The organism is Methylobacterium sp. E-045 (assembly GCF_022829685.1).
In the GTDB taxonomy this organism is placed as follows: Bacteria; Pseudomonadota; Alphaproteobacteria; order Rhizobiales; family Beijerinckiaceae; genus Methylobacterium.
Genome location: NZ_JAKSYE010000034.1, coordinates 56,747 through 109,695, shown reverse-complemented (window position 1 = coordinate 109,695; position 52,949 = coordinate 56,747). Strand labels below are relative to the sequence as shown.

The window sequence follows — 52,949 nt, the reverse complement described above, 5'->3', positions numbered from 1 at the left end:
TGGGCCGCTACCCGTGAAGGCCTACAACGCGACGATCGCCGTGCATCCAAAAGGCAGTGGGTCGACCGTGGTCTGGACCGCGACCTTCGATGCAGCCGGGATGACCGATGCGGAGGCGAAGGCCGACATCGAAGGCGTTTATGAACAGGGTTTAGCTGGCATTGCAAAGGATGCGAGCCCGTAGGGTTAGAACCCTATGGCATGCAGCTAGCATCGGCACCGCTCAAGGGTCTCAGAGTGCTCAGGGGGGCACTGGTGCTTTGGCGTGTCCGTCGTCAGATGATTTGGGACAATTTGCGATGTTCAGGAGCGGAGGCTCTGGTCCATCTGGAGTAAGAGGTTAGGCGGTCTTTGCGTGGTGGCGCAAGCGGCGATTCATCAGGGTCTGGCACTTGATGCGTTCCCGCTCGGCCAGGATCCCCCCGCTGCGTCCGAAGTAGACGTCAGCGGGCGTGAGGTTGCCGAGGCTCTCATGAGCTCGGGCAGCCGCCGATAGCCATAGCGCACCCGCGCGGCAGCCAACTCCTTCAGCCGCATACGCAGCGCGACCTGTGGGTTCGACCGCTTCCTATAGCGCTGGGATGAACGACCGAAGCTGGTGGCCAGACAGGCCCGACGCTCGCTGATGCCGTAAGCCACCTGCAGGTGACCGGCGACCTCGCGGCGAGCGGCGGGCCTCACCACTTTTGCTGACGCTGCCCTTCGGGTCGCTTGAGCACGTCCTGCAGCATGGAGCGGTCCAGCGTCAGGTCGGCCACCAGTCGTATGAGCTTGCTGTTCTCGTCCTCCAGCTGCTTGAGCCGTCGGATCTCAGGCACGCCCATGCCGACGAACTGCTTTTTCCAGCGGTAGAACGTCGGCTCGGACACACTCATCTTCCGGCAGACCTCGTCCACCGTGGCGCCATTCTCTGCCTGCCGCAGGGCGAAGGCGATCTGTTCATTCGTGAAGCGTTTGCGAGGCATGGCATCTACCCTCCTTCAGGGTTCAGGATGCCCGAAAAACTTGCGCTCAGCGCGGACCAGTTTGCTGGGTCAGGGTCAAAGGCGGGTGCGGAGCGGTGATCCCCCCGGTCTCGCGGACACCTCTGATATGCTCCTGAACGCCGCTGAATGTTCCAAATCATCTGATGACAGACGGTGCGTATCCACGACGGATCTTTTATAATCAACTGGACTAGGCTTTAGTTGGCGCCTCGCACGAAAGCGTAACGCCCGACGGAGGCAGTTCCACCGCGATAGCGTACACCTCCAGAAATGGCCGAGGGCGTGCCGGGGCGACAGTGCCCTGTCAGAGCGGGGTCCATCCTGCAGTCGGGATAGCGAGGGGAAAGGGCCAGCAGAGATTGCCTCAGGCGAGCCACCTCAGTCCTCAGAGCGACGTTCTCGCGTTCGACCTGACCGAGATGAGTAACGCCTGCTGGTGGAAGACCACCAAGGCGCCGACGCCAGCGGTAGAACGTCCCGATCGAGATGTGGGCCGCCTTGCAGATCACGGAGACGGGAATGCCGCTATCGGCTTCCTTGAGCAGGAAGGCGACTTCCTGATCGGTATGTCGGCTTCGACGCATGTGCGAGCCTCTGCGATCCGAGATGGCAATCAAGGGCGAGCAAGAAACATACCCTCAAGTCGGCGGCGCATGTCGGCAGGGGCTGTGGGGCATTTGCGAATAGTGACGTTTTGCTCGTCGTTGCGCCTGCGATGCGGGCTGTTCGATGAGGTTTTGCGCATGCCGGAGGGCATGTGCAGCCCATTTAACCTTCCCCTGGACCATTCAGAATCCGACACTTCGCCTCGTGTCAGGGGAAGGTGCAAAGCCCATGGTCGATGTCACGAGGCGTCATTTCATTGGGACCGCAGCAGCGCTCGCCGCTCCCGCGATCATCCGCCCGGCTTGGGCAGCCGACACGGTCAAGCTCGGATGCCTATTTTCTTCATCGGGCACGATGGCCAATATCGAAGGGCGCCTGAACCACGTGGTGCGCATGGCTGCGGATGGCATCAACGCGAAGGGTGGCGTTAATGGGCGCCGTATCGAGGTCGTGACCTCGGACCCTGCCTCCGATTGGCCGCTTTACGCCCAGATCGGACGGCAGATGCTGCAGCAGGAGAAGGTCGCCGCCCTGTTTGGCTGTTGGACCTCAGTCTCTCGGAAATCAGTCCTGCCGGTGGTGGAGCAGAATGACGGACTGCTGTTCTATCCGCTCCATTTCGAGGGCGACGAGAACTCCAAGAACGTCGTCTACGTGAATTCACCGCCAGCGAGTTCGGTGCTGCCCGCGGTGGATTACCTGATGGGTGCGGAAGGAGTCGGGGCCAAGCGCTTTTTCATGATCGGCTCCGACTACGTCTGGCCGCGCACGATCAACAAGCAGCTCAAGGCCTATTGGACGTCCAAGGGCGTGGCGGCGACCGCCTGGCGCGAGGAATACGTGCCGCTGGGCTTCTCCAACTTCCAGACCCTGGTGAACCAGATCCGCAGCTTCGCCGCCGAGCCGGGCGGCCAGCCGATCGTCGTGCTGACGGTGGTGGGGTCGTCGATCCCCGACTTCCTGCGCGAGTTCGCCAACCAGGGCATCCGTGCCACCGACGTGCCGATCCTCGGCCTCGACATGGTGGAGGCCGACCTCGAGGGGCTGGATACGGCGCCGCTCGTCGGCCACCTCAATTGCTGGGCCTATCTTCAGGCCGCGAAGGCCGAGGCCAATACCCGGTTCCTCGCAGACTGGGCCGCCTACGTGAAGGCCAAGTCCGTCCCCTTCAGCGCCGACACCGTCATTGATCCGATGGTCTCGGCCTATGACAGCGTCCAGCTCTGGGCGCTGGCCGCGGCGAAGGCGGGAAGCTTCGACGTGCCCGAAGTGCGCAAGGCCTTCGCGGGCCTGAGCTTCGCTGATCCCTCAGGTTACACCCTGACGATGACGGGGGAGAACAATTACGTCTCCCGCGGCGTCTTCATCGGGTCGGTCAACGAGAAGCAGGGTTTCGACATCCTCTGGCAATCGCCCGATGCCCCCAAGCCCGTGCCGTTCAGCCCGTATGGGTGAGGGCGTGAGATTTTGGATATTGAGTGCCTTCCTGGTCGTTGCGGGTCTGGTGCAGCCGGCAAGCGGAGGGACGCCCGTCCACGACCGCGCGGGTTTCGCCGTCAGCCTGTGCGGCGACGGCGCAGCGCAGAGCAGAGCGCTGGATGCGCTCATCCGGTCGAGCGGCGAGGACGCGGTCGACGATCTCGCCGCGGCGGGCCTCCTCCTGCGCGGCTTGTTGGAAAGACGTCTCGTCTGTCTCGGCGATACGGCGATCCTACTCGATCGGATTGGGGCATCGGACGGGCGTGAGGTCGCGAGCGGCGCCGTTCGTCCGGCTGACGGCGGACGTTCGCCGGTGCTCGGCCTGCGCCAGCGCGCCCTCGTCGAGACCGCCCTCGGCATCGCGACGCTGGTGGCGGGCGAGACCGTGGAGCTTCGGTCCAAGGGGCTGGCGGCCGTCGAACGCCGCATGGCCGGCGTGCCCGATGCGGTGCTGGCTCGGGCCCAGGAGAATGAGCGCGATCCAGGTCTGAAGGCGGCGATCGGCACCGCCGCACAGGGGGCCGCCCTGTCCTCGCCCGACCCGGTGCGGCGCCTCGCGGCGATCTCAGCCGTAGCCGACGCGCCGTCGGGTGCCGCGGTCTCGCGGCTCTCCGCCCTGAAGAGCGATCCCGCCTATCGCGGGGACCCTGCCTTCCGCGCGGCTCTGGACGTCGGGATCGCCCGGGTCGAACGGGCGGTGTGGATCGGCAACGGCCTCGCACTGCTCTACAATGGCTTGAGCTTCGCCAGCATCCTGTTCATGGCCGCAGCCGGGCTGGCGATCATCTTCGGGCTGATGGGGGTGATCAACCTCGCCCAGGGCGAGTTCATCATGGTCGGCGCCTATGCCGCCTACGGCGTGCAGGAGACGTTCCGCCGGTTCGCTCCGGGCTTCCTCGACCTCTACCTCGTCGCGGCGATCCCCGTGGCGTTCCTCGCCGCTGCGCTGGTGGGAATCCTCATCGAGGCGCTGATCCTGCGCCACCTCTATCGCCGACCGCTCATGAGCCTGCTCGCCACTTGGGCGGTGAGCCTGTTCCTGATCAACCTCGTCCGCGTGGCCTTCGGATCGCAGAACCTGCAGTTCGGCATGCCGTCCTACGTGAGCGGCGGGGTGCCGCTCTACGCCGATTTCATCGTCACCTGGAACCGGCTCTTCGCCATCGCCTTCGCCGCCGCCACGCTGGTGCTGACGCTGCTGATCCTCAAGCGCACCCCGCTCGGCCTCGACATCCGGGCGGTCACGCAGAATCGCGACATAGCGGCCTGCCTCGGCATCAGGACCCGACGGGTCGACCGCCTCGCCTTCGGCTTCGGCTCGGGACTGGCCGGGCTCGCCGGCGTGGCCCTGTGCCCGATCTACAGCGTCAATCCCGGCATGGGGGCGACCTTCATCGTCGACAGCTTCATGGTGGTGGTGCTCGGCGGCGTCGGCACGGTCGTCGGCACCCTTGTGGCCGCGCTCGGCATCGGCGGAGCCAACGTGCTGATCGAGCCGTTCTACGGCGCGGTCGCCGCCAAGGTGATCGTGCTCGCCGGCATCATCCTGTTCCTCCAGCGCCGGCCCGAAGGCCTGTTCGCCGTGAGGCGGCGGCGATGAGAGGGGCCGTCGAGACCTTGCCCGTGACGGCGTCCCGCCGCTTCGTCCCCGGCCTGGGAGGCGATCCGCTTCTGGCGGGGGTGATCGCCCTCGTCCTGTCCGCCGCCCTCGTCATCGTCCTGCTGCAGCCGGCCCCCTATCTCGTGAACATGGTCGGGCAGTTCGCGGCCTTCGCGATCCTCGCCGTCTCCCTTGATCTGGTCTGGGGCTATCTCGGCATCCTCAGCCTCGGTCACGGCCTGTTCTTCGCCGTCGGCGGCTATGTCTGCGCGATGCACCTCCTGTCCCACGCCTATGCCGTCACCGGCGTGGCGCCGGACCTGATGCAGTTCATGGGTTGGAAGACCCTGCCGCTCTACTGGTCCGGCCTCACGAGCGCGCCGTATGCCCTGGTCGTGGCCCTGGTTCTGTCGGCCGCCATCGCCTTCGTGTTCGGCTATGCCTCGTTCCGCTCGCGGGTGAACGGCGTCTACTTCTCGATCATCAGCCAGGCCCTGGTTTATGTCGCCATGCTGCTGATGTTCCGGAACGATACCGGGCTCGGCGGCAACAACGGCATGACCGGGTTCCCCCTTCTGTTCGGCCATCCCATCGGGGCGCCCGGCGTCGTCACCGGACTGGCCGTCGCCACTCTCCTGGCTCTGGCCCTGGTCCTTGCGGGCGCACGGGCCCTGGTGGTCGGCCGCATCGGCCGGCGCATGCTCGCCTGTCGCGACGACGAGGCCCGCCTGCGCACCCTCGGCTACAGCACGACACGGCTCAAGCTGGGGATCTGGTGCCTCTCGGCGATGATCGCGGCCTTGGCCGGGATCCTCTACGTGCCCCAGGTCGGCATCATCAACCCGAGGGTCCTGAGCCCCGACCTCTCCATCGAGATCGCGGTCTGGGTCGCCATCGGCGGGATGGGCCGGCTCGGCGGCGCGGTGATCGGCGCCGTGGCGGTCAACGCCCTCAAATTCTGGCTGAGCGCCGCGATGCCGGAGGCCTGGCCTTTCATCCTGTCGGGCCTCGTCCTGGTCGTGGTGCTGGGGCTGCCGAACGGCCTTCTCGACCTCGCGACCCTGCGCCTCAAGCCGACCTGGCTGCGGCGGGGAGGGGGGCTCGGATGAGCGCCTTGGTCATCGAGAACCTGAGCGTCGTGTTCGGACGGTTCCGCGCTCTAGACGGCCTGTCCCTGGCCATTGATCCCGGTGAGGTCCGGGCCGTGATCGGACCCAACGGCGCCGGGAAGACCACCCTTCTCGATGCCATCACCGGCATCGCCAAGCCGATGTCGGGCCGCATCCTGCTCGGCGACGATCTCGACCTGACCCGGCGCTCGGAGGCGCAGATCGCCCGTGCCGGCGTCCGTCGCAAGTTCCAGAAGCCCAGCGTCTTTCCCGCCCTCACCGTGCGCGAGAACCTGGAGATCGGCTGCGGCCTCGACTGCCCGACCACCGAGCGATCCGACAGCGTCGCAACTTCTCTCGCCGAGACCGGGTTGGAGGCGCGCGCGGACTCGCTCGCGGGCTCCCTGGCGCATGGGGAGAAGCAATGGCTCGAGATCGGAATGGTGCTCGCTTCCCGTCCGAGGCTGGTCCTCCTCGACGAGCCCGTGGCGGGAATGTCCGATGCCGAGACCGTGCGGACCGCCGACCTGATCCAATCGCTGCGCCGCCCTGACCGGGCAATCCTGGTGATCGAACACGACATGGCCTTCGTAGAGGCGATCGCCGACCGGGTCACCGTGCTGCACGAAGGCCGCACCCTGTTCGAGGGTGGGATGGCTGGAGCGCGTGCGGATACGCGAGTCATCGAGGTGTTTCTCGGCCGATGAGCGATGTCTCCCACTCTCTCCCACCGGGCCCGGTGGGCCTGACCGTGACCGGCCTCGACCAGCATTACGGCAGCGCGCAAGTGCTGCGGAAAGTGGACTTCTGCATCGAGCCCGGCTCCTGCTTGGCGGTGCTCGGGCGTAACGGCGCTGGCAAGACCACGCTACTGCGCTGTCTCGCCGGACTGATCCCTATAAGCCGCGGACGCATCATTCTCGGCGAGACCGATATCACCGAACTGTCGCCAGACCGGCGAGCGCGGGCGGGCCTCGCGATCGTGCCCCAGGGGCGCGAGATCTTCGCGGACCTCACCGTGGCGGAGAACCTGCGCGTCGCCGCCCGGGCGCATGGCCTGGACCGCACCGACGCCGTGGATGAGGCCGTCGCCCTGTTCCCGGCCCTGCGCGACCTGTGGAGCCGCCCGGGAGGGAATCTCTCGGGCGGCCAGCAGCAACAGCTCGCCATCGCCCGCGCGCTCAGCACCCGTCCCCGGTTGATCCTCCTCGATGAGCCCACGGAGGGCATCCAACCCTCCATCGTCACAGCGATCGAGGCGGTGATCGAGGGACTGAAGGGTCGGATCACCGTGCTCCTGGTGGAGCAGTATCTCGAATTCGCCGTCCGGCTTGCCGATTCCTTCGTCGTGCTCTCGCGGGGCAGCGCGGTCGAACGGGGCACGCGGGACACCTTGGACCACGCCACTTTGTCCCGGCACATCGCCGTCTGACCCGCCGCACATCAGATCTCGAAGAGGATTGCTTATGTCGACGCATCACGAAATTCCCGCGACTCCCGACACGATGGTGCTCGGCTACTTCGACGCCGCGCTGCCGCCGGTCCTGGAGATCGAATCCGGCGACACCGTCACGCTGCATTCGTTTCCGGCCGGCGGAAAGGAATCGCTCCATCCCGACCCGGCCAGGGTCCCCGCCGATTATCTCGCCGCCCTCGACACCCTGGCCTCCGGTCCCGGGCCGCATTTCGTCACCGGTCCGGTCCATGTCCGCGGAGCGGAACCCGGCGACGTGCTCCAGGTCGACATTCTCGATCTGAAATTCCGCATGGATTGGGGCTTTGTGGCGATCCTGCCGTTGCTCGGCACTCTGCCGGACGAGTTCACCGACTACGAAACGATCCATCCCGACATCGACGTCGCCCGCGGTGTCGCGATCCTGCCCTGGGGCGCGGAATTGCCCCTCGACCCCTTCTTCGGGATCATGGGCACGGCGCCTCCCGCGGCCTGGGGCAGGGTCGGTTCTCCGGTCCCCCGCGCGTTCGGCGGGAACATGGACAACAAGGAGCTCAAGGTCGGCACGTCGCTGTATCTGCCGGTCTTCAACCCGGGGGCCGGATTCTATGCCGGCGACGGCCACGGCGTGCAGGGCGACGGCGAGGTCTGCATCACCGCCCTCGAGACGGGCCTTTCAGGGACCTTCCGTCTCACCGTGCGCAAGGATTTGGGCTTCTCCTGGCCCTTCGCCGAGACCCCGACCGACCTCATGACGATCGGCCTGCATGAGAACCTCGACGAGGCCATGCGTCAGGCGGTGCGCGAGATGGTCCATCACGTCTGCGCCCGCAGCGGGCTAACCCGCAATCAGGCCTACATGCTGTGCTCGCTCGCCGGGAACCTCCGCATCACGCAGACGGTCGATGGCAACAAGGGAGTCCACATGTTGCTGGCGAAGAGCGCGCTGTCCGCTCCCAGCTGAACCCCGGTCCCTATCAATGAGTATCCAGGTCGGCGGGGAAGCGAGAGAGGAGAGCAGCCCCGCTCGAAGTGAGTTCGAACAAGCCTCGCTGGCTGGTGCAATAATGTAGCCCGAGAAGCGATCCCCAATCATAAAAACTGGCTGTGTGGTTGGGTGAGCGAAAGTAGGCGCGATAAGCGCACACAAAACGCTGTCGAGGCGGTCCTGATCAGCCTTTTGCGGGACCTCGACCGCGGCGAGTTGGTCGGCCCACTCGGCGAGCCCATTGAGGGATCCGGTGACAGCAAGCTGCCGCAAAGCTGCAATGACGGCATTCTATCCGGTGAGCGCGAATGTCTTGCGTCGAGCAGGATTGGAGCGCGGGCTTAGCAGCCTGCCGTAGAAGGCTGCGTCGAGTGAAGGCAAGGTGTGCGCTCGGAAGACTTCCATGAGAACAGGCTCCGGATGAACCCGCAGCATGACCCCTACCCACAACTCTGCGTAGGTCATTGCTAAATCGAGCAAATTTTCGCATGAGATGGGGTCACAATCGACGACGATCGTGACCCCATCCAAATCTTGGATCTTGTTGTTGGGTCAGAGACATGGCGGCGCTTCTCATAGGGGCATGCTTCGACGCCGATCCACATCCAGACGGCCATCGGTGAAGCGAACCTTGATGAACAGCCGAATCTGACCCTTCTCGGGCTTTCGGAACGTCCGCTTTCAGGTCACTCAGCGGGATGGAGAGTACGACCGGGCTGGGTGGATTACAGCTAGTCCGCTATTGGGAAGCCGCGTCCAGAAACCGGACGTTCGCATGAATTGCGGTTTATAACGGCATTGCTCCGTTTCCAGACCTTCATCTGCGATGTCGCGAATAGTCGCTTGACATTGCAGACGACACTAAGATTTTCACTGCTTTGGAAGCACTGCAAAATCGATGCCATGCATACATTGCAGGAAATCAATAAAACAATCCATTTATATAATAGGTCATTAAATTTTTGGGCCTAAAATATCAGTTATTATCCTGTGCCCGTCTGGATCGTAACGATCTGTTTGTCCAGTCAGGACGATGCGAGTGGCGAAGGGAGAGCCATCGGGGCAGTTTCGGAGAATTGAACCAGGCGCGCGGTAGCAGAGAAGCTCGAGATGGGGCGGCGCCCCGCCGGGAAGAGTGAGGCTCGTGACCTCGACCACCGGATCATCGATGGCGTCCAGGCGGGCTTGCTCCGAGCCCCGGTTCAGGCTCCTGCTCGTGACCTTGAAATCGAGGCCGACATAGAAGGCGACGGCGCGCTCCGTATCGGCCACGGTGATGGCGGTATGATCGATGCCGAGGACCAGACCCGATCGCCCGCGCCAGACCGGCGGCACGGCGTCGGGCGGGAAGGCCAGCAGTTCGAGCGGGTGCCCGTCGGGGTCGCGGAACTTGAACGCGCTAACACCGCCTGAAGCCGCCGGCAGCCGCTCCGGCCCGGCCCGCGAGATCGGCGTCCAGCTGGGCATCCCGCACAGATGCGCATAGGCCGCGTCCATGTCCGAGACGACGAGGGCGCAGTGCTGGAAGTCGGTGCTGTTAGAGGGCGGGAACTTGGCCGCAGGGTCCGAGGCGGGCACGAGTTCGATCGTCTGTGCTCCGAGTGCAAGGCGCGCTCCGTCGGAGGCGACGGTGGCCCCGAAGGCGGCCGCGTAGAAGGCGGCGGTCGCGGCTGGATCCGGGCAGAGGAGCCGGATCGCGGCGATCCGAAGAGCCGTCAACGGCCGGCTCCGGGCAGCGGCGCGCCGCGGCGGTTGAGGAAGATCGCGTACACACGCTGCGAGCCGGCGATGAACAGGCGGTTCCGGTGCACCCCGCCCCAAGCCAAGTTGGAGACCCGGTAGGGCACCCGCACCTTGCCGAGGAGCTGCCCCTCCGGTGAGAGGCAGTGGACGCCGTCCGCGGCGCTCGACCAGACGTTGCCGTCCTCGTCGACCTTCATGCCGTCGCAATAGCCCGGATCGATCCTGTGGAAAATGTCGCCGCCGGTGAGGATGCCATTCGCGCCGACGTCGAACACGCGGATGTGCTGTCGCGGCGCCGGACGGCTCTGGTCGCCGGTTTCGGAGACGTAGAGCCGCCGCTCGTCCGGCGAGAAGGCGAGACCGTTCGGCCCGTCGAAATCGCCGGCGGCGATGCGGATCGCACCGGTCGTGGGGTCGAAGCGGTAGAGGGCGGGCGGCTGCTCGGAGTCCTGCCGGCCTCCCTCGTAATCGTTGGCGATGCCGTAGACTGGGTCGGTGAACCAGATCGTCCCGTCGGATTTCACGACGACGTCGTTGGGCGCATTCAGCCGCTTGCCGGCATGGCGGTCGACGAGCCGCGTCACCCGCCCGTCGTGCTCGGTCCGGTAGAGGCAACGGCCGTGATGCGAGCAGGTGATGAGCCGCCCATCGCCGTCGCGGGCCTGCCCGTTCCCGTAATCGGAGAGTTCGCGATAGACCGAGACTCCCTCGGCCTCGCTCCACCGCATGGTGCGGTTGCGCGGCAGGTCCTGGAACAGAAGGCAGTTCCAGTCCCCCATCCAGACCGGCCCCTCGACCCAGCGGAAGCCGCCGGCGATCTCCTCCAGCCCGGCATTGTCGAGGACGTAGGTCCGGAACCGGGGATCGTGGATCTCGACTCCCTCCATCGCCTCAACCGAACCGGCAGGGCGTGGTGCGTTCGCGCGCCGTGTCGAACTGCACCACCATCAGGACGGCGGGTGCGTCGCCGACCGTTCCGGATTTGTGGCCGGTCTTGCCGTCGCGCGTGCCGCAGCCCTGATCCTCGCCGAACGAGATCTCGCCCGGCCCCATCTCGATCCGGGTGCCGTCCATGGACTCGACGTACCAGCGGCCGCTCAGGGGGATGATCCATTGCGGTGCAGGGTTCTCGTGCCACGTCCCCTCCCAGCCGACCGGCTGGACCGTGATCATCGTGGTCATGCCGTCGTGGTGCTTGACCCCCTGCCATTGCGGCGAGGCCGGCGGCTTCATCGAGGCGAGGTGGAACTTGGTCATGGTGCAGCGGACCTGCCGGCTGATGCCGTCCCCATCGGTATAGAGGTGCCAGTAGGGCACGGTCGGCTTGTCGCCCGCGTCGCTCATCGAACCGTCTCCGAAATTGTCTGCGTGTAGGGGTGGGTCGACCCGAATGGGTCGTGCAGGAAGGCCGCGACGCCCTGCGCGCTCGGCCCGCTCCAGGCGAGTGCGAGGAAGCCGCCCGCCACGGCAAAGTTCTTGAGGAAGTCCCAGAACGTCTCGCGGCCCTCGCTAGGCCCGCGCAGGCGGAAATCCGGTTTGCGCCAGAATGGTTTCCAGAGCAGCGCCGTGACCGCACAGTAGCCGGCGAGCACGAAGGCGGCGAAGCGGTCGGCGATACCGGTAACTACGCCGAGCGACATCACGACCTCCACAAACAGTCCGGCGAGGATCAGCGCCGTCGCGAGCGGGCGTGAGGCCGTCGCTTGACCGGCCTGACCCACCGCCGCGCGAAAGTTCAGGACCTTGTCGAGGGCGCTGAAGGGCAGGAACAGCAGTATCAGACAGGCTCGGGCCGCGAAGGCGGCGAGCACCTCGATGGTCATCGGCGGGTTCCCGTCGGGTTCATTGGCAGCCAACGCCGCCGGAAGGGTGCGGTTCGCGCAGGGTTTGGAAGAAACCCGTGCCCGTCCGGAATAAACCCGTCTCCCATGCGTGTGGAACGGCGGGCTCTGCCATCCGTTGCGCGTCGGCAGACGGAGCGAGGTGGATGAGCGACGACCGTTACGACGTGATCATCGTAGGCTCGGGCCCCGGCGGCGGCTCGGTGGCGTGGCGCTTGGCCCGCACCGGCAAGCGCGTCCTCGTGATCGAGCGCGGCGACTACCTGCCGCGCGAGCGTGAGAACTGGGACACCGACGCGGTCTTCCGCAAGGCCCGCTACCAGGCGGACGAGACCTGGACGTCCTCGAACGGCGACACGTTCAAGCCCGGCCTGCACTATTACGTCGGCGGCAATTCCAAGGTCTATGGCGGCGTGCTGTTCCGCCTGCGCGAGAGCGACTTCGAGGCCCAGCGCCACCCGGACGGCATCTCGCCGGAATGGCCGGTCAAATACGACGCCTTCGCGCCCTACTATCAGGCCGCGGAGGAGCTGTTCCAGGTCCACGGCAGCCGCGGCGAAGACCCGACCGAGCCGCCCTCCCCCCATCCCTACCCGAAGCCCGCGATCAGCCACGAGCCCCGCATCCAGAAGCTCGCGGACGATCTCGCTCGTCACGGCCACCACCCGTTCCACCTGCCGATGGGCGCGCTGATGCAGGAGGACGGCAAGGGCGGGACGACGCCGCACTCGCCGCTGCTGCGCTGCGACCCGTTCGACGGGTATCCGAGCCTGACCAATGGCAAGGCTGACGCGCAGATCATCTGCATCGATCCGACGCTGGCCGCTCACCCCAACGTCACGCTGCTCCGTAATGCCTTTGTCGAGCGCCTGCTGACCGATGCGGGCGGCGGCCGCGTCACCGGCGTCGAGGTGATCGTCGAGGGGCGCCGTCACGTTCTCGCCGCCGACCTGTTCGTCGTGGCCTGTGGCGCGTTGTCCTCCGCGCTTCTGTTCCTGCGCTCGGGCAGCGACGCGCATCCGGACGGGTTGGCCAACCGCTCCGGCCAAGTCGGGCGCAATTACATGCGCCACAACAACACCACGGTGCTGGCGATCTCGAAGGAGCCGAACCCGACCCAGTTCCAGAAGACGCTCGGGCTCAACGATTTCTACTACGGCCACGACCGCAGCCCGCTGAACGACTGGGAATTCCCGCTCGGACACATCCAGATGGTCGGCAAGTCCGACGGGATGCAGATCGAGGCGGAGGGGCTGCCGGGTTTCCTGCAATGGCTGCCGACGCGGCCGTTCTCGTACATCGCGGAGCACTCGATCGATTTCTGGCTGACCTCGGAAGACCTGCCGCTCCCTGAGAACCGCATCCACTACCGCGACGGCCGGGTGCATCTCGACCTGACCGTCACGAACGCCGAGGCGCAGGCACGCCTGCGCGAGACGCTGCGCACAATGTGCGGCAGCCTCGACATCCACCCGCACCTATTTGACCGGACGCTCTATCTCGGCAAAGACACGCCGATCGGCGGCACGGCGCATCAGGCCGGCACCCTGCGCTTCGGCCCCGACCCGGCGACCAGCGTGCTCGACCTCGATTGCCGGGCGCACGGGATCGACAACCTCTACGTCACCGATGCGAGCTTCTTCCCCTCGATCGGCGCCGTGAACCCAACGCTCACCATCGTCGCCAATGCACTGCGGGTGGCCGACGGGATCGCGGCGCGGCTTTAGGGCGCGCATCACAGTTCCAGCTGGCCCCACCGCGGTAACGGACGTTCTTCTCGCCATGAACCGGAAAGGACGACGCCGCGATGTCTGAGACGGCCCCCCCGCACAGGCGTCCCGTCGGACCGGTCCCCCGGCGTCAGGCAATCTCGCGCCTCGCACCTTACTGCGCCATCGTCGCGCTACTGCCCATCGGCGGCTGCAGCGTGCTCGATCACGGCATACTCGGTGCCGCCGGTCCGGTCGCGGAGCAGACGCGCAGCCTGTTCCTGCTCGTCTGCGCGATCATGATCCTCGTCGCGGCCCCGGTCCTGTTGCTGACGCCGATTTTCGCCTGGCACTACCGGCTGTCGAACACCGAGAGCGCCTACCGCCCGCAATGGGGCTTCAACTGGCCGCTCGAAGGCCTGATCTGGATTCCGCCGACGCTCATCGTGATCGTGCTCGCGGTGATCCTATGGCGCGATACGCACGCGCTCGACCCCTACAAGCCGCTCGCCTCGCCGCATGCCGCGGTCGAGGTTCAGGCGGTGGCCCTCGATTGGAAGTGGCTGTTCATCTATCCCAACGAGGGCGTGGCGAGCGTCAACGAACTCGCTTTTCCCGCCGAGCGTCCGATCCATCTCAGCCTGACGAGCGGCACGGTCATGCAGTCCCTCTTCGTGCCGCGGCTCGGGGGGCAGATCTACGCGATGGCCGGGATGACCACGCAGCTCAACCTCGCAGCCAACGCGCCCGGCCGCTTCCGCGGTGAGAACACACAGTTCAACGGCGCGGGTTTCCAGAACCAGAAGTTCTCTGTCCTGGCCCAGTCGAACGACGACTACGCCCGTTGGCTCGCACGGGCACGCGCCGGGGGCAGAACGCTCGACCCGGCCGCCTATGCGGCATTGACCGCCCGCTCGACCCAGGCCGAACCGATCCTGTTCGGGTCGGTCACCCCCGACCTGTTCCGATCGATCCTCGCCCGGAACGATCCGGGCATGCAAACCGCCCACGGACATCACCCCCAATGAGCGACGACGGTCACTGGCTCACCCTGCTCGGCCACCTGAACGCGCGGTCGTTCCCGTTCGTGCGGGCCTGGGACGATCCCACCGTCAGCGAACTCATCGGCGCGCTGGCCGGTGCGCTCGTGGTCGTTGGCGCCCTCGCCCTGGTGGCTCTGGTGACGTGGAAGCGCTGGTGGCGCCCGCTTGTCCGCGACTGGCTGACGAGCCTCGATCACAAGAAGATCGGCATCATGTACGTTGTGCTGGCCGGGGTGATGCTCAGCCGTGCCCTCGTCGAGGCGGTGCTGATGCGGACGCAGCAATCGCTCGCGGTCGATGCCCCCGGCATCGTCGCGCCCGAGCATTTCGCGCAGCTCTTCAGCACCCACGGCACGATCATGATCTTCTTCATGGCGATGCCGTTCCTGACGGGGCTGATCAACTACGTTGTGCCGCTGCAGATCGGCGCGCGCGACGTCGCTTTCCCGCTCCTGAACTCGATCAGCTTGATGCTGACGGCGGGGGGGGCCGGCCTCGTGATGATCTCGCTCGCGGTCGGCGAGTTCTCGACCGGCGGATGGTCGGGCTACCCGCCCTATACGGGCAAGGCGTTCCAGCCCGGCGTCGGCCCGGATTACTGGATCTGGGCGATCACCCTGTCCTCCCTCGGCACGACCTTCTCCGGGCTGAACTTCGCCGCAACGATCTACAAGAAGCGCTGCCCCGGGATGCATCTTAGCCGCATGCCGCTGTTCTGCTGGACCGCGCTCTGCACCTCGATCCTGATGATCTTCGCGATGCCGCCGCTGACGCTCGCCACCGCCCTCCTCGCCCTCGATCGCTATCTCGACTTCCACTTCTTCACGAACGATCTCGGCGGCAACATGATGAACTACGTGAACCTCTTCTGGCTGTTCGGCCATCCGGAGGTCTACATCCTCATCCTGCCCGCCTTCGGTGTCTTCTCGGAAGTCATCTCTGCCTTCTCATCGAAGGAACTCTACGGCTACAAGTCGCTTGCTGCCGCCACCATGGTGATCGGCGTGCTGTCCTTCACGGTCTGGCTGCACCACTTCTTCACCATGGGCCAGAGCGCCGACGTCAACGCAGCCTTCGGCGTGGCGACGATGACGATCGCGATCCCGACGGGGGTCAAGATCTACGACTGGATCTGGACGATGTTTCGCGGCGAGGTCCGGTTCACGGCACCGATGCTGTTCGCGCTCGCCTTCATCGTGACCTTCGTCCTCGGCGGCCTCACCGGCATCATGCTTGCGATCCCGCCGATCGACTACGTGGTCCACAATACCGTGTTCCTCGTGGCGCACTTCCACAACATGCTGATCCCGGGACTGCTCTACGGCATGATCGCCGGATACATGTACTGGTTCCCCAAGGCGTTCGGCTTCCGCCTGTCGGAAGTCTGGGGCAAGGTCGCCTTTGGTTGCTGGGTGAGCGGTTTCTACCTCGCCTTCATGCCGCTCTACGTGCTCGGGCTCAGCGGCATGGCGCGGCGCAGCCAGGCCCTGTTCGAGCCCGATTACCGCCCCTGGCTCCTCGTCGCGGTCGTCGGCGCCTTCCTGCTGCTCGCCGGACTCGTCAGCCTGTTCGTGCAGCTCTGGGTCAGCGTGCGGGACCGCGCGGCGAACCGCGTGCCGGTGGGCGACCCCTGGGACGCGCGCAGCCTCGAATGGTCGGTCTCGGCGCCGCCGCCCGAGTACAACTTCGCCACGATCCCGCAGGTTGACCGGCTCGATCCGTTCTACTGGCGCAAGGAGCGCGGCGAAGCCTACCGGCCGGCCGACCGCTACAACGCCATCGCGGTGCCGAAGAACAGCTGGGTCGGCCCGCTGGTCGGACTGGCCGGCGCCGCCTGCGCCTTCGGCCTCGTCTGGCATATCGGATGGTTGACCCTCCTCGGCTTCGTCGGTGTCTGGATTCCGGTCATCGCCCGGAGCTTCATGCGCGACGTCCATCGGACGATCCCCGCCTCCGAGATCGAGGCGACGGAGAGACGCTGGCTCGACCGGGCCCATGCGGCGCGTCCCGTGCCGCGTGAACTCGAGACCGAGCCGGCCAATCTCGGTCTCGCCCGCCCGTTCCCGGCGCAGGTGCCGGCGTGAGCGGGCCTGCGAATGGGCCGCAGCTCCGGCATGTCGGGCTGAATCTCCTTCACTCGGACGAGATGGAACCGGAAGAGGCCGCCACCGGGCTCTACGGCTTCTGGATCTTCCTGATGAGCGACGCGATCCTGTTCGCGCTGCTCTTCGCGATCTACGGAACGCAACTGGCGGCCACGGCCGGCGCGCAGGGACCGCAGGACGTCCTCAAACTCGGCCCCGCCTTCGTCGAGACGGTGATCCTGCTCACCAGCAGCCTGACCTTCGGCCTCGCCGCCATCGCCCTGAAGTACGACCGTGGCCAGTTCGGCCTCGTCCTCTGGCTCTGCGTGACGCTGATGCTCGGGATCGCCTTCCTCGGCTTCGAGATCAGTGATTTCCGGACGATGTTTGCCGATGGGGCCACGCCGGACCGCAGCGGGTTCCTCTCGGCCTTCTTCGCCTTGCTGCCGACGCACGGTCTGCACGTCGCGGCGGGCTGCATCTGGATCATGGTGATGCTGGCGCAGATAGCGGTGTTCGGCACCGACGGCAGGGTCAAGCTGAACCTGCTGAGGCTCGGCCTGTTCTGGCACTTCCTCGACATCATCTGGATCGCGATCTTCTCCGTGGTCTACTTGCAGGGAACGCTCGCATGACCAGGCAGGGTTCAACGCGGGGCGCGGTGCTGCTCAAGGCCGTCGGCGCCGCCGGTCTGATCGGGCTCGCGAGGATCGTGTCCGGCGGCCTCGCAGCGGGGCGACATCCAGCCGAGCCCGAGGGCGGCTCCTCCGCGCAGGCCGACGACGGGCTTCATTCCCGGCGGCGCGACCTCATCACCTACGGCATCGGATACGGTCTGGCGCTGCTGCTGACATGCGCCGCCTTCGCCGTCGTGACGTGGCGATGGGCGGCCGGGGCTACGGCGCTCGGCGTCGTGTTCGGCTTGGCGCTGGTCCAGGCCGTGGTCCATTTCCGCTGCTTCCTGCACATCGATTTTAAGCGCTCGGCCCGCGACGACCTCCAGCTGATCCTATTCTCCACCCTCATCATCGCCCTCATGGTCGGCGGCACCCTCGTCGTGCTGGTCAACCTGCGGATGCGAATGATGTAGTCGGGTCCGAGGGGCCGCCCCGGTCCCTTGCCGCAAGCGGCGCGGCGGCGAAGCCGAGCTAGAACCGGCGCGGCTCGGCGGCCGGCATCCGGGCTGCAGATTCAAAGGTCCAGAACGGGGAAGGAGTTCGGATGCGACTTGGTCAGCAGTGCACCATTCGGTGACATTTAGCGGGCGCAGCTCAAGCTGCCACTGTCGACCCCATCCAGACCTTTGACAGAAGCGTCTCGACTGTCCGCAAGGGGGCATTTTTCGCCGTTGAGCACAACTCGAGCTATGTCCGCTTTCAGGCGACGCTCGCAGCAACATGTACGACTATGTGGGGTCGGATGCGGAACGTTCACTTCGGGGCGAAAGCGCAGGGTCCGGTTACCACCGAGACTGTGTGAAAACGCGTCTCGGGCTGACGCAAGCAGAAGGATTTCTCGCAGGAACCCTCAAGGATTGCTGTCGCGGCCATCCGAACTGATGTTTTTCCAGTCAATCTTGGAAAATTGTACTCGGGCGTGGCGAAGTGCCGGCATTTTACACAGCCTGCACCCTTTGCAGACCATTGGTACGGGGGCCGCGCGAAGTTGTCGCTACTGGGACGCATCGAAGTCGGTCACCGCCGTCAACGAGATGGGTGTGTCCGCTCGCTGAGCATAATCGCCCGCGGCTGTTACGCGCCGACTTCTAAGCATGCTGTTGACAAAAGGATATTATTCCTATAGTGACAGCGTCAGTCGCTGCTTTTGCGATGCGCCGAATGCTGATGACGATGCCCCCGAGCGCTACGCAAGGCCACACTGAAGAATGCGCACGAAGGCGTCGGCCTCGACCCCTCTCCATCAACCACACCGCAAGGCGGCCTTCGGGCCGCCTTCTTCGTTTCAGGAGCCCTGTTATGAACACGCCAGCAACCGCCGTAAGCGAAGCTACCAGCGAACCCAACGACGCCGCGGCAACGGCTACCGCCGGCATCGCCATCCCACCGGCCGTGATTTTGTTCGGTACCGATGAGGGCGGCAAGCCACACGCTTCGACGTTCGCCCGCGCCGAGGTCGAACTGGCCGAGCGAGCGGCCGGGCTGATGGGCTTACGGGTACTGCACATCACAACCGATGAGCATCGCGCCGTCGCCTCTCAGCTGCCCGCAGGCCAAATCTTCGCCCAAAGCGGGCGGAGGGTTCGTGCCGTTCGTCAAGAAAGCCCTGTATGAGCGCCTGATGGCCTTGGCGGGGCCGGGCGAGGCGCCACCGCGCCTAGTGTCGGCCATGGCGAGCTCGCCGCCTTCAAACGATGCCCCTCCACCTGCCGGTGATTTCGCACGCCCTCTCAGTTGGGAGGCGGTCAAGGTCGGAAGCCTGGTGCTTGCCTCGACGGGGCCTCAGGAGGGTTGGTTCGAATCGGTTGGGTCGTGTCCCTCGGCGTGGTGTAGCTCGCTGAGGGCCACCACGATTACCGGCTTGGGCCGGGAGGATCAGGCTGCCAGGGTCGGCAGTCTGACGAGGGGATCATCGCCGATTGGGGCGATGCTTTCTAGGGTGATGTAGCGGGCCCGCTGGACGGCCCACTCGTCATTCTGCTCCAACACAGGATCGCGCCGACGAGGCGTGTGATGGCAGCTTCGTTGGGGAAGATGCCCACGGCCTCGGTCCGACGCTTGATCTCGCCATTGAGGCGCTCCAACGGGTTGGTGCTGTGCAGCTTGACCCGGTGTGCGGCCGGGAAGCCCATATAGGCGAGCACGTCGGGATCGGCCGCGTCCATCAGGGCGGCGAGCCTGGGCACCTTGGGCCTCAGTTGATCGGCCACCCGCCGCCATTGCTGACGGGCCGCCTCGGCGTCGTCCTGAGCAAACGCGGTGGCGATGAAGGCCGAGACGACGCGGCGATCCGAGCGGCCCGCATGGGCGAGGACGTTCCTCATGACGTGGACCCGGCACCGCTGCCATGTGGCGGTCATCACCTTGGCCACTGAGGCCTTGATGCCCTCGTGCGCATCCGAGATCACCAGTTTGACGCCGCGCAGACCACGCCGGGCCAGCTTGCGCAGAAAAGCAGTCCAGAACGTCTCGGCTTCCGACGGGCCGACATCCAGGCCGAGCACCTCGCGCCGGCCCTCGCCGTTGACGCCCACCGCCACGATGACGGCCACCGAGACCGGGCTCCCGTCGCACATGTGCGATGGGGACCCTGGATGCGCCCGTCCTGGCGGACCTTCACGTAGATCGCGTCGATCCAGAGATACGGCCACTCGCCCTCGAAGGGGCGGTCCAGGAATGCGCCAACCCGCTCGTCGATCTCCTGGCACAGACGCGAGACCTGGCTCTTCGACACGCCCGTGCCGCCCATGGCCTGGACCAGATCATCGACCGAGCGGGTCGAGATGCCCTGGATGTAGGCCTCCTAGATCACCGCCGTCAGTGCCTTCTCGGCCATCCGTCGCGGCTCCAGGAAGCCGGGGAAGTCCGAGCCCTTGCGCAGCTTCGGGATGCGCAACTCCACCGTGCCGGCTCGCGTCTGCCAGTCTCGGTCGCGATACCCGTTGCGCTGGACCAGCCGCTCGGCGCTCTTCTCGCCGTGGGCCGCGCCGGTCAGGCCCACCACCTCCAGCTCCATCAGTCGCTCGGCTGCAAAGCCGATCATCTCGCGCAGCAGATCGGCGTCGGCACTCTTCTCCATCAGCCCGCGCAGGGCCATGATCTCGTCGGTCATCGGGGGTCTCTCGGGTGCGGGGCTGGTCGTCGCAACCCGACCCTACCCGGCAACCGCCGATGACCACCCTGAAGCTATACCACTGCCTGGGACACGACCGAGCCTGCGTCCGCCAGATCCTTCCTGCTGATCGGCATTCGCAAAGCCTCTTCCTATTTTCGAGCTGATCCATAAGGCCGCTACGCACTCGCGATACCAAGCTTCAGCGCTCATCATGCTGTCCGAGTATCGTTCTGCCGTTGTAGCTCTTCTGGAACAGCTTGAGCATGGTTTTGGCGGGCTATGAGTTCTGCGATACTCACGGGTCGGTAGCCCCAGGCATCAACGCCAACATCGCATGAGAAGCGGGTGTCAGGCAGGGATCCATGCGTGTGGCCATAAAGGTGCCGCGTCCCGCGCCACAAGCCGGGCCAGGCTCGATGCGCGTAATGTGCGAGAAACAGCCGCCATTCCGTGCCATCGGCATCGCTTACAGTGATCCGCGCAGTTTCCTGCGGCGGTTTCGCCCACGGCAGTTCGAGAACCCGCTTGGTGTCGTGGTTGCCGCGGATCAACCGCTTTCGGCCTCTCAGGGCCTCAAAGATCTCCGCGCAGCGCGCCCGGCTTGCACCAACTGCAAAATCGCCGAGATGCCAGACCTCGTCGTCCGCGACGACAACGTTGTTCCAACCCTGGATCAGAGCCGCGTCGTGATCATCGAGTGATCCGAACGCCACTCCACGCTGCCGCAGGATGTGAGCATCCCCGAAATGGGTGTCTGAAGTGAAGAAGGTAGCCATGCGGATCCGACGGCGCGGCATGCTTAAGGCAGCGGCCTGCCATTCAAACTCCTCCAACTCGGTGGGGGATCAGCGCCTCTGGGGAAAAAATCGCGTTGATTAAAACGCTGCCATGCACCTCGAGCGCTCGGCCTCGCGCGCGTGAGGCGAAGTCCAGCGAGATCCAGCTTTAGCCGACACAAGCCGACGCAAAATGTGGGGTATATTGAGGGCGAACACCCAATACTAAACTGGAGTTCCTAGCAAAAACAATGACTTAGCAAGGGCAAGTGGCGGAGAGGGGGGGATTCGAACCCCCGATGGGCTTGCACCCATGCCGCATTTCGAGTGCGGTACAATCAACCGCTCTGCCACCTCTCCGCGGGGCGCCTCGATGAGACGAAGGCTCGTTAGCACGAGTGCGGCGCAGATCGCAAGACGGGAAGCGCGGGACGAAAAGCGCGCCGGCCGTCATCACAGGCTTGTCGGAGGCGCCTGCGCTCGGCGGCGCCTCCGTTCGTCCGTTCAGGCGCCGGACGCCAGGGCCGCGGCGACCTTGCGGGCGAAGGCGACGGGGTCGCGCGGGGTGTCGCCGTCCTGGATGCGGGCGAGATCGACGAGGGTGCCGGCGGCGTCCGCCACGTCTTCTCCGGCTTCCGCTTTCGCGCCGAGGGAGGCGATCAGCGGATGGCGCGGGTTGATCTCGAGGATCGGCAATCCGCCGGCTCCACGCCCGGCCCGGCGCAGGAGGCGCTGCATCTGCAGGTCGGGCCCGCTGCCCGAGGCCGAGAGCACCACGGCGCTCTCCACCAGCCGGTCGGTGGCGCGGACATCGGCCACATCCTTGGCCAGCGCCGCCTTAAGGGCGGCGATGAGGGCATCGACCGGGGCCGGCGCCTCACCGGCCTCATCCTCCGCAACCGCGATCTTCGAGAGGTCGAGGCCGCCCTGTGTCACCGAACGCAGCGGCTTCTCCTCGAAGCGGCCGAGCTGCTCGGGCCAGAACGCGTCCACATGGTCGGAGAGCAGAAGGACCTCGACGCCGCGGGCGCGGAAACCCTCGAGCTGAGGCGAGGAGGCCAGGGCTTCGGCATCGTCGGCCACGAGGTAATAGATCGCCTCCTGGCCGTCCTTCATGCGCGAGACGTAATCGGGCAGCGAGGTCCAGCCCTCCACCGCCGAGGACCGGAAGCGCAGGAGCGGGGCGATCTCGCCCCGGCGCTCGTAATCCTCGTAGATGCACTCCTTGAGGACGGGCCCGAAATTCTCCCAGAACGACCGGTAGCCCTCGGCATCCTTGGCGCGGGTGCCGAGCTCGGAGAGGACGCGACCGGTGACGGCGCGGCGGATCTTGGTGAGGACCGGCGTCGCCTGCAGCATCTCGCGCGACACGTTGAGGGGCAGATCCTCGGTGTCGACGACACCCTGGACGAAGCGCAGCCAGGTCGGCAGCAGCTCCGCCTCGTCGGTGATGAACATGCGCCGGACATGGAGGCGGACCTTGCTGGCGCGTTCGCCCTCCACCGCCTGGAACGGCTTCATGCCGGGGATGAACAGCAGCGCCGAGAATTCCAGCGCCCCCTCCGCCCGCCAGTGCAGGGTCGCCCAGGGCTCGTCGAAGTTCATGCCGACATGGCGGTAGAACTCGGTGTACTGCTCCGGGGTGACCTCGGATTTCGACTTGCGCCACAGGGCCGTGCCCTGGTTCGCCGTCTCGGTCTTGCCCTCGGAGACGATGGCCACCGGGACGGTGATGTGGTCGGCCCATTTGCGCACGACGTGGTCGAGGCGATAGCTCTCCAGATACTCGTCGGCATCCTCCTTGAGATGGAGGACGATGTCGGTGCCGGGCTCGTCGCGCGTCGCGGGCTCGAGGGTATAGCTGCCCTTGCCGTCCGAGGCCCAGGTCCAGGCCTCGTCGGCGCCGGCGCGGCGCGAGGTGACGGTGACGCGGTCCGCCACCATGAAGGCGGAGTAGAAGCCGACGCCGAACTGGCCGATCAGGCTGGGCCTGTCCTCGGCCTTCGCGTCTCCGAGCGACTGGCTGAAGGCGCGGGTGCCCGAGCGGGCGATGGTGCCCAGATTCTGCGCCAGTTCGGCCTTGGTCATGCCGATGCCGGGATCGGAGATCGTCAGCGTGCGCGCGGTCTTCTCGGGGGTGATCGTGACCTTCGCGTCCGGCGGCGGCGCCGAGACCGATTGCGTCAGCGCCTCGAAGCGGCGCCGGTCCAGGGCATCGGCGGCGTTGGCCACCAGCTCGCGCAGGAAGATTTCGCGGTCGGAATAGAGGGCGTGGACTACGAGGTCCAGCAGCCGGCCGACCTCGGCACCGAAATCGTGCCGTTCCAGGGTATCGCTCAAGGGTTTGCCTCCGGGGATCGAACGGTGCGCGATATGACCCCTGCGCCGGGGAAATTCAATGTCGGCAAGAAGAAGCCGCCCCCCCGGCAGGCAGCCGACGGGGACGGCGCCCGGCGAATGCAACCTTGTCCGCTCTCGGGCGTAGCCGTGTCTGACTCGACACCCTTGGAGACGACGACGATGGAACCGATGAAGCCCATGAAACCGATGGAGCCGATGAAACCCATGTCCGGCGGCGAGGCCTGGTGGCCGCAGGAGTTGGGCCAGCCGTCCACCAGCGGTGGCCAGAACGGGATGCGCTACGCGTTCTTTCCCGATGCCCACCGTCTCGTCATCGACACCGACGGCAAGCGCACGACCTACGATACCGGCGACCACCAGATCAGCGGCGTTTCCCAGAGCAACGGCTCCGCGCCGACGTTCTCATCCCGCCAGGGCGACGTCTCGGTGAAGGATCTCAAGACGGTCGACTGAGCGCCAGAGGCGGCGCCGGGCGCGCCGCCGTTGCGCCCCGCCGACCGCATCGACATACTCCCCCGACGTGATGCCGAGGCGCAAAGCCGACGCATGATGCGGGGGGAGTGGGGCGGTGAAGGAGGACACGCGGATGCGTGGGCATCTGTGCGGGATCAGGACCGCCTGGACGGTCGCCCCGACGGCGGCCGAGGCGGTGGCGGACGTCGCCGCCGGCATCGGCCCAGCCCGCCTCTCGCATCTGCTCGCCTTCTTCTCTCCCGACTACACCGTCGACGACCTGAACACCGCCCTCGCGGGCGCCTTTCCCGATACGCCCATCACCGGATGCACCATGTCGGGCGGCATCTGCCCGGCGGGAGGATTGGAGCGCGGCCTCGTGGTGGTGGCGTTCCCCGAACGGGGTTTTCGCATCGTCTCCGCGATCCTCGATCACATCGACCATCTCGACGTGGCGCGCACGGCCTCGTCCGTCCGCGCCCTGCGGCGGATCCTGGAGGCGGAATCCCCCGATTCTGCACCGAGCCGGCGCTTCGCCCTGTCCTTCATCGATGGCCTCGCCAATGCGGAGGAGACGGTGGTCTCGGCCATCGCCTGGGCGCTGGACGGCATTCCCTTGGTCGGCGGCTCGGCCGGCGACGACCTGAGTTTTCGCGAGACGGTGCTGCTCCACCAAGGCACGATCCATCGCCGGGCGGCGGTGGTGGTGCTGGTGGAGACGGACTATCCGTTCCAGATCTTCAAGAGCGATCATTTCGAGCCGACGGCCACGAAGTTCGTGGTCACGGCCTCCGACGACGAGCAGCGCATCGTCCACGAGTTGAACGCCGAGCCCGCCGCCCGCGAATACGCCATGGCGGTGGGGCTCGACCCGGAAGCGCTGACACCGATGAGCTTTGCCGCCTATCCCCTCGCGGTGAAGGTCGGGGGCGAGTATTTCTGCCGCTCGATCCGGCGCATGAACACCGACGGCTCGCTGAGCTTCTTCTGCGCCATCGACGAGGGCGTCGTGCTCACTCTGGCCCAGCCGCGCGACATCGTGGAGACCACCCGGAGCGAACTCGCCCGCCTCGAAGCGGCGCTCGGGGGGATCGACCTCATCATCGGTTTCGACTGCGTCCTGCGGCGCCTCGATGCGGAGAGCCGGCAGGTCCGCCAGGGCATCTGCGACCTCTATCGCCGCTATGACGTGGTCGGGTTCGAGACCTATGGCGAGCAGTACCGGGCGATGCACCTCAACCAGACCTTCACCGGCATCGCCATCGGCCGGCCGCCCGCGTCATGACGGCCGGCACTGGACGTGTCGCCGACGACGAGACCAGCCGCCGCATCGCCAAGCTGGAGCGGATCAACGCGGCGCTCATGGCGCATGTCGAGCGCACCATGGACCAGCAGGGGGGCGCCTATTCGCTGTTCCAGACCGCGATCATGCTCGAAGGCCGGGTCCGCTCGCGCACCGAGGAACTCACCGGCCTGATGCACAGCCTGGAGCGCTCCAACGCCGCCCTGGTCGCGGCCAAGGAGGAGGCCGAGACGGCCAACCGCTCGAAGACCCGCTTTCTCGCCGCCGCCGGGCACGACCTGCTTCAGCCGCTGAATGCCGCGCGCCTCTCCGCCTCGGCCCTGTCGGACATGCCCCTCGGCCCGGAAGCCCTGGCGATGTCGGGGCAGGTCGAACGGGGCCTGCAGACCATCGAGGACCTGATCAAGACCCTGCTCGACATCTCCAAGCTCGATGCCGGCATCGTCCGCCCGGTCATCCGCCCGGTGGCTCTCGGCGATCTCCTCGACGGGATCGTGGCGAGCTTTGTGCCGATGGCCGAGCGCAAGGGCCTGCGGCTTGCCGTCCGCCGCCCGGAGATCCGGGTGGACAGCGACCCGGTCCTGCTGCGGCGCATCCTGCAGAACCTCGTCTCCAACGCGATCCGCTATACCGACCGGGGCGGCGTGCTGATCGCCGCGCGCCGGCGCGGCCGGCTGTGCCGCATCGAGGTGATCGATACCGGACGCGGCATCGAGGAGAGCGAGCGCCACCTCGTCTTCGAGGAATTCTACCGGGGCGGCGGCGGGTGTGACGAGGGCGAGCCGGGACTCGGCCTCGGCCTGTCCATCGTCCAGCGCATGGCCATGGCCCTCGACCATCCCCTCGTCCTCCATTCGCGGCTCCGCCACGGCACGCGGGTCGGCCTGTCCGTGCCCATCGACGCCTCCCCGACCGAGACCATGGCAGGCCCCGAGCCCATCGCGACCCGGTTGACCGGGGCCCGCATCCTCATCGTCGAGAACGACCCGGCCACCGCCGACGCCCTGAAGCGTCTTCTGCAGAACTGGGATGCGGAGGTTAGCGCCCATCGCGACCTTGCGGGCGTGGCGGAACGCGTCGCCGCCGGGCAGCCACCGCCGGACGTCCTGATTCTGGATTATCACCTCGATCACGACGCCTGCGGCCTCGATGTCGCGACCTACCTGCGCGGCGTGACCCGTTCGGCCCTGCCGGTGATCGTGACCACCGCCGACCATTCACCCGGGATCGAGGCCGACGTGTCGAGGATCGGCGCCGAATTGATGCACAAACCGATCAAGCCGGCGCAGCTGCGAGCCCTCCTCACTCATTTGCTCGCCTGATCCCGCGATCGGGCGGGGGGGGCGGCATCAGGCCGGGTCGGCGTCGATGCGCATCCTGAGGATCGCATAGGGCGGCTGCCGCAGATCGCGGCCGTTGTTGTAGTCCGGGCTCCGATTGACCTGCGCGGCGGTGATGTAGAGCCAGCGGTCGGGGGTGATCCAGAACGTGTCGGCCCAGATCAGCCGGGGATCGGTGGCGAGGATGGTAACGGTGCCGTCCGTCTCGCGCCGGCCGACAGCGTTGTGCTCCTGCAGGGCGAGATACACGCGGTCCTTCGAATCCGCGATGAGGCCGCCGGTCATCCCCTTTTCGCCGAGATCCTCGACGGCGGCGGCGACCTCGGCATCCGACACCGCCGGATCGAGGAGCAGGGCGGTCTCCACCGCATAGAGCCGCCGGCCCATGAGCGGCGCATAGTAGAGACGGCGGCCGTCGGGGCTGAGGGCGATGCCGTTGGCGCCGCCCTGCACCGGGCGGGGCGGCCCCTCGGCCTTGCGCTGGAGAATCTGCCGGTTCTCGACGATCTTGACGATGCCCTTCTGGGAGTCCGTGCTGGCATGCTCGGCGAGGCGCCGGACGACGCGGCCGCTGGCGAGATCCACCGCGAGGATCGCGCCGTGCCCGTCCTGGCCCTGGTCGGTGATGAAGGCCACCGCCCGGTCGTCGCGGATGTCGACCCGCAGGTCGTTGAGGGAGGAGGTCGCCGTGACGCCGGCCTCCAGGGGGACCACCCGCGCGATCCGGTTGGTGGCCAGATCGAACTGGACGAGCTTGGCCCCTCCCGGCATGGGCGGCCCCGCACCGTCCGGCAGCCCGGCATCGAGAATCCAGAGCTTGTCGTCCCGGTCCATCACTCCATTGGGGACATGCAGCAGGCGGGTCTGGGCGTGCTTGGCATCGGGCTGGTTGGCGGTCTCGTCGGGATAGGGCGTCACGCTCCCATCCGGCATGACTTCGCCGAGGGTGAAGGGGACCTTGGCGTTGAAGCGCGGCATCATCACGAAGACGCGGCCGCTCCGCGAGAGGGTGAGGCCGGTGGGGTTCGAGGGCGCGTCCGCCGCCAGGGCGAGTTCGAGTCCCGGCACTCCCGGATCGCTGGCGACCGTCTTGCCGGATGCCGCACGGGAGGAGCCTCCCTCATCCGCGGAGGCCTGGCTGCTCAAGGCGGCGAGTCCGGTCAGGCCGGCCGCCAGCATGTCACGTCGAGCGAGGGTCATGGGTACTGCAATCCTGAAAACATGAAATCGGTCAGCCGGCTTTCGCCGCGCCCCGGACCTTGAGATCGATGGCCGCCACCACGGAGCCGGCCGAGATGAAGAGTCGGCGCCCGTCCTGCCCGCCGAACTCGACATTGGAGGCCGGCGTCGCGGTGGCGATCCGGCCGAGCAGCGTCCCGTCGGGCAGGTAGATGCGCACGCCGTCGGCACAGGCCGCGTAGATCCGCCCGGCTTCGTCGATGGCCAGCCCGTCCGGAGCGCCGGCATCGAGCGATGCGACGACGCGCGGCCCGCCGAGGCGCCGTTCCTCCACCGGGAAGGCCAGGATGGCCCTTGCACCTTCCGCATTGTCGAGGGCGGCACTGGTCTCGGTGACGTAGAGCGTTCGGCCATCCGGCGCGAAGGCGATGCCGTTGGGCTGGCCGACGGCATCGGTCATGCCCTGGACCTCACCGGCCGGATCGACCCGGTAGACCCGCCTCGCCGATTGGGCCGGCACCGCCTGAATGCCTTCATCCGGCACGGTGATGCCGAAGACGGGATCGGTGAACCAGATCGCTCCGTCCGGCGCGAGCGCCGCGTCGTTGGGCGAGTTCAGGGGCTTGCCGCCGTAGGAATCCGCTAGCACGGTCATCGTCCCGTCGGGTTCGCGGCGGACGACGCGGCGGGTCCGGTGCTCGCAGGTGACGAGGCGCCCCTTCGCATCGAGAATGTTGCCGTTGGCGTTGTTCGACGGATCGCGAAACGGCGTCACTCCGCCGTCCGCACCGATCACCAGCATGCGGTTCGACCGCACGTCGCTGACGATGAGGCCCCCGAGATGCGGAGCCCAGCACAGGCCTTCGCACCACCGTCCCTCGCGATACAGGGTCACCGGTCGGGCGGACGAATCGACCAGATCGGCGAACCGGGGATCGTCCGGCCGGAGGATCGGAGCCGCCGAGGCGGGCGGGCTCCAGAAACCGGATGCGGCAAGGCCGCAGAGGATGTCGCGTCGACGCATGGAAAGGCTCGTGACGGAGGGGGGCGGCAAGGCCCGGCCGGTCTCGCCGACAGGCCGGGCCTTCGGACTCAGCGGGCGGATGGGCTTGTCGTCGAGCCGGTGGCATCGCTCGCCGAGGGCTTGATGCTCCACAGGTCCGTGGGCAGGGCCGCCGGGGCGTCGGACTTGTAGAAAGCCGAATCCTGGATGCGCGAGGTCGTCACGTAGAGGGTTCCGTCCGGTCCTTCGGCGAAGGTATCGGGCCAGCGCAGGCGCTTGTCCTGGATCAGGGTCGTAAGGGCCGAGCCCTTGGCGGACAGGTCGCGGACCTTGATCGAGTCGTCCTGGGGCGACGTGACGTACATCCGCCCGTCCTTGCGCGAGATGATGAGGCCATCGGCCGGGCCGTTGTCGCCCACCGTCTCCACCTTGCCCGACAGGCTTCTGTCGCTGAGTGCCTCCGGCACGAGCGACGAGGTCAGCCAGCCGGTGAGCGCGGATGTCGGCAGGCTGTAGAGGGTCCGCCCCTTGATCGCCTGCCAGTAGAGAGTGCCGCCATCGGGCGAGAGGGCGATGCCGTCGGCGGCGAATTCCACGCCGCGCCCATCGGGCCGCCGCAGGGGCTTGCCCTCGTAGGTAACGGTGACGCTCGCGTCGGGTTGCGTCGTCGGATCGCCGTCGAGGAGGCGACGGGCCTTGCCGCTGGCGAGATCGACTACGACGAGGGCGCCGCTCGCACCCGAGTCGGTGAGATAGGCCGTCTTTCCGTCCGGCGAGAAGCGGACGTCGTTGAGGTAGGACCCCTGCGGCGCCACGGCCTCGTCGAAGGCGATGGTCCGGGCGGGCTTGTTGGTCTTGAGGTCGATCTCCACGAGCTTCGGCCCGTTCTTCACCACCGCCGCCATGGCGGGCGCGGCCGGATCGAGCACCCAGAGATTGCCGTCCGGACTCGCCACCACGCTCTGGACGCAGATCCAGTGGTCCCCCGCCGAAACCTCGTCCTTGCGGGCGTTGCGCCAGGAATTCCACTCGGCATCGGGGAAGGGGGTGATCCGGCCGTCCTTCACCTCGGCGACCGAGACGGCGCTGTCCTCGGTCCAGCGCGGAAAGTTCACGAAGACGCGGCCATCCTTGGAGACGGTGACGCCGGTGACCTGATGCTCGAAGCTGGCGACCTTGGTGAGTGTGCCGGCGGCAGGACCGACCTGGGCTTCAGCCGCGGCGACCCCGGATACGATCGTGCCGGAAAGGAGCAGGACGGCCAGGGCGGCGCGGGTCGTCGTCGATGACATCATGGGGTACTCGTCGCGAGGGGAGGAGGAAACACTCCCTTCGGCAACGCAAGGACCGGCGGCCAAGCTTCATCGAAATTTCGCGATCGTGTGGGCCGTTCAGGCGGCGAGCGCGCGCTTCACTGTGGAGCGCAGGTCGGCCAAGGAGAACGGCTTCGTCAGCACGTCGGTGACGATGGCGTCGAGGCCACGGGCCCGCTCGCGCTGGTCGGCAAACCCCGTCATCAGGAGGATCGTCAAAGCAGGAAAATCGCGCTTGGCCGCCAGAGCGAGGGCGATGCCGTCCATCAGCGGCATGCGGATATCGGTGAGCATCAGATCGAATGCACCATCCGCCTCCGTCAGCCGATCGAGCCCGTCGCTCCCGTCCGACGCCGTCACGACGGAATGCCCGTCGATTTCCAGGCCCCGTTTCAGGAAGCCGCGCACGGGCTCTTCATCGTCAACGAGGAGGATTCGTGCCATCAACTCTCTATCTCTTCTGGATCGCCCAGACTGCGCTTCGACCTTGCCGCGATGTCAAGAGCCGCTTTGCATCAAATGATATGCAAATGTTCCGCGATGCCCGGCCGCGCGCAATTGTCGCCCTCACGTCGCGGGAAGGCCCGATCGCCGGCTTCGCTTGGCCGGAGGGCGGGCTCAGGTGCCGCCGAACAGGTCCGGATCGCTGCTCACGTGGTCGACCAGGCCGACGAAGGGGAGCTGACGATATTCGTGGGCGACATCCATGCCGTAGCCCACCACGAACACGTCGGGGCAGGTGAATCCGACGAAATCGGCATCGATGGTCACCGCCCGCTTGCCCGGCTTCTCGAGCAGGACGGCGGTCAGGACCCGCTTGGCGCCGCGCGCCATGAGCAGATCCTTGGCGAAGACGACGGTGCGTCCCGATTCCAGGATGTCGTCCACGAGGAGGACGTCGCGGCCGCGAACCTCGCTCTCCACGTCGCGCAGGATCTCCACCTGCCCCGAGGAGACCGTGCCGCTGCGATAGCTCGACAGGTGGACGAACTCGACCTGCGGTGACAGGCCGGAGCGGTGCAGCGCCCTCAGCAGGTCGGCCGCGAACATGAAGCTCCCCTTGAGAACCGCCACGACGAGGAGGTTCTCGGGCTTGGCCGCGACGATGGCCGCGGCCAGCTCCTCGTTGCGGTTCGCGATGGCGGTTTCGTCGAAGAGGACGCGGACGCGTCGGGTCGGACTGGTCATACGATCTCCCTACCACGCGCCGGATCGGCTGGCATCGGATTTCGCTCCCGGGGACGCGCGATGGCGCAGTTTCATCGCTCCGGATCCGGTTCGGGCGCCCCGCGTTCCGGCGCGAATCCGACCTTGATCGTCCGCCCCTGCGCCGGAGGAGCCGACAAACTCGCCCGAAAACGGGCCGTCTCGCGATCGTCCAGGCTGGAACGCGGCGGCGCCACGGTCCAGCGGTAGATCGCCTGCCCCTGCCCGTCCCGCACCTCCACCTCGATCGGTGGCACCGGGACGGAGCTGCCCGCCACGCCGACGAGGTCGCCCTCGATGACGAGTTGGGCGACGGCCCCCTCGCCCTGGGTCTGGAACGCCGCGAGATCGCGGATCTCGATGCCGCGCAGGTTCACCGGCATGCCGATCCGGGCGTAGAGCGCAGCGCTCTGGGGCATGGCTCGCACGACGGTGCTGCGCGCGAGAAGCGCCAGGGGAATGCCTGCCAGCAGGGCGAGCCCGAAGGCGGCGGCCGGCGACAGGGCGCCCCATCGGGTCTTTGGCGGCGTCCGCCCGCGGACCTTGCGGACCGGTTTCTCCTCCGGCACCGGATCCACGGCTGCGGACTGAGCCTCCTCGGCCAGCGCGGCTTCCCATGCATCGAGATCGGCCTGCGCCGCGCCACGCCCCTCCACCGAGCCCATCGCCGCCTGGATCTCGGCCATCTCCTCGGCGAGGGCGGCCGCGACCTCGTCGGGTGAGATGAACCAGGTTTCGCGACAGGCGGCGCAGCGCACCGAGCGGCCCTCGACGCCGACCCTGTCGGTCGCCACGTCGTATTCGCTTGCGCAGGACGGGCAGACGATCAGCATGGCGAATCGACGCCTCGAATTCTCGATCGGCAGTTGCCGGCTCGGTGAAAAAGACTCACACCGTCATCGCCGAAAGCGGTTAATCCTCCGTGAAGCGGCAGAATGGGAGCGGACGTTTGTCAGCAGAATCGGGCATCGACGGATCCGGAAATCTCGCGTGACCGGTGACAGCCTCCTGTCGGGCGTCGAGGAGCCCGTGGTCCAGTTCGAGAATGTCGGGATGCGCTACGGCCTCGGTCCGGAAGTGCTGAGCGACGTGAGCTTCCAGATCGCTCCGCGGTCGTTCCAGTTTCTCACCGGCCCCTCCGGCGCGGGGAAGACCACCCTGTTGCGCCTGATCCTGCTCTCGGTGCGGCCGACGCGCGGATTGGTTTCCGTGTTCGGGGAAGAGGTCAGCGATATTTCCAACGAGGCGCTCACCGGCCTCCGGCGGCGGATGGGTATCGTGTTCCAGGATTTCCGCCTGCTCGACCACCTCACCACCTATGAGAACGTCGCCCTGCCCTTGCGCGTCCAGGGCCGCTCGGAAACGAGCTACCGCGCCGAGGTGGTGGAACTCCTGCGTTGGGTCGGCCTCGGCGAACGCATGCACGTCCTGCCGCCGCTTCTGTCCGGTGGCGAGAAGCAGCGCGCGGCGATCGCCCGCGCGCTCATCGCCCGGCCCGACCTTCTCCTCGCCGACGAACCCACCGGCAACGTCGATCCCGGCCTCGGCCGGCGGCTGCTGCGACTGTTCATCGAACTCAACCGGCTCGGAACCTCGGTCCTGATCGCCACCCACGATTTCGGCCTGATGGACCTCGTCGACGCCCCCCGGCTCGTCCTGGGTCAGGGCCGGCTGCAGATCGAACGCTGATGGGCCAGGTAAGCCCCCCCCCGCATCCCTCGACAATTGTCGCGCCCGACAGGGAGGCGCTTCCAGCGACCCTGCGACGCAACGCCCCCCTCGTCCCCACCGACTCCGCCGCGAGCCGGGCGCTCGCCGCGGTCATCGCCATCCTGACCTTCCTGGCGGCTCTCTGTGCCGGGGCGGCGGAGATCGTCGCCTCAAGCGCCGACCAATGGCAGGGCAGCGTTGCGCAGGAGGTGACGATCCAGGTGAGGCCGAGCGCCGGCCGCGACATCGACGCCGATGTGGCCAAGGCCGACGGGCTGGCAAAGGCGACGCCCGGAATTGCCGCGACGCGGATCTTCTCGAAGGCCGAAGCCGAACGCCTGCTCGAGCCCTGGCTCGGCAGCGGTCTCGACCTCTCCGACCTGCCGGTTCCGCGGCTCGTGACCCTGAAGCTCGCGGAATCCCCTGCCCCCGACCTCAAGGGACTGCGGAGCGCGCTCGGCGAAGCCATGCCGGGTGTGGCGAGCCTCGACGACCATGCCCTGTGGCTTCAGCGGCTTTCGACCATGGCCAACACCTTCGTCGGCGTCGGCATCGGGATCGTCGCCCTCGTGCTTATCGCCACCGGCCTTGCCGTGGTGTTCGCCACGCGCGGCGCCATGGCCGGCAACCGGGAAGTGGTGGAGGTGCTGCACTTCGTCGGCGCGAACGACGATTTCATCGCTCGCGCCTTCCAGCGCCGCTTCTTCCGCCTTGGCCTGCGCGGTGGAATCATCGGCTCTTGCCTGGCACTGGCGGTCTTCGCGCTCGCGGGACTGTTCGCCCGGCTCTGGCGCTCGGGGCCGGCCGGCGACGAGATCGAGGCCCTGTTCGGCGCCTTCCATATCGGCTGGCGCGGCTACGCCGCCGTTCTGCTCATCGGCGTGATCGCCTCGGTGGTCACCGGCGTCGTGTCGCGGCTGACGGTTCGACGCTTCCTGCGTTGAAGCCGGCTTTCGGGCGCGGGATACGTCCCTACGCGACCGTCCGCATGACGTCGCATGGGTTCCGAATACCGCCTCCCGGTCGCGTTAACGATCCGTAAACCGTTAAAGGCGGAAGTATCGCCTCGCGGATGCCGCATTCGGCACTACCTTCGGAGAATGGCCACGCGGATGTCAGGACTTGGCACCACTCGCCCAACGGAGGCGTTCGGTTGGGTCTGGCCACGAGGTCGAGCGGAATCGTCGGTGCCCCCCGCACGGATCGCAACGGTGATGTCTCCAAGACTACAGCGCCTCGGCTATGTCGCCCTCGGCCTTGGTACCGTCGCCGCCTTGGCGCTCGTTACCGGGTTCCTGCTCTTCGCTGAATCCATCGCCCGTGACGAGCGCACTCTCGACGGCCGAGCAGACGGAATTGTCGTCCTTACGGGCGGTGCACAGCGTATCGGCGACGCCATCGACCTTCTTGCCGGCGGTTATGGCCGGCGCCTGCTGATCACCGGCGTCAATGAGCGGACGAGCCGCGATGAGATTGCCCGGCTCAACCCGAGCCAGCGCCATTGGATCGAGTGCTGCGTCGACCTCGATTACCGGGCCCGCAATACGATCGGCAACGCCATCGAGACCCGTCGCTGGATGCGCCAGCACCGGTTCAACACCGTCGCGGTGGTGACCTCGAACTACCACATGCCCCGGACCCTGGTGGAACTCGACCACGCCCTGATGGGCAAGGATCGTGTCCTGCCCCACCCCGTGATCGCGGACGGCTTCGATGCCGATCGCTGGTGGCGCCACCCCGGAACGGCGAGGCTCATAGGCTCGGAATACCTGAAATTCCTCGTCGCTTGGCTGCGGACGCGGTTCGAGTCCGATCCGGAGCAATCCCGGGCGGCGATCATGATGGGACGCGGAAAGCCGATCAAGCTCGTCTCCGAGACGATCCTGCGCGCGCAGTATTGACGCTCCCCCCCTCAGCGGGAAGCGTGTCGCCCGAGAGGCACCGTGACGATCTTCGCTCCGGTCTGCATCTGCGAAGCGATGGCTGTCGCGGCCGGGCTTCGTCCTCCCCGCGACAATATCTTAGGGCCGGGGTTGCGAGCCCGATGCCTCGCGCCGGGCATTGTATCGATCACGTAGAGGGTAGGCGTTCCGACGGGCGCAGGACGGATGCCGGTCGCGGTGGGAATCCCGTAGGTCCCATAGCCCCAGGCGCTCGGGACCAGTTCGGTCGGTCGAGGCAAGGGCGGCCGCGACGCAGCAAAAGTGGACGCAACAACGTAGGGGCCGGCGTAGCTCTCATCGAACCGCGCGTGAGGCCTACCGGGATGACCGTAGCCCGAGGTGACGACATCCTGCGCGTAGGCCGTCGGCGCCGCCATGAGGGCAAGCGCCAGACCGCATCCCAGCATCGATCGTCTCAGCATCGGCGACATGCCAGCCTCCTTGCCTGGATCCGGTCCGCGATCGGACGGCATGCAAAGCATGATCCTGCCTAAAACCGGTGAGAGAACAGGGAGGAAGAGTACGGAGAGACGATGTCGCGCGACCTTCGGGACACTGACCTCGACGCCCACACGGCGTCATCGAAAGAGGGAGGCAATCGTTCTAGCGGCAGGTGGTGACGCGGCGGACGATCCAACCCTCGCCATCGACGAACAAGCGCTTGCGCGATTTGGTGCAGGCGAGCGTATCGTCCTCCGCCTCGACCGTCAGGGCGACTTTGCCAACTTCCGCATCCCGGTGGGGTGGGGTGGTCGAAGATCCCTCGGTCCCGGGCATCGCTTCGGCGGAGAGGGAGGACGCACCGATGAGGAGCGCAACGCCCATTCCGGTGAAAAGCCCGAATCGTTTCGTCATCGCAACCCTGCCCGCGCTCCGATTTTCGAAGCGCCATCCAGACCCAAGTCGTTGCGCTAACCGCAGCGATTGGTCTGTAAAGTCGCGTGAGGGCGAAACGGTTGCAGCGCGATGACGCGCCGCACCCAAATAGTTAAGATGCGTTGCTGGTTATGTGGCTTCGCACCGTCACGATCACGATGGCCCGTCGGAAGCGCGGCAGCCATCCCGTGATTGACGTCAACCTCCAGCGGTGACGCTGAGCAGCGGCAGGGTCACGGCAAGCTCCGGGGCGCCGAGGATGCGGGGTGCCAGAGAGGGGAGGGTCAGGGCTGCGATCCCGAGAATAAGCGCCAGCCCGAGGAGCGACGTTTCGAGACCGCGGTAGATCACGTCCATTCCCACCTCCGCCGTTAGGGGCCGGGCGGATCATGGGCGGGAGGGGGTTAACCAATCCCTCACGCGACGCATTGAGGGAAGTCGCTGACGGGGAGACCCAGGCCACGGTTCAATCAGGCCGGCACGGTTGCCGTCACGCCCTCCCGAGCGTTGTCATGTGAGCGAGGTCCATTTCCGGCGGTTTGAGCAGGGCGGCCGCCAGATTGGCCTCGAGCACGATGAGATCGCTGTCGGGATCGGGCTCCCATCCGCAAGCGCAGCCGCCCGGGCCGTCGTGGGCCTCGGCAATCTGTCGATACAGCGTCCCGATGGCGCGCGCCGCCACTGCCAGCGCCTGGAGCGCCGGGAGAGGTTGTCGGTGCAGGCTGGTCCAGAAGGCGCGGCGCAACGCTTCGTCCAGCTCGCTTCCTTCCTTGGGCGGCTCGATACAAGGCCGAGACGAACGGACGGCGCTCACGCGATCTCTCCTCTTATGTCCGGGATCGGTTCGGGCATCAGCCGCGGCTCCTGCGCGGCGGCGAGGAAATCCACGAAGTCGGCGATGCGGTGCAGACGCAGGTCGACGGCGCAACCGTCCCACCATGCCAATCGTACATAGCCCCGGATCAGTTCCAGCATCCGTTCCATCTTGACCGACCTCCACATCCCGCAATGCCCCGATAGAAGACATAAAGAAGCAAGTCGAGCGATCAATCAAGCGTATTGGCGAATATTGGAAAGAGTATAAATCTTACATAACTCGCCAAGCCATCAGATTTGATTTATATCTATTCTAGTCTATGAATCCTCAGCGCCTGCTTCCTTGAGGGGCCCGGGACGTCGAAGGCACCGCGGACCAGCGTTCGAGGGGAGTCGCCCCCACACCCGTCCATGACAGGGAGCGGCGGCTCTCGGGCAACGGTCTCGACTCTGATCGTCTCCAAGACGATAAGCCTCGCATTGCGCCGACGACCAAGGTTGGAGAAATCGAGTGTCGAACCAGGAAGAGCTCGAAGGTCGGGACAACCAGGCCGAAAAGGCGGCGGCAAAGGCATTCCACGCCCATCTCCGGGAAGGCGATACGGACGCGTTCATCAAGCTGGAGAACGATCTTCTCGCCGAGTCGGAGCAGAGATGGGGCTCCTTCGTCACGGCGTTCCGCACCCTGCGCAGCTTCGACGAGTTGGCAGCCGAAGCCGGCCTCGAGGAGAAATACCGCCCCAAAGTGTGGTGGATGCGCAGTCCCTATCCCGGCAATTTCGGTGACATCCTCACCCCTTACGTTCTCTGGCACGCCTTTGGTGTGATGCCGCGCTGGGTGGCCTCCAGCAAGGCGGAAGGCCTCTGCATCGGCAGCATCGCCAAATTCGCCCGTCCCGGCACCCGCGTATGGGGAACCGGCATGCCGCGCGACAGCGACCCGCTCTGCCCGACCGCGATCTACAGCGCCGTGCGCGGCCCGCTCTCGCGTGCGGCAGTGATTGCCAGCGGCGGGGAATGCCCGGAGATCTACGGCGATGCCGCGGTCCTGCTGCCGGAACTGTATGCGCCGAATGTGCCCAAGACCCACAAGATCGGTATCATTCCGCACGTGCTGCAGGAAGGGATGTTCCGGGCCGCCATCGAGAAGCTCGATGCAGATCACATCAAGATCATCTCACTGCTATCGGTCACGTTCGACGAGATCGAAGGTGTCATCAGAGACATCATGAGCTGCGATGAGATCGTCTCGACCTCGCTCCACGGCCTCATCGTTTCCCACGCCTACGGTGTTCCCTGTCAGTCGCTCAATGTGACGAGCGACACGGAGAGCGCGGAGGATTCGTTCAAGATGCGGGATTACAAGCTCTCGGTCGGTCTCGATGATCCGGCTCTCGGCGTCCCGCCGCGCTTCACCGACCTGGGCTGGCTCGAGGCACGCAAATGCGTTCTGCCGCCGTCGCCGATCGACACGAAGGCCCTCCGGGCGGCGTTCCCCTTCCCCGTCCGGTTGAACAGCTGAACGCCAGGGCCAGATTTCCGGCTCCCAGGATCGGCCCCTCTCAGGGCCGCGGAGGTCGCTCTCCTTACGCCCTCCCGAGGGCGTTTCGGTGGGCAATCCCGAGGCGTGGGTCTCGTCCGTCGATCGCTCGGCGACGCGGGCCCAGAATGCTCTGGCCCGACTCGAAAAAAATCGGGCAACAGCGGGCTTAGCGCAGAATCCCATCGTCAAAGCTGTGTGCGTGGCCGCACATCGATGTCGAAAGCGGCTGACTACCTGATGGTCAATCCCACTTCGATCCTGGCAACCTGCTTGTGACCGTTCTTGCGAGGAACGGGCCGCATCGGTGCGCCGAAAGGCACCGGATCTCAGGCAGATCGGGCAATCGGTAGTCGAACGATGACCATGACGCACACGACCTCGGCTGAGGACGGCCTCTCCCTACGCTTCTGGGGCGTACGAGGTTCCACGCCGGTCAGCGGGCCGGATTATGCCGAGTTCGGAGGCAATACTCCCTGCATGGAAATTCGCTGCGGCACGCGCTTGTTCATGGTCGATGCCGGCTCCGGTCTCAACGCCTGCGGCCTGCACCATCGTGAGGCGCTGCCCAAGGAGATCGATCTCCTGTTCAGCCATCTCCATCTCGACCACACCGCCGGCCTGCCGTTCTTCAAACCGGTCGTCTTCAACCCCGAGCGGACGATCAACACCTATTGCGGCAACCTCGACGGGGACAGCGCCAAGGCGACCCTCGACCGGCTGTTCTCGCCGCCGCTGTTTCCGGTGACGCTGGACGTCATCCCGTGCACCTTCGCCCATCACGGATTCAAGGCGGGCGAGTCGCTGAGTTTCGCCGACGGCGCGCGGGTCGACACCATCCTGCTCAACCATCCACAAGGGTCGGTGGGCTACCGTTTCGAGCATGCGGGCAAGCGCCTCTGCATCATCAGCGACATCGAGCATTCCGATCCCTGGCCCGACGAGGCCCTGCGCCGCTTCGTGGAGGGTGCCGACCTCCTCGTCTACGACGGCATGTTCACGGAGACCGAATATCCGCGCTGCTGCGGCTGGGGTCATTCCACGTGGCAGAAGGGCGTCGAGTTGGCGCAGGCGGCTGGGGTGAAGGCTCTGGCGATCATTCATCTGCATCCGTCCCATGGCGATGCGCAGTTGCGCAGCGTGGAGACGGAGATGCAGGCCGTCATGCCGACCGCCTTCATCGCGCGCGAACGCCAGATGGTCGCCGTGGGCGAGACGACGGAGCCGGCCCGTGACGGCCGGCATCTATCCCTGATCAAGACGGCCTGACGGCCTCCTCCCGTCCCAGGCGGCTGTTGCGCCGGCTCCAGGCGAAGTAGATCACCAGTCCTACCACGAGCCAGGCGAGCAGTCGCAGCCAGGTCTGTCCGTCGAGGGACACCATCATGGCGAGGCAGCTGACGATGCCGAGGATCGGCACCAACGGCACCAGAGGGGTCCGATAATCCCGGCGCGCGTCGGGCTGGGTCCGACGCAGAATGATGACCCCCGCACAGACCAGGATGAAGGCGAGCAGGGTGCCGATGCTGGTCATGTGGCCGAGCTGGCTGATCGGCAGGAATCCGCCGAGCGCGCTGGTGAACACCATGAAGAACAGGTTCGAGCGGTAAGGGGTCTTCCAGGTCGGATGGATCTTCGAGAAGAAGCCCGGCAGCAGCCGGTCCTGGCTCATGGAATAAAACACGCGGCTCTGGCCCAGCAGCAGGACCAGGATCACGGTGGAGAAGCCGGCGATGACGCCGAGGGTCACGAGGCTCTTCAGCCAGGGGAACGGGGTTTGCGCGATGGCCGTGTTCACCGGCGCCGCATCGCCCTTCATGGCGTCGTAATGGACGAGGCCGGTGAGCACGCCGGCGAAGGCGATGTAGATCACCGTGCAGATGGCCAGCGACCCGAGGATGCCGATCATCATGTTGCGCTGGGGGTTCTTGGCCTCCTGCGCCGCCGTCGAGACCGCATCGAACCCGATATAGGCGAAGAACACGACGCCGGCACCGCGCATGATGCCGCTCCAGCCGTACTCGCCGAACGTACCGGTATTCTCGGGGATGAACGGCACGTAGTTCTGCGCCTTGATGTAGAACAGGCCGACCCCCACCACGACCGCCACCACCGCGAGCTTGATCGCCACGACGACGGCATTGACGCGGGCAGATTCGCGGATGCCGATCATCAAGAGGGCCGAGACGGCGACGATGATGAGGATGGCCGGCAGGTTGACGAGGCCATGCGCCGTCACCCCGTCGACCGTGTAGGTCTCGAAGGGGGAATTGACGAGGCTGGGCGGCAGGTTGATGCCGAGGGTGTCCCGCAGGAACCGGGTGACGTAGCTCGACCAGCTCACCGAAACGGTGGCCGCGCCGACAGCGTATTCGAGCACGAGATCCCAGCCGATGATCCAGGCGACGAACTCGCCCATGGTGGCATAGGCGTAGGTATAGGCCGAACCCGCCACGGGGATCATGCCGGCGAGTTCGCTGTAGCACATGCCGGCAAAGGCGCAGGCGATCGATGCGATGGCGAAGGAGATCACCACAGCGGGGCCGGCATGCTCGGCCGCCGCGATGCCGGTGAGGGAGAACAGGCCGGCTCCGATCACCGCGCCGATGCCGAGGGCAACGAGGCTCCAGGGGCCGAGGCTGCGCTCGAGCTTGTGCTCACCCCCTTCGGCATCGGCATTCAGTCGCTCGAGGGATTTCGTCCGGGTGAGATCGCCTGCGAGGCCTGACGCCATGGATCGATGCCCTTCATGGTGGGAGCGGGAATGTCCGGCGTCCAGCGCATTGCGGTCATGCAGCTTTCCCGCCATGGGCTAAACCTTGGCCATTCAACGAGGTTCCGGAACAATGACGCGCCGTCGCGTGGAGGCCATCGCACGAAGAGACGGAGAGCAACCTGCTGCGGCAGGCCCCGAGCGCTCTGGCCCTCACCGAGGCGTGTGCCTCGCTGCGGCCGCGAGCGAGCCGTCCGCCAGGTCCTTGAGGATGGCTCCGGCGCGGGCGGCGACGTCCGGCCCGGCAGTCTCGGGCGTGCCGGCGGCGAAGGGCGGTTCCGGCGCATATTCGGCCACGAGCTGGCTCGTCCTGGCATAGTCGTCGCCACGCAGGCGGGCCGCCAGGACGAGGGCGAAGTCGAGGCCGGCGGAGATGCCCGCCGCCGTGATCCGGTCGCGGTCCACCACCACGCGCCGGTTCACCGGGATGGCGCCGAGGCTGGGCAGGACAGTCTCGCGCACGCACCAATGCGAGGTGGCGCGATAGCCATCGAGCAGTCCCGCCGCGCCGAGGATGAGCGAGCCGGTGCAGACGCTGGTGACCCAGGACGCCCTGGCCGCCCGGTCGCGTAGGAAGGCCAGGGTCGCTTCGTCGCGCATCTGGCCAGGGGTCGCATCGCCGCCCGGCACGAAGAGCACATCGACATCGCGAGGGCAGGTCTCGAAGGAGGTGTCCGCCGAGAGCGTCAGGCCCGTGTCGCTCGGAACCGGTCCGGCTTCGCGGGCGACGAGATGGAGGCGATCGCCGGCCAACCCGGCCAGGATCGCCTGCGGGCCAACGAGGTCGAGCGCCGTCATGCCGGGGAACATCAGCATGGCGATCCGCACGGGGGGCCGGTCCGGCACCGCCGCGCGGGCGGCCTCGCCTGGGCCGGACAGGACAGCCGCCGTCAGGCTCGCGGTGAAAGCGCGACGATCCATGGACGATCCCTCCCGATGGCAGCGACCGGATCATATAGGCCACCGAAGACGCCAGGAGAGGCCGCAGAGCTTGGGGTGGTGACCAAGATGTCGACGTCGCCGACGCTATCCGCCGCATGTGGACGCGAACGGCGTACTTCGCCATATGCGCAGCTTGGCGGGATGCGTGACCGGGTGGGATGCGCTACAACCCCGTGACATGCTACGGCCTCGCCATCGACGTCAGGCGGACCGATCCGATACGGCCGGCCCGAACCGGACGATTTCCTGCCAAACGATCAGAATACGACGAGCCATGACACGCGACGTCCTTGACACCAGCCCCGACCGCTTGAGCGACACGAACGGCGACGGGCGGCCGAGCCTGACGGCGACCATTCGCTCCCATCTCGGAGACCAGCTCCGTACGGTCTACGATCGCCTCGGCACGGACGAGCCGGCCACGCGGTTCGCCGAGCTGATCGAGAAGCTGGAAGCCGCCCTGAAGGCGCGTGGCGAGCAGGTGGAGCCCGAGTTCCGCAACGGTCTGCTCGCGGCGGTGCCGTCGCTGCGGGCCTTCGCGCTCTCGCTCACCAGCAATCCGGCCCGCTCGGACGATCTGGTACAGGACACCCTCCTCAAGGGCTGGCAGCATCGCGCGCGGTTCCAGCCGGGCACGAACCTGAACGCCTGGCTCTTCACCATCCTGCGCAACATCTTCTACTCGGACCACCGCAAGCGCGTGCGCGAGGTGGAGGACCAGGACGGGTCCTACGCGGCGCGCCTCGCGACGGCGCCGCACCAGGGCGACCGCCTCGACGTGGAGGATCTGCAGACGGCACTCGCCAAACTACCGCCCGACCAGCGTGAGGCCCTCGTCCTCGTGGGCGCCGAGGGCGTGTCCTACGAGGAGGCGGCCACGATCATGGGCTGCAAGGTCGGCACGGTGAAGAGCCGCGTGAGCCGTGCCCGCGGGCGCCTCGCCGAACTGCTCGGCTACGACGAGGAAGACCTCAGTTCGGACCGGCTGATCCAATCGGCCATGCCGAAGGACGCCTGACGCCATCCGCCGAGCAGTCGGGATCGGCTGCCGCCGGGCGACGTCATTCTGCGACGCCAGGCGCATGAGGAGCGCTGTCCCCCGATCGGGGGCATGACTGGGACAATCCGGCAAAATCGACTTTCGAGGCATCCCTTTCCGGAGATCGGGCGTTACTGCCCCGAACCCCGCTGAGCGTCACCGTTCGCGGGTCATCGGATACGGAGATCTCGATCATGAACATCAGGACCCTTCTCGCCGCTTCGGCGATTGCCCTGTCCCTCCCCCTCGCCGCCCAGGCCCAGGGCCTCGTGCGCGGCGCCGAGCGTGGCGCGCAGGATGGTGCGGATGCGGCCGGCCCGCTGGGCGCCATCGTCGGCGGCGCCGTCGGTGCGGCAACCGGAACCGTCGGCGGCATCCTGGGTGTCGACGACCGTCCCCGCTTCCGCCAGTACGTCACCCGCGAGCGTCACAGCTCCTACGCCTATGACGGCGATGTCCGCGTCGGCGCGACCCTGCCCGGCACCGGCGTGACCTATTACGACGTGCCCTCCGAGTACAATGCCCGCGGCGCGCGCTACACCATCGTCAACGACCGCCCGGTGCTGGTGGACCGCAGCCGCCGGATCGTCGAGGTCATCGACTGATCGTCAACATCGGTCGTTGCTGATCGTTCGGCAGGAGCCCTCGGTGCCACGGCACCGGGGGCTTTTTCGTGGATCAGAGATTCGGCAGGGTTCGCAGGAGAAGCACCGGAAATACTGGCGCGGGATCGGGCAGCATCAACATTTGTGAGTCGGCACGCGCAACACTCTTCGTCCCAACTGGTTATTGGTCTTGATTAGGGAGATACCCGATATGGCAAACGATCCGATCACCGGCATTGATGATCCTGTCCCCGGACAGGCCAGCGGCGTCGAGGTCGATCCGGCTCTGCCCGAGCCGGTGCGGGATCATCTCGGCCAGCAGCTGCGCTCCGTCTTCACCACCCAGGACGAAGCACCGAAGTTCCTCGGCGATCCGTCCGTGCCGGAGGAGTTCGCACCGCAATTGCGCCGTCTCGAAATCCGGCTGAAGACCCATGAGGAAGGCACCGGCGCGGTCGAGCAGGCCCTGGATGGCCTCCTCGACGACCTGAAGGCACCGCCTTCGACGACGATCTGAACTCGGATCTAAGGACCGACGATCAAAACTCGACCGGATCGACTGCATCTGGGTCGGCTTTCGCCAGATCGACGCGTTTTCACACAGGCTGCGCCCAATTGCCGACTTCTACGAGAGACGAGCTCTCGATCGAGAAGCCGCATAATGAGGTCGTGCTGCCACGCACCTCCCACGAAGGCTGTCTCGCGCTCGCGGCCTTATCGAAAGAGCGCCTGAGCCTCGACGATTTCCGCGGTGGGAAACCACTCGTCATGGCTGAGACCGAGAACGTCCGAGCCGCATTTCCGTAAAGCCGCTCGCCCCGACCTTCGGCACAGCTTACGAACACCGCCTCTTTCCCTAGCCGCGCAGGGCCGCAAGACTCCGCCGCTGGCGGCCCGCATCATCAAAATTCTCCGGCGCGAGCCAGGCGGCGAAGGCCTGCCGCAGGCGGGGCCAGTCCGCGTCCGTCACCGAGAACCAGGCCGTGTCGCGGGAGCGCCCCTTGGTGACGATCGCGTTGCGGAAGATGCCCTCGAAGGTGAAGCCGTAACGCAGGGCCGCCGCGCGGGAGGGCGCGTTGAGGCTGTCGCATTTCCACTCGTAGCGGCGGTATCCGAGGTCGAAGGCGCGGCCCATCATCAGGGCCATCGCCTCGGTGCCGGCCGGATTCCGGGCGAGGCCGGGCCCGAACTGGATATGGCCGACCTCGATGCAGCCATGGGCCGGATCGATCCGGAGATAGGCCGCGAGGCCGAGGGCGCGGCCGGTGGCGGCGTCGAGGATGGCGTGATGGATCGGGTCGCGGCTGCGGGCGATCTCCGCCAGTCGCGCACGATACTCGGCCTCGTCCGCCGGGGGCTCTCCGGGCAGATAGGTCCAGCGCGCCGGGTCGTGGGCCAGGGCGGAAAAGAGGTCGCCCACATGGCGCTCGGCGTCGAGGGGTTCGATCCGGCAGAACCGGCCCTGCAGCGCCTCGCGCGGCGGTGGCGGCGGCGGGCTCCACCCTGCGAGGGCGGGGCCGACCGGCTGGCCATAGGAATTCACGCGCTCGCTCATGCCCGAACTCCAACCCTGTCGACGAGGTCCGCCATGGCATCGCCCCCGCCCGCGTCCCGGCGCAATCCGGCCGCGACGCCGGCCCGGTCCGCCTCCGTGCGGTTCTGGCTGACCTTCCATTTGCCGGTGAACCGCGCAATCGGAATCTCGATGCCGACGATTCCCCGGATCTGGGCGGCGGTGAAGGCCGGCGGCGCATCCGCCACCGACCAGGGCGCGTCCCGCCCCGCCTCCTGCATCCGCGTGAGGTCGTCGATCTGGCGTCGCAGCCAGACCTCGTCCTCGATGACGCGCGGGCGGCCCCTCGCCTGGACGGTGACGTAGTTCCAAGTCGGCACCACCTTCCCGGTCTCCCGCTTCGTGGCGTACCAGGAGGGCGTGACGTAGCGGTCCGGTCCCTGGAACACGACGAGGCATTCGGCGAGGCCGTCGAGGTCGCGCCATTGCGGGTTGGCGCGGGCGAGATGGGCCCGGAGCGTATGCTCTCCGCCCGCGCCCTCATCGAGGAGGAAGGGAACGGGGTTCGCCATTAACCCGCCGGCACCGGCGCTCACCAGCAGACCCAGCGGACAGGCACGGATGAGGGCGGCCTGGGCCGTGACGTCCTCGGTCCGGAAATGCGGCGGTTCGTACATGGCGCGTCTCCCGCCGGCGGGATCCCCGGCCGGTCTTCTCTTGACGAGAAGCGGATCACGCGGAAGATCCGGTTTCCGCGAACCGGCTGGACCAGTTTGAAACCGAGCCCGAGACGGCCCCCTGCCCTGCCGCTCCAGCTCGACCTCGGCCCGTCGCCGGGCGGCTGCGGACTTGCCGGTCATGCCTCCCTGCACGGCCGGGTGCGCGAGGCTCTGCGCGACGCCATCCTGTCGGGGCGCCTGCCGCCGGGAGAGCGCCTGCCCTCGTCCCGCACCCTCGCGGAGGATCTCGGCTGCGCGCGGGGCACGATCCTCCTCGCCATCGAGCAACTCGTCGCCGAAGGCTACCTCACCACGCGCCCCGGTTCCGGCACCCGCGTGGTCGACACCCTACCCGACGACCTTCTCGTCCCACGGGGCGTGGCGGGCCGCACGGGCCCCTCTCCCGCGGCGCCCGTGCTGTCGCGGCGCGGGGCGTCGCTGGCGGCAGCGCGAGGCGAGGCCGCCCCGCTCTCCGACGCCTTCGCCCTCGGCCGGCCCGCCCTCGATGCGTTTCCACGTGAAACCTGGGCGCGCCTGCTCCAGGCCGAGTGGCGCGCCGGCCCGCCCGCTTCGCTCCATCCTTTGGGCGAGCCACGCCTGCGCAGCGCCCTGGCAGCCTATCTGTCGGCCGGGCGCGGAGTCGCCTGCAGCGAGGAGGCGGTGATCGTCACGAGCAGCATCCGCCAGAGCCTGCGTCTCCTGGCGGAGCTTCTGCTGGAGCCCGGCGAGGCGGCCTATCTGGAAGAGCCGGGCTTTCCCGGCCTCGCCCATGCTTTAGGCGCGGCGGGCCTGCGCACGGTCCCGGTGCCGTGCGATGCGGCGGGGTTCTCGATCGCGCGGGCGCAGTCCCTCGATCCCGGAGCGAGGCTCGCGGTGGTGACACCGGCCCAGGGCCATCCCCTCGGAGCCACCATGAGCCTGGAGAACCGCCTCGCCCTCCTCGCCTGGGCGGAGGCGCGGGAGGGCTGGATCGTCGAGGACGATTACGACGGCGAGTACCGCTATGCCGGACGCCCGCTGGCGCCGCTCCACGCCCTCGACCGGGCCGGGCGCGTCCTCTACGTCGGCAGCGTCTCCAAGGTGCTCCTGCCCGCGTTGCAGATGAGCTATCTCGTCCTGCCGCAGACCCTGGTGGAGCCGGTGCGCCGCGCCCTCACCGGCAGCGGCGGCTTCGCCTCGATCCTCGGGCAGGGCGCGCTGGCCCGCTTCATCGCGGAGGGCCATTTCGCGGCGCATCTGCGCCGGACGCGGCGACTCTATGGCGAGAGACAGGCCGCCCTCGTGGCGTCGGCCCGCGATCTCCTCGGTGGGGTGCTCGCGGTACCGCCCCGCGACGGCGGCATGCATCTGGTGGCGCGCCCCGTGGCCGGGGCGAAATTCGATGATCGCCGCGCGGTGGAAGCCTGCGCCCGCGCCGGCATCGCCACCACGGCGCTCTCGCCGCATTTCGCCGATCCGGCACGCGCCGAGCAGGGACTCCTCCTCGGCTACGCCTCCGTCCCCGAACGCGCCATCGTGCCGGTAGTGCGGCGTATGGCGGAGGCGTTGCGGGCCGATCGCTGACGGGAGCGCCCGCAACGCCTCGCATTCGCAGCCCCGGTCCTCGCAGCATCGTCGTTGGGGCGAGCGCGAAAAGCGGGTAACCTGCGCCGTAAATGGCAGATCGAACCTCAGGAAGGCCCATGGACAAGGATCCCTCCCCCGCCAGCACCGCCGCCCACGCGGTGTTCGACGTCGCCGCCGCCGTGGCGACCCTGCCCGAGGCCTGTTCCACCATGGTGGCCGACCACCGCTTCGTCGATCAGCCGGCGGCGAGCGCGCGGGTGTTCCGGGTCTATTCGCCGACCCCGCCGCACAGCCACGCCTCCTGCGACGAGTATCTCTACGTGCTCTCGGGCCGGTGCATGATGAAGTTCGCCGACGAGCCGCCGGTGGAGGTGGGGCCGGGCAAGCTGGTGATGTTCCAGCGCGGCGTGGTGCATTCCGTGCCGGAGATCCTGGAGCAGCCGATGGTGTTCCTCTCCGTCGACACGCCCCGGCGCGAGCCGCGCGACATCCGCTTCGTCTCGGACGGGACCGGCACTCCCGACACCTTCATGCGCCAGTCGCAGCAGGCCCAGCAACAATAGGCGACGCGCCCTCCCCCCCCCCTCTCCCCGCGGGCGGGGAGAGGACGTCGTCCTCCCCTTGCCGGGAGGCGACGTGAGCCCGGTCGGGCGAGGGTGAGGGGGGATCGCAGGGTGTGGCTCCTCCGGCCAAGCCCCCTCACCCCCGGCTGCCGCCTCGCCGCGCCGACGACGAGGTCGCCGCGGCCCTCTCCCCGCATGCGGGGAGAGGGGAATGCGCACCGGCTTTCAGGCATATGCGCCGCCAACCGATGATCAGGCCCGTGGCCACCAAAACTCCGGCGAGGAGGTTAAGCAGCCATTGCGCCGCGTCCCTCGCCGGCGGGTGGCCGACGAGGACCGGCAGGTCGAGGCGGTGGAGGGCGGTGAACAGCCAGCGGTTGGCGCGGCCCGACCGGTCGAGCCGGTTCAGGATTTCGCCGCTGCCCGGATCGACGTGAAGCCAGGTCGCGGCCGGGTCAGCGAAGCGCAGGCGGAGAATCGGAAGCGTCCCGCTCGCGAGGGGCGACCAGTAGAGGTCGTGGGCAACGAGGCGCTCGACGCCCTCCAGCCGCGCCCCCGCCATGGCGAGACCGGCCGCTGCCGCGATCCGGGCGGCGTCGGGCGCGTCTCCGATCGCCCGCGTGCCGGCGCGGTCGAGCCCCAAGGTGACCCAGTGCCCGCCGATGCGCGCGAGATGCAGGCCGAGGGGCGCCTGCGCGCCGATCTCGCGCAGCTTCGCCAGATCCAGCCCGACCGTGTTGTCCGCCCCGGCATAGGCCGCGCGCAGGTCGGCGGGCGGCGCGAGGGAGGTGAACCAGCGGTTCGGGTTCATGGAGAGCCAGCCGCTGACGATGAAGGTGGTGAGGCCGATTCCGCCCACGAGCCCGGCGAGGTGGTGCCAGCGCGCCATCCCGCGATAGGGCGTGATGCGCCCTTGCGCGTAGCGACGCCTGAGGCGCAGGCGCCAGATGCCGAGGACGAGGCCGGTGAGCGCCGTGAATGCGGCGATGCCGGAGATCCACAGCACCAGGTCGCGCCAGAGGTCGGCGCGGGCGCGTAGCGGCGTCAGATAGATCCAGTGGGTGACGGCGCCGACCCAGTTCCAGCCGCGCTCGAACCGGGTCGTGTCGAGGACGATCTCGCCGGTGCCTTGCGAGACGTAGAGTTCGGTGCCGGCCGCGTCGTTCAACGCGACCTTGTGGAACGGGCGGAGCGGATCGTAGCGGGCCGTCACCGTCCATTGGTCGCGCTCGACCCGATCCACCGAGGCGCCGGGACCGCCTCCGGCGAGGCGCAGGGCCGCGTCCGCGTCGACCGGCCCGGCCGGCGCGCCGGTTCGCGCCGAGAGGGTGATGCGGCGGCCATCACCCGCCGACATCCGGTAGACCGGCTCGTCGCCGCGCATCTCCAGATCGAGGCTGCGGGGCATCCGGGCCTCGCCCGCCCTGACCAAAGCCTCGTCCGGCAAGACCGCGACCGCGTCCCACGCCATCGGGCGCAGCCGCACGAGGCGTTCGGCCTCCGTGAGGCTCGGGAACGGCACGTAGAGCATCACCAGCCCGGAGCCGATCCACAGGGCGAAGAGCAGCCCGGTGGCGATGCCGAGCCAGCGGTGGCCGAGCACCAGCCACCGCTTGGCGCGCTTGAGCAGGCTCACCACGCGACGCTGTAGGCGACCTCGAAGGAGCGCGGTCGCCCGAGGATCCAGTTGGTGCCGATCCCATCCACGGCGTTGCCGCTGATGGCGTAGGTCGTGTCGAACAGGTTGTAGACGCGAAGGCTCAGGCGCGAGGCCGGGGTGACCTGATGGTCGAGGCCGAGATGGGCGAGGGTGTAGTCGGGCCGCGGCGCGGTGTTGGAGAAGTCGCTGAAGACCCGGCCGACATTCTGCAGCCCGATCCGGGCCTCCCAGTCACGGGCGAAGGCCCAGTTGAGCCAGACGTTGGCGACGCGCTGGGGCACGTCGATGGGCTGGTTTCCCGCATAGGAGACTGACCCCTCCCGGAACTCGTCGTACTGTGCATGAAGCAAGGCGAGGTTGGCGTCGATGCGCCAGCCATCGGGCAGATGTAGGGCGAGGGCCCCCTCCACCCCGTGCGAGGATTGTTGGCCGACCTGGGTCGAGAGCGTGGGCTGGCCCGGTACCGCCGAGATCAGGTTGTCCTTGACGATGCGATAGCCCGCCACAGCCCATTCGAGGGCGCCGTTCAGCGCGAGGCCCTTGGCCCCGACCTCGATCTGTTCGCCGGTGGAGAGGTCGAAATTGGCGTTCGCTTGCGACAGGCTGATGAGGCTGCCCACGGGATCGGTGGCGGTGGCGTATTGCACGTAGAGGGCCGAATCCGGCGTGGGATTGTAGACGAGGCCGAAGCGGTAGCTCAGGGCCTCGAACGAGCGCTCGAAGGTCGCCCCGGTGGCGAGATTGCGGCGATGCAGGGTCGGCGCGTCGAAGCGCACGCCGGTGAGGAAGGAGAGTTGGTCGCTGAGGATCAGCCGGTTCTCGGCGAAGACCGAGGCCTGGTTGGTGCTGGTGGCATAGGCCGGGCTCGCGCGGCCATTGGCCGGAAAGAGGCCCGGATCGTAGTTGAACGGGTCGACGCTGGTGACAAGGTTGCCGCCCGCGCTGGAGAAGTTGTTGGTGTGACGGAAATCCACGTGGTTGACGTCGAATCCGATGGCGAACTCGTTGCGGAAGCCGAAGACGTTGCCCTTGAACGCCGCGTCGAAGCGGTTCCCGACCTGCTCTTGGCTGTGGTAGATTTCGAGGTAGTCGGACCGGTCGATGAGGCCGGTGCCGCGATTGAACCGGTATTGCTCGACATCGAGCCAGTGGCGCCGGCTCTGCAGGCGGTAGGCGGTGTTGCGGATGGTGATGTCGGCGCTGGGCGTCCACTCGGTCTTGAGCTGGGTCCAGTTGTCGGACCAGATGATCTTCGAGCCGTCGACATTGTAGTTGTTGTTGCGCAGGGCTTGGACGATCCGGCCGTTGACGAGCGGCGTGCCCCAATAGCGGGCGGGCTCCTGGTAGCCGAGATCGTGGCTGAGGGTGACGGCGAGATCGGGGTTCAGCTGGAACAGCAGCGCGCCGGAGACCGCGAGGTTGCGGAAGTCGCCGTTCGGGCTGGTCCAGCCGCCGTCGCGGTTGCCGCTGACGTTGAGGCGGTAGGCCACCGCGTCGCCGATGGGACCGCCGAGATCGACGGCGAGGCGCGCGAGCCCGTCCGACCCGGTGGCGGCGCGCGCGGCATGGATCGGCGTGAAGCTCGGCTTCTTCGAGACCACGTTCACCACGCCGCCGATGGCGCCGTCGCCGTAGAGCACGGAGGCCGGGCCGCGCAGCACCTCGATCCGCTCCACGTTCCAGGTGTCGAAGGGGAAGGTGACCGTGCCGGCACCCACGAACAGGCGGGTGCCGTCGTAGAGCTGCTGGATCGAGTTCGGGCCGGCAAAGCCTCTGCTGGAGAAGGCGCCGTTGCCGTTTCCGGGCGAGGCGATCGTGGTGATGCCGGTGGCGTTCTGCGTCACCGCCTCGACCACCGTGTTCTGGCCCCGGATGCGGGCGGTCTCGCCGCTGATCACGTCGATGCTGGCGGGGGTCTCGAGGGGCGTCAGGCCGAGGCGGCTGGCGCTTCGGGAGGGTGTCGACAGGTTGAGGCCGACGGGGTTCGCCCGCGTGAGGCTGACCCCGCTGCCCTCGACGGTCAGTTGGTCCAAGGTGACGGACTTTTCGGTGACGGAATCCCGGGTAAGGGAATCCTGGGCCCGGACTTCGCTAGCGAGCAGGGTCGGGCCGAGGAGGGACGCGAGGAAAGCGGTGGCGCGGGCCGGGGAGGCGCGGCCTGGGGCGCGATGGGTGACCTGTGATGACATGATCGTTTGGGCAAACCGGATTGATCGCTGGCCGAAAGCCGCATCCCCTCTGCTAAATCGTATGTTATAACGTTACAATATGTCGATCCGGGCAAAGTGCCTGCGCGCGGGACCAGGAGGTCTCGCCGAGGACATGCTCGGGAGCGAGTCTGCAACGGAAGGAACGGTTACGATCGGGCATCGCGGGCGAACGGCAGGCGCGGCTCAGCGCAGTGGCACGTCACCGCGAACGAAGCCGATGCGTTCGCGCCATGCGAACGCCCCGACACCCCATCAGGACACCCCGCCCGATGCGTTTCGCGTGTGACCACGACTGACGGCAGGTCTCCTGGCTCGCGGGTCGCCGCCCTCTCATCGTCTTCCCAGGTGGATCACCCAGTGACGTGTTGATGAAGGGCTCGCCGCTTACAGTTGCGGGGGCAGCCGCGGCATCGGGCCCAAGACCCTCACCGCATTCCCTTTTGATCCTCCGGAGAGGAACCGTCACGGTCAAGCTAGCCGCCGGCGGAGAGGCCCGTCAACGACGCCCGGGCAACACTCCCAAAAGAAAAGCCCCGGATCGTTCGATCCGGGGCCGATCTCATCGAATGCGTATCGCCTACCAGCGATAGGTGACGGAGCCGGTGATGCGGCGGCCTTCGCCGTAATTGCAGCCGACGAATCTGACCTGTTGCGAGCAGGTGCCGACATAGACGCGGTCCGTGAGGTTGTTGGCCGCCACCTGGAAGCGCCAGTTCTCGTAAGTGTACCGGAGCGACGCATCGAACAGGACGTAATCCGGTACGCGGATCGTATTCTGGGGATCGCCGAATGTTTCTCCGATGTAGCGCACGCCGCCGCCGATCCCGAGCCCGCGGAACATTCCGGTCTGGATCGTATAATCGAGCCAAGTGGCGGCGGTGAAGTTCGGCACTTGGATTGGCCTCTTTCCGACCGCGCTGGGATTGCCGTCGGGCGCATTGTCCTTCGTCACTTCGGCCTGCAGGACCGTGAGCGACGAGATGAGCTTCAAGCCGTCGAGGAGGTCGACGGTGGCTTCACTCTCGAAACCTTTCACCTCGACTTCACCGTTCTGATAGAACGCCTGCTGCAACGGATCGCTGGGGTTGAAGAACAGGGCGTTAGTCT

At 67.0% G+C, this 52,949-nt stretch carries 50 protein-coding genes, 1 tRNA gene, 3 pseudogenes and 1 riboswitch (1 of these 55 cut by a window edge); of the genes and pseudogenes, 26 read left to right on the top strand and 28 right to left on the bottom strand.

Features of this window, described 5'->3' with window-relative positions; all coding sequences use genetic code 11:
- A partial coding sequence (locus MKK51_RS04465; RefSeq protein WP_243975224.1) for an SRPBCC family protein occupies nt 1-184 on the top strand: 184 nt, incomplete at its 5' end.
- 156 nt (nt 185-340) lie between these two features.
- Here MKK51_RS04465 and MKK51_RS04460 read toward each other — a convergent pair.
- The 3 genes and pseudogenes from MKK51_RS04460 to MKK51_RS27515 all read right to left on the bottom strand — a co-directional run.
- A pseudogene (locus MKK51_RS04460) lies at nt 341-484 on the bottom strand (IS3 family transposase); the annotation flags it as partial.
- Nucleotides 469-965, bottom strand: a pseudogene (locus MKK51_RS04455) (transposase); the annotation flags it as partial. The pseudogenes MKK51_RS04455 and MKK51_RS04460, both read right to left, overlap by 16 nt.
- Before the next feature lie 218 nt (nt 966-1,183).
- Nucleotides 1,184-1,570, bottom strand: coding sequence for a transposase (locus MKK51_RS27515; RefSeq protein ID WP_409565615.1), 387 nt, complete (start codon nt 1,568-1,570; stop codon nt 1,184-1,186).
- 250 nt (nt 1,571-1,820) lie between these two features.
- Between MKK51_RS27515 and MKK51_RS04450 the strand changes: the two genes are divergently transcribed.
- Genes MKK51_RS04450 through MKK51_RS04425 form a run of 6 tightly spaced genes read left to right on the top strand, consistent with a single transcriptional unit; the run spans nt 1,821 to nt 8,197 of the window.
- Nucleotides 1,821-3,047 (top strand): transporter substrate-binding protein, encoded by a 1,227-nt coding sequence (locus MKK51_RS04450; protein WP_279600964.1) that lies wholly within the window; start codon nt 1,821-1,823, stop codon nt 3,045-3,047.
- A gap of 19 nt (nt 3,048-3,066) precedes the next feature.
- Entirely contained in the window at nt 3,067-4,671 is a 1,605-nt protein-coding gene (gene urtB, locus MKK51_RS04445; RefSeq protein ID WP_243975221.1) for an urea ABC transporter permease subunit UrtB, read from the top strand.
- The gene (gene urtC, locus MKK51_RS04440; RefSeq protein ID WP_243975220.1) at nt 4,668-5,780 is read left to right on the top strand and encodes an urea ABC transporter permease subunit UrtC; all 1,113 of its coding nucleotides are present in this window, start codon (nt 4,668-4,670) and stop codon (nt 5,778-5,780) included. Before urtB ends, urtC begins: the two co-directional genes overlap by 4 nt.
- Entirely contained in the window at nt 5,777-6,487 is a 711-nt protein-coding gene (locus MKK51_RS04435; protein WP_243975219.1) for an ABC transporter ATP-binding protein, read from the top strand. The genes urtC and MKK51_RS04435 overlap by 4 nt, the downstream gene beginning before the upstream one ends.
- Nucleotides 6,484-7,212 (top strand): urea ABC transporter ATP-binding subunit UrtE, encoded by a 729-nt coding sequence (gene urtE / locus MKK51_RS04430; protein ID WP_243975218.1) that lies wholly within the window; start codon nt 6,484-6,486, stop codon nt 7,210-7,212. Before MKK51_RS04435 ends, urtE begins: the two co-directional genes overlap by 4 nt.
- Before the next feature lie 34 nt (nt 7,213-7,246).
- Nucleotides 7,247-8,197: an acetamidase/formamidase family protein gene (locus MKK51_RS04425; protein ID WP_243975217.1), complete on the top strand. Its 951-nt coding sequence runs from the start codon at nt 7,247-7,249 to the stop codon at nt 8,195-8,197.
- A gap of 978 nt (nt 8,198-9,175) precedes the next feature.
- On the opposite strand, the gene MKK51_RS04420 is transcribed toward MKK51_RS04425, so the two are convergent.
- Genes MKK51_RS04420 through MKK51_RS04405 form a run of 4 tightly spaced genes read right to left on the bottom strand, consistent with a single transcriptional unit; the run spans nt 9,176 to nt 11,787 of the window.
- Nucleotides 9,176-9,940, bottom strand: a complete 765-nt coding sequence (locus MKK51_RS04420) for a VOC family protein (protein WP_243975216.1) — start codon at nt 9,938-9,940, stop codon at nt 9,176-9,178.
- The gene (locus MKK51_RS04415) at nt 9,937-10,851 is read right to left on the bottom strand and encodes an SMP-30/gluconolactonase/LRE family protein (protein ID WP_243975215.1); all 915 of its coding nucleotides are present in this window, start codon (nt 10,849-10,851) and stop codon (nt 9,937-9,939) included. Before MKK51_RS04415 ends, MKK51_RS04420 begins: the two co-directional genes overlap by 4 nt.
- A 4-nt stretch (nt 10,852-10,855) precedes the next feature.
- Nucleotides 10,856-11,308: a cupin domain-containing protein gene (locus MKK51_RS04410; protein WP_243975214.1), complete on the bottom strand. Its 453-nt coding sequence runs from the start codon at nt 11,306-11,308 to the stop codon at nt 10,856-10,858.
- Nucleotides 11,305-11,787: a DoxX family protein gene (locus MKK51_RS04405; protein ID WP_243975213.1), complete on the bottom strand. Its 483-nt coding sequence runs from the start codon at nt 11,785-11,787 to the stop codon at nt 11,305-11,307. Before MKK51_RS04405 ends, MKK51_RS04410 begins: the two co-directional genes overlap by 4 nt.
- A gap of 164 nt (nt 11,788-11,951) precedes the next feature.
- Here MKK51_RS04405 and MKK51_RS04400 point away from each other — a divergent pair, with 164 nt between their 5' ends.
- The 6 genes from MKK51_RS04400 to MKK51_RS04375 all read left to right on the top strand — a co-directional run bounded on the left by MKK51_RS04400 (nt 11,952) and on the right by MKK51_RS04375 (nt 18,932).
- A complete protein-coding gene (locus MKK51_RS04400; RefSeq protein ID WP_243975211.1) occupies nt 11,952-13,532 on the top strand; it encodes a GMC oxidoreductase in 1,581 nt (526 codons plus the stop codon).
- 80 nt (nt 13,533-13,612) lie between these two features.
- Nucleotides 13,613-14,542 (top strand): COX aromatic rich motif-containing protein, encoded by a 930-nt coding sequence (locus MKK51_RS04395; protein WP_243975209.1) that lies wholly within the window; start codon nt 13,613-13,615, stop codon nt 14,540-14,542.
- A complete protein-coding gene (locus MKK51_RS04390; RefSeq protein ID WP_243975207.1) occupies nt 14,539-16,641 on the top strand; it encodes a cbb3-type cytochrome c oxidase subunit I in 2,103 nt (700 codons plus the stop codon). Before MKK51_RS04395 ends, MKK51_RS04390 begins: the two co-directional genes overlap by 4 nt.
- A complete protein-coding gene (locus tag MKK51_RS04385) occupies nt 16,638-17,276 on the top strand; it encodes a cytochrome c oxidase subunit 3 (RefSeq protein ID WP_243975205.1) in 639 nt (212 codons plus the stop codon). Before MKK51_RS04390 ends, MKK51_RS04385 begins: the two co-directional genes overlap by 4 nt.
- The gene (locus tag MKK51_RS04380; RefSeq protein WP_243975204.1) at nt 17,273-17,731 is read left to right on the top strand and encodes a cytochrome o ubiquinol/quinol oxidase subunit IV; all 459 of its coding nucleotides are present in this window, start codon (nt 17,273-17,275) and stop codon (nt 17,729-17,731) included. Before MKK51_RS04385 ends, MKK51_RS04380 begins: the two co-directional genes overlap by 4 nt.
- An 886-nt stretch (nt 17,732-18,617) precedes the next feature.
- On the top strand, nt 18,618-18,932 hold the full coding sequence (locus MKK51_RS04375) for a hypothetical protein (protein WP_243975202.1): 315 nt from the start codon (nt 18,618-18,620) through the stop codon (nt 18,930-18,932).
- Between the two features lie 261 nt (nt 18,933-19,193).
- Here the strand turns inward: MKK51_RS04375 and MKK51_RS04370 are convergent.
- The 4 genes and pseudogenes from MKK51_RS04370 to htpG form a co-directional block, all read right to left on the bottom strand.
- Nucleotides 19,194-20,430: pseudogene (locus tag MKK51_RS04370) on the bottom strand (IS256 family transposase).
- Between the two features lie 212 nt (nt 20,431-20,642).
- Complete coding sequence (locus MKK51_RS04365) at nt 20,643-21,209, bottom strand: metallophosphoesterase family protein (protein ID WP_243975200.1); 567 nt, start codon at nt 21,207-21,209, stop codon at nt 20,643-20,645.
- A gap of 270 nt (nt 21,210-21,479) precedes the next feature.
- Nucleotides 21,480-21,569, bottom strand: a tRNA-Ser gene (locus tag MKK51_RS04360).
- A gap of 144 nt (nt 21,570-21,713) precedes the next feature.
- Nucleotides 21,714-23,549, bottom strand: a complete 1,836-nt coding sequence (htpG, locus tag MKK51_RS04355) for a molecular chaperone HtpG (RefSeq protein WP_243975199.1) — start codon at nt 23,547-23,549, stop codon at nt 21,714-21,716.
- Nucleotides 23,550-23,738: 189 nt separating this feature from the next.
- Here htpG and MKK51_RS04350 point away from each other — a divergent pair, with 189 nt between their 5' ends.
- The 3 genes from MKK51_RS04350 to MKK51_RS04340 all read left to right on the top strand — a co-directional run bounded on the left by MKK51_RS04350 (nt 23,739) and on the right by MKK51_RS04340 (nt 26,648).
- Nucleotides 23,739-24,023: a hypothetical protein gene (locus MKK51_RS04350; protein ID WP_313898791.1), complete on the top strand. Its 285-nt coding sequence runs from the start codon at nt 23,739-23,741 to the stop codon at nt 24,021-24,023.
- 133 nt (nt 24,024-24,156) lie between these two features.
- On the top strand, nt 24,157-25,308 hold the full coding sequence (locus MKK51_RS04345; RefSeq protein ID WP_243975197.1) for an FIST N-terminal domain-containing protein: 1,152 nt from the start codon (nt 24,157-24,159) through the stop codon (nt 25,306-25,308).
- Nucleotides 25,305-26,648 carry a hybrid sensor histidine kinase/response regulator gene (locus MKK51_RS04340; protein ID WP_243975196.1) on the top strand — a complete coding sequence of 448 codons (1,344 nt, stop codon included), beginning with the start codon at nt 25,305-25,307 and terminating at the stop codon, nt 26,646-26,648. The genes MKK51_RS04345 and MKK51_RS04340 overlap by 4 nt, the downstream gene beginning before the upstream one ends.
- Nucleotides 26,649-26,675: 27 nt before the next feature.
- Here MKK51_RS04340 and MKK51_RS04335 read toward each other — a convergent pair whose 3' ends face one another.
- The 6 genes from MKK51_RS04335 to MKK51_RS04310 form a co-directional block, all read right to left on the bottom strand.
- Complete coding sequence (locus MKK51_RS04335; protein ID WP_243975195.1) at nt 26,676-27,866, bottom strand: major royal jelly family protein; 1,191 nt, start codon at nt 27,864-27,866, stop codon at nt 26,676-26,678.
- Nucleotides 27,867-27,897: 31 nt separating this feature from the next.
- Nucleotides 27,898-28,869, bottom strand: coding sequence for an SMP-30/gluconolactonase/LRE family protein (locus MKK51_RS04330; protein ID WP_243975194.1), 972 nt, complete (start codon nt 28,867-28,869; stop codon nt 27,898-27,900).
- A 68-nt stretch (nt 28,870-28,937) separates the two neighbouring features.
- On the bottom strand, nt 28,938-30,143 hold the full coding sequence (locus tag MKK51_RS04325; RefSeq protein WP_243975193.1) for an SMP-30/gluconolactonase/LRE family protein: 1,206 nt from the start codon (nt 30,141-30,143) through the stop codon (nt 28,938-28,940).
- Between the two features lie 96 nt (nt 30,144-30,239).
- On the bottom strand, nt 30,240-30,605 hold the full coding sequence (locus MKK51_RS04320) for a response regulator (protein ID WP_243975192.1): 366 nt from the start codon (nt 30,603-30,605) through the stop codon (nt 30,240-30,242).
- A 174-nt stretch (nt 30,606-30,779) separates the two neighbouring features.
- Entirely contained in the window at nt 30,780-31,349 is a 570-nt protein-coding gene (gene hpt / locus MKK51_RS04315; protein WP_243975191.1) for a hypoxanthine phosphoribosyltransferase, read from the bottom strand.
- 71 nt (nt 31,350-31,420) lie between these two features.
- Nucleotides 31,421-32,200: a zinc-ribbon domain-containing protein gene (locus tag MKK51_RS04310; protein WP_243975190.1), complete on the bottom strand. Its 780-nt coding sequence runs from the start codon at nt 32,198-32,200 to the stop codon at nt 31,421-31,423.
- Between the two features lie 157 nt (nt 32,201-32,357).
- Here MKK51_RS04310 and ftsE point away from each other — a divergent pair, with 157 nt between their 5' ends.
- From ftsE to MKK51_RS04295, 3 genes are all read left to right on the top strand, one after another.
- Complete coding sequence (gene ftsE, locus MKK51_RS04305) at nt 32,358-33,056, top strand: cell division ATP-binding protein FtsE (RefSeq protein WP_243975188.1); 699 nt, start codon at nt 32,358-32,360, stop codon at nt 33,054-33,056.
- Complete coding sequence (locus MKK51_RS04300) at nt 33,056-34,021, top strand: cell division protein FtsX (protein WP_243975185.1); 966 nt, start codon at nt 33,056-33,058, stop codon at nt 34,019-34,021. Before ftsE ends, MKK51_RS04300 begins: the two co-directional genes overlap by 1 nt.
- Before the next feature lie 270 nt (nt 34,022-34,291).
- Nucleotides 34,292-34,978, top strand: coding sequence for a YdcF family protein (locus tag MKK51_RS04295; protein WP_243975184.1), 687 nt, complete (start codon nt 34,292-34,294; stop codon nt 34,976-34,978).
- 645 nt (nt 34,979-35,623) lie between these two features.
- Here MKK51_RS04295 and MKK51_RS04290 read toward each other — a convergent pair.
- From MKK51_RS04290 to MKK51_RS04275, 4 genes are all read right to left on the bottom strand, one after another.
- Nucleotides 35,624-35,875 (bottom strand): hypothetical protein, encoded by a 252-nt coding sequence (locus MKK51_RS04290; protein WP_243975183.1) that lies wholly within the window; start codon nt 35,873-35,875, stop codon nt 35,624-35,626.
- 219 nt (nt 35,876-36,094) lie between these two features.
- Nucleotides 36,095-36,253: a hypothetical protein gene (locus MKK51_RS04285; RefSeq protein ID WP_243975182.1), complete on the bottom strand. Its 159-nt coding sequence runs from the start codon at nt 36,251-36,253 to the stop codon at nt 36,095-36,097.
- Between the two features lie 133 nt (nt 36,254-36,386).
- Entirely contained in the window at nt 36,387-36,710 is a 324-nt protein-coding gene (locus MKK51_RS04280; RefSeq protein WP_243975181.1) for a hypothetical protein, read from the bottom strand.
- Entirely contained in the window at nt 36,707-36,871 is a 165-nt protein-coding gene (locus MKK51_RS04275; RefSeq protein ID WP_243975180.1) for a hypothetical protein, read from the bottom strand. The genes MKK51_RS04280 and MKK51_RS04275 overlap by 4 nt, the downstream gene beginning before the upstream one ends.
- 352 nt (nt 36,872-37,223) lie before the next feature.
- On the opposite strand from MKK51_RS04275, the gene MKK51_RS27355 reads away from it, so the two are divergent.
- Both MKK51_RS27355 and MKK51_RS04265 read left to right on the top strand, forming a co-directional pair.
- Nucleotides 37,224-38,234, top strand: coding sequence for a polysaccharide pyruvyl transferase family protein (locus MKK51_RS27355; protein WP_243975179.1), 1,011 nt, complete (start codon nt 37,224-37,226; stop codon nt 38,232-38,234).
- 378 nt (nt 38,235-38,612) lie between these two features.
- Nucleotides 38,613-39,521, top strand: a complete 909-nt coding sequence (locus MKK51_RS04265; RefSeq protein ID WP_243975178.1) for an MBL fold metallo-hydrolase — start codon at nt 38,613-38,615, stop codon at nt 39,519-39,521.
- On the opposite strand, the gene MKK51_RS04260 is transcribed toward MKK51_RS04265, so the two are convergent.
- Together MKK51_RS04260 and MKK51_RS04255 are read right to left on the bottom strand one after the other, a co-directional pair.
- Nucleotides 39,508-40,986, bottom strand: coding sequence for an amino acid permease (locus MKK51_RS04260; protein ID WP_243975177.1), 1,479 nt, complete (start codon nt 40,984-40,986; stop codon nt 39,508-39,510). The genes MKK51_RS04265 and MKK51_RS04260 overlap by 14 nt on opposite strands.
- 192 nt (nt 40,987-41,178) lie before the next feature.
- On the bottom strand, nt 41,179-41,946 hold the full coding sequence (locus tag MKK51_RS04255; protein WP_409565612.1) for a DJ-1/PfpI family protein: 768 nt from the start codon (nt 41,944-41,946) through the stop codon (nt 41,179-41,181).
- A 295-nt stretch (nt 41,947-42,241) separates the two neighbouring features.
- Between MKK51_RS04255 and MKK51_RS04250 the strand changes: the two genes are divergently transcribed.
- The 3 genes from MKK51_RS04250 (at nt 42,242) to MKK51_RS04240 (ending at nt 44,128) form a co-directional block, all read left to right on the top strand.
- On the top strand, nt 42,242-42,985 hold the full coding sequence (locus tag MKK51_RS04250; RefSeq protein WP_027171798.1) for a sigma-70 family RNA polymerase sigma factor: 744 nt from the start codon (nt 42,242-42,244) through the stop codon (nt 42,983-42,985).
- Nucleotides 42,986-43,200: 215 nt separating this feature from the next.
- Nucleotides 43,201-43,611 (top strand): DUF1236 domain-containing protein, encoded by a 411-nt coding sequence (locus MKK51_RS04245; protein WP_243975176.1) that lies wholly within the window; start codon nt 43,201-43,203, stop codon nt 43,609-43,611.
- Between the two features lie 211 nt (nt 43,612-43,822).
- Nucleotides 43,823-44,128 carry a hypothetical protein gene (locus MKK51_RS04240; RefSeq protein WP_243975174.1) on the top strand — a complete coding sequence of 102 codons (306 nt, stop codon included), beginning with the start codon at nt 43,823-43,825 and terminating at the stop codon, nt 44,126-44,128.
- Between the two features lie 339 nt (nt 44,129-44,467).
- Here MKK51_RS04240 and MKK51_RS04235 read toward each other — a convergent pair whose 3' ends face one another.
- Nucleotides 44,468-45,166, bottom strand: a complete 699-nt coding sequence (locus MKK51_RS04235; protein ID WP_243975172.1) for a GNAT family N-acetyltransferase — start codon at nt 45,164-45,166, stop codon at nt 44,468-44,470.
- Nucleotides 45,163-45,801: an FMN-binding negative transcriptional regulator gene (locus MKK51_RS04230; protein ID WP_243975171.1), complete on the bottom strand. Its 639-nt coding sequence runs from the start codon at nt 45,799-45,801 to the stop codon at nt 45,163-45,165. The genes MKK51_RS04235 and MKK51_RS04230 overlap by 4 nt, the downstream gene beginning before the upstream one ends.
- Nucleotides 45,802-45,897: 96 nt before the next feature.
- On the opposite strand from MKK51_RS04230, the gene MKK51_RS04225 reads away from it, so the two are divergent.
- Both MKK51_RS04225 and MKK51_RS04220 read left to right on the top strand, forming a co-directional pair.
- Nucleotides 45,898-47,406 (top strand): PLP-dependent aminotransferase family protein, encoded by a 1,509-nt coding sequence (locus MKK51_RS04225; protein WP_243975169.1) that lies wholly within the window; start codon nt 45,898-45,900, stop codon nt 47,404-47,406.
- 119 nt (nt 47,407-47,525) lie between these two features.
- Nucleotides 47,526-47,972: a cupin domain-containing protein gene (locus MKK51_RS04220; protein WP_243975168.1), complete on the top strand. Its 447-nt coding sequence runs from the start codon at nt 47,526-47,528 to the stop codon at nt 47,970-47,972.
- Nucleotides 47,973-48,108: 136 nt separating this feature from the next.
- Here MKK51_RS04220 and MKK51_RS04215 read toward each other — a convergent pair whose 3' ends face one another.
- The 3 genes from MKK51_RS04215 to MKK51_RS04205 all read right to left on the bottom strand — a co-directional run.
- A complete protein-coding gene (locus MKK51_RS04215; RefSeq protein ID WP_243975167.1) occupies nt 48,109-49,611 on the bottom strand; it encodes a PepSY domain-containing protein in 1,503 nt (500 codons plus the stop codon).
- Nucleotides 49,605-51,821 (bottom strand): TonB-dependent receptor, encoded by a 2,217-nt coding sequence (locus MKK51_RS04210; RefSeq protein WP_243975166.1) that lies wholly within the window; start codon nt 51,819-51,821, stop codon nt 49,605-49,607. Before MKK51_RS04210 ends, MKK51_RS04215 begins: the two co-directional genes overlap by 7 nt.
- A gap of 300 nt (nt 51,822-52,121) precedes the next feature.
- Nucleotides 52,122-52,321, bottom strand: a riboswitch (cobalamin riboswitch).
- A 98-nt stretch (nt 52,322-52,419) separates the two neighbouring features.
- Nucleotides 52,420-52,949, bottom strand: the final stretch of a protein-coding gene (locus MKK51_RS04205; RefSeq protein ID WP_243975165.1) for a TonB-dependent siderophore receptor. The gene runs 1,819 nt beyond the window's last position; only the last 530 of its 2,349 coding nucleotides appear in the window; its start codon lies off the right edge, out of view; the stop codon is at nt 52,420-52,422.

What these genes read in the sequence shown, in the direction of transcription:
- MKK51_RS27515 (WP_409565615.1), bottom strand. Translation starts at nt 1,570, where the DNA reads ATGCGTCGAAGCCGACATACCGATCAGGAAGTCGCCTTCCTGCTCAAG.
- MKK51_RS04450 (WP_279600964.1), top strand. Translation starts at nt 1,821, where the DNA reads ATGGTCGATGTCACGAGGCGTCATTTCATTGGGACCGCAGCAGCGCTC.
- urtC (WP_243975220.1), top strand. Translation starts at nt 4,668, where the DNA reads ATGAGAGGGGCCGTCGAGACCTTGCCCGTGACGGCGTCCCGCCGCTTC.
- MKK51_RS04435 (WP_243975219.1), top strand. Translation starts at nt 5,777, where the DNA reads ATGAGCGCCTTGGTCATCGAGAACCTGAGCGTCGTGTTCGGACGGTTC.
- urtE (WP_243975218.1), top strand. Translation starts at nt 6,484, where the DNA reads ATGAGCGATGTCTCCCACTCTCTCCCACCGGGCCCGGTGGGCCTGACC.
- MKK51_RS04425 (WP_243975217.1), top strand. Translation starts at nt 7,247, where the DNA reads ATGTCGACGCATCACGAAATTCCCGCGACTCCCGACACGATGGTGCTC.
- MKK51_RS04415 (WP_243975215.1), bottom strand. Translation starts at nt 10,851, where the DNA reads ATGGAGGGAGTCGAGATCCACGATCCCCGGTTCCGGACCTACGTCCTC.
- MKK51_RS04410 (WP_243975214.1), bottom strand. Translation starts at nt 11,308, where the DNA reads ATGAGCGACGCGGGCGACAAGCCGACCGTGCCCTACTGGCACCTCTAT.
- MKK51_RS04405 (WP_243975213.1), bottom strand. Translation starts at nt 11,787, where the DNA reads ATGACCATCGAGGTGCTCGCCGCCTTCGCGGCCCGAGCCTGTCTGATA.
- MKK51_RS04400 (WP_243975211.1), top strand. Translation starts at nt 11,952, where the DNA reads ATGAGCGACGACCGTTACGACGTGATCATCGTAGGCTCGGGCCCCGGC.
- MKK51_RS04395 (WP_243975209.1), top strand. Translation starts at nt 13,613, where the DNA reads ATGTCTGAGACGGCCCCCCCGCACAGGCGTCCCGTCGGACCGGTCCCC.
- MKK51_RS04390 (WP_243975207.1), top strand. Translation starts at nt 14,539, where the DNA reads ATGAGCGACGACGGTCACTGGCTCACCCTGCTCGGCCACCTGAACGCG.
- MKK51_RS04380 (WP_243975204.1), top strand. Translation starts at nt 17,273, where the DNA reads ATGACCAGGCAGGGTTCAACGCGGGGCGCGGTGCTGCTCAAGGCCGTC.
- MKK51_RS04375 (WP_243975202.1), top strand. Translation starts at nt 18,618, where the DNA reads ATGAACACGCCAGCAACCGCCGTAAGCGAAGCTACCAGCGAACCCAAC.
- MKK51_RS04365 (WP_243975200.1), bottom strand. Translation starts at nt 21,209, where the DNA reads ATGGCTACCTTCTTCACTTCAGACACCCATTTCGGGGATGCTCACATC.
- MKK51_RS04350 (WP_313898791.1), top strand. Translation starts at nt 23,739, where the DNA reads ATGAAGCCCATGAAACCGATGGAGCCGATGAAACCCATGTCCGGCGGC.
- MKK51_RS04345 (WP_243975197.1), top strand. Translation starts at nt 24,157, where the DNA reads ATGCGTGGGCATCTGTGCGGGATCAGGACCGCCTGGACGGTCGCCCCG.
- MKK51_RS04340 (WP_243975196.1), top strand. Translation starts at nt 25,305, where the DNA reads ATGACGGCCGGCACTGGACGTGTCGCCGACGACGAGACCAGCCGCCGC.
- MKK51_RS04335 (WP_243975195.1), bottom strand. Translation starts at nt 27,866, where the DNA reads ATGACCCTCGCTCGACGTGACATGCTGGCGGCCGGCCTGACCGGACTC.
- MKK51_RS04330 (WP_243975194.1), bottom strand. Translation starts at nt 28,869, where the DNA reads ATGCGTCGACGCGACATCCTCTGCGGCCTTGCCGCATCCGGTTTCTGG.
- MKK51_RS04325 (WP_243975193.1), bottom strand. Translation starts at nt 30,143, where the DNA reads ATGATGTCATCGACGACGACCCGCGCCGCCCTGGCCGTCCTGCTCCTT.
- MKK51_RS04320 (WP_243975192.1), bottom strand. Translation starts at nt 30,605, where the DNA reads ATGGCACGAATCCTCCTCGTTGACGATGAAGAGCCCGTGCGCGGCTTC.
- hpt (WP_243975191.1), bottom strand. Translation starts at nt 31,349, where the DNA reads ATGACCAGTCCGACCCGACGCGTCCGCGTCCTCTTCGACGAAACCGCC.
- MKK51_RS04310 (WP_243975190.1), bottom strand. Translation starts at nt 32,200, where the DNA reads ATGCTGATCGTCTGCCCGTCCTGCGCAAGCGAATACGACGTGGCGACC.
- MKK51_RS04300 (WP_243975185.1), top strand. Translation starts at nt 33,056, where the DNA reads ATGGGCCAGGTAAGCCCCCCCCCGCATCCCTCGACAATTGTCGCGCCC.
- MKK51_RS04295 (WP_243975184.1), top strand. Translation starts at nt 34,292, where the DNA reads ATGTCTCCAAGACTACAGCGCCTCGGCTATGTCGCCCTCGGCCTTGGT.
- MKK51_RS04290 (WP_243975183.1), bottom strand. Translation starts at nt 35,875, where the DNA reads ATGACGAAACGATTCGGGCTTTTCACCGGAATGGGCGTTGCGCTCCTC.
- MKK51_RS04285 (WP_243975182.1), bottom strand. Translation starts at nt 36,253, where the DNA reads ATGGACGTGATCTACCGCGGTCTCGAAACGTCGCTCCTCGGGCTGGCG.
- MKK51_RS04275 (WP_243975180.1), bottom strand. Translation starts at nt 36,871, where the DNA reads ATGCTGGAACTGATCCGGGGCTATGTACGATTGGCATGGTGGGACGGT.
- MKK51_RS04265 (WP_243975178.1), top strand. Translation starts at nt 38,613, where the DNA reads ATGACCATGACGCACACGACCTCGGCTGAGGACGGCCTCTCCCTACGC.
- MKK51_RS04260 (WP_243975177.1), bottom strand. Translation starts at nt 40,986, where the DNA reads ATGGCGTCAGGCCTCGCAGGCGATCTCACCCGGACGAAATCCCTCGAG.
- MKK51_RS04255 (WP_409565612.1), bottom strand. Translation starts at nt 41,946, where the DNA reads ATGGATCGTCGCGCTTTCACCGCGAGCCTGACGGCGGCTGTCCTGTCC.
- MKK51_RS04250 (WP_027171798.1), top strand. Translation starts at nt 42,242, where the DNA reads ATGACACGCGACGTCCTTGACACCAGCCCCGACCGCTTGAGCGACACG.
- MKK51_RS04245 (WP_243975176.1), top strand. Translation starts at nt 43,201, where the DNA reads ATGAACATCAGGACCCTTCTCGCCGCTTCGGCGATTGCCCTGTCCCTC.
- MKK51_RS04240 (WP_243975174.1), top strand. Translation starts at nt 43,823, where the DNA reads ATGGCAAACGATCCGATCACCGGCATTGATGATCCTGTCCCCGGACAG.
- MKK51_RS04235 (WP_243975172.1), bottom strand. Translation starts at nt 45,166, where the DNA reads ATGAGCGAGCGCGTGAATTCCTATGGCCAGCCGGTCGGCCCCGCCCTC.
- MKK51_RS04230 (WP_243975171.1), bottom strand. Translation starts at nt 45,801, where the DNA reads ATGTACGAACCGCCGCATTTCCGGACCGAGGACGTCACGGCCCAGGCC.
- MKK51_RS04220 (WP_243975168.1), top strand. Translation starts at nt 47,526, where the DNA reads ATGGACAAGGATCCCTCCCCCGCCAGCACCGCCGCCCACGCGGTGTTC.
- MKK51_RS04210 (WP_243975166.1), bottom strand. Translation starts at nt 51,821, where the DNA reads ATGTCATCACAGGTCACCCATCGCGCCCCAGGCCGCGCCTCCCCGGCC.